Consider the following 56675-nt stretch of genomic DNA (forward strand, 5'->3'; position numbering starts at 1 on the left):
TCCGGCTTCAAGGGGCTGTCGGCGACCGCCTTCACGCCGGCGCCTGGTGATGCTGACATCGCGGAGTGGCTGACATCGGCCTTCGCGCCGGGCTATTCGTCGATACCATCGTTCGTCGAAGCTGATTTTCGCCGCACCGACGGCAACGCGCGCGGCTATCTCGGCGCCAGCGCGCAGGCCGGCCGCTTCGCCGATGAGGTCGAGATCGTGCGCGATCTCAAGATCCCGCTCGCGATCGTGCAAGGAAGCGAAGAGCAGATCGTCGATCTCGGCTATCTGCAGCGGCTGTCCGCACCGACGCTGTGGCGCGGACAGGTTCAGGTGATCGACGGCGCCGGCCACGCCACCCAATGGGAGAAGGCCGAAGCCTTCGACCGGATCGTCGACGATTTCGCGTCGAGCGTTTGAAGATCGAGTCATGACCTTCTTCACTTCTCCCCGCTTGCGGGGAGAGGTCGGATCGCATCGCCAGATGTGATCCGGGTGAGGGGGTACAGGTCAACGACTGGCACCACCTCGCGGAGAGAGCCCCTCACCCCCAACCCTCTCCCCGCAAAAGCGGGGCGAGGGAGCGCACTCCCAATGCCGCGCGTTCGCGCGCCTACCCCGCGATCTCAAGTCCCGCGTTCGCGTAAACCACGCCGCCATCGACCGCGATCGTGTTGCCGACCACGTAGTCGCCGGCGCGTGAGGCGAGATAGATCGCAACCCCCGCCATGTCCTCATCGGATCCGATCCGCCGCGCCGGAATGCGTTGTGCGACCTCGTCCGAATGGTCGCGGGCGGCACGGTTCATGTCCGACTTGAACGCTCCCGGCGCAATCGCGGTGACGTTGATATTTTCCTTGATCAGCCGGGTTGCCATGCGCCGCGTCAGATGGATCACCGCGGCCTTGCTCGCGGCGTAGGAATAGGTCTCGCCCGGATTGACGAAGATGCCGTCCACCGATGCGATGTTGATGACCTTGGCGGGGCGCTCAGGTGACGCCGCGGCGCGCAGCGGCTTCGCCAGCGCCTTGGTCAGGAAGAACACCGACTTGACGTTGAGGTCCATGACCTTGTCCCAGCCGCTTTCCGGGAATTCGTCGAAATCCGCGCCCCAGGCGGCGCCTGCATTGTTGACGAGAATGTCGAGCTTCGGCTCCAGCTTGATGATCTCAGCCGCGAGCTTGTCGCAACCGGCAACCGTCGAAATGTCGATCGGCAGCGCGATGCATTCGCCGTCATAGGCGCCCGTGAGTTCCTGCGCGGTCGCCTCGCAGGGCCCGGCCTTGCGCGCGGTGATGTAGACCTTCGCGGCTCCCTGCGCGAGGAAGCCGGCCGCGATCATCTTGCCGATGCCGCGCGATCCGCCGGTCACCAGTGCGACGCGGCCTTTGAGTGAGAACAGATCCTTGAACATGTAGCCTCCCTGATTCAGGCCAAGCGTTCTGGGCGCGTTGGCCGGGCTAGTCAAGGAACCGCCCGGGCACGCGGGGACGTTCAATCATCCTGCACCATGCGGTGCTGCTGCACGGGTACGATCAAGTATTCTTGAGATGTGATGCAGTGCACAAATTCGCGGGGCGGTTTGCGGCATCATGCCCGTGGGTGGAATTCCAAGGCAAGTTTCGAGGCAAGTTTCGAGGCTAATTTCGAGGCAGGAGTTCCTGATATGAAGCACGTTTCATTGCCGGCGACGGGCGTGACGCCCGTTACCCTCATTGCTTTTGGCAGACGACGCAAAGGTTTGTTCGCGTCGATTCTTGGCGCGCTTCACCACGCGCGCAAGGTCCAGGCCAGCCGCGTCATCAAGCGGTATCAGCATCTGATCGATCGGGCCGAGCAGCGCCGCGCCGAACTGGAGGGGCACGGCAATGTCGGTCACTGAACGATCGTCCGCGCGCAAATCGGCGGTCCGGATTCCTGAGCCCAGCGAGACCACGTGGCTTGCCGCGATCGCGGTCGGATTTCTCGTCCTTCACCTTCTCACGGCGATCTTGCTGATGCCGGCTGCCAAGAGCGATCCGGCAAGTCAGCGGGAAGAGACGAGAGCCGTTCTCACCGACTAGCATTCCTCGCAGTCATTCCATCATTGCCGCTACCAGCCGGAGGTCAGTTCATGGCCGACGTCACGTCATTCCTTGTGCTCAGCGCCGCCGTGTTCTGCGGCGCCTTCGTGTCAGGTCTCGCCGGCTTCGCCTTCTCCGCGGTCGCCGGCGCCATTCTGTTGCATGCGATGCCGCCGACCGAGGCGGTGCCGCTGATGATGGCCTGCAGCGTCGGCGTGCAGGGGGCCAATCTCTGGGCGCTTCGACAGAACATTCAGTGGAAGCAAAGCCTGCCGCTGATTCTCGGCGGCCTGCTCGGTGTGCCGATCGCGCTCTGGCTGCTGCACAACACAGACAGCCGCATTTTCCGCGAAGGTTTTGGCGTGTTGGTCGCCGTCTACGCCGGGTACATGCTGTTCAGGCCGGCGATCGCCTACGTTCAAGCAATGCACCAGGGGCGCAACGCGCTCGTCGGATTCGGCGGCGGCCTGATCGGAGGGCTGACGGCGATGCCCGGTGCCTTGCCGACCATCTGGTGCGACATGCACGGCGTGCCGAAGCAGCAGCAGCGCGGCCTGGTGCAACCCTTCATTGCCGCGATGCAGCTCTCCGCACTGGCGATGCTGCTGTTGCATCACGACCTGCCGTTATCAGTCGTTCGCGACGTCGTTCTCGGTGCGCCGGCGCTGCTCGCCGGATCGTGGCTTGGAATTTTCGCGTTTCGCAATATCAACGAGGCCAATTTCAGGCGCGTGATTCTCGGCCTGCTGCTGGTTTCAGGCTTGCTGCTGGTGGTTTGACGATTACGCCGCGTCGATGCGGCGGAAGCCGTTCCACATCGCGGTGGCGGCGCCGGAGGTCAGGACCGGCAGGATGCGCGCATCCTGGTAGTTGCCGTTTAGTGAGACGCGCTGCAGGGCGGTGAGATGGTTGGCGCTTTCCGGGAACAGCATGCCGGGCCGGGTCGTCACCGCGGTCTTGAAGCCGATTGTCCTGGCGAGCGCAAATTCGCGTTGGCCTGCGGCGATCCTGTCGCCATAGGGATAGGCGAGATGCAATGCCGGCCGTTGCAGCGCGTCCTCGATCCGCGCGCGGCTGGTTGCCAGCTCCAGCGATACGGTCGCCTCGGTCTGCTTGGCGAGATTGCAATGGGTAATGGTATGCGCGCCGATCGTGACCAGCGGATCGCCGGCAAAGCTCCGCAACTCGGCCCAGGACAGGCAGAGTTCGCGTGCGATCGCGGTTTCGTCGACGCCGTGGCGGGTGCACAGCGCCGAGATCTCGCGTTGCATATCCGCTTCGCCCGGCAACGAGCGCAGCCAATCGTGCATGCGGTCGAACGCCGTGTGCTTGGCCTGCGCCGTGGAGGCGTCGAGCCGCGTCTTGGTCTCGCCGATCGGCACCTCGATTGCGGACACCGAGGCGATCACTCGCTCCAGCGCGATCCACCACAACCGGCCACGTCCCTCGGCGAAATCGCTGGCGACATAGACGGTCAGCGGTGCGTCGAACTCGCGCATGACAGGCAGCGCAAAATCCCTGTTGTCGCGATAGCCATCGTCGAAGGTGAAGCAGGCGAAGCGCCGCGCGAAATTCCGTTCGACAAGGCGATGATGCGCCTCGTCCATGCTGACGATGTCGATGTCGAGCGTGCGCAGATGTGCCAGCGTCGCGCGCAGGAACTCCGGTTCGACCGCGAGATGGCGGTTCGGCTGGAATGCGTCGTCGCGCCGCGGCCCGACGTGATGCAGCATGAAGATGATGCCGACGCCGGCCAGGACCGGTCGCAGCAGCATATGCGCACCTGAATAGTACAGCGCCTCCAGCCCGGCGCGGATGACGGTGTTGCGAAGCTGTTTCATGAGGGCGCGGGCCGGCCGATTTGCATTCCGGGCTGAACTTAGCGAAAGACCATTGAAGAAACCATTAGCCGAACCTCACACGGCGGCTCTGCCATCCAGCGTGAATTGGGGTTTGACAGTCGGCCAAGGGTTTGTTTTCTCTCTGGTTCCGGAGCCGCAGGACCCTGAATGCACGGACTTTTCAAGTGGAGCAGCAAATGGTGGCCCGGCGTGATTCCGCTGGTCATCTTTTGGGGTATCGCAGCCTGGACGAGCACCGCAACGGTCGAGGGCGATCTTGCCGCGCGCGCTAATGCCGCACTCAAGGATACCGTTCTCGACAAGCGTCGCATCAGCGTCGACGGCCGCGATGTGACCTTCGCGGCCAACGCGTTCTCCGAAGACGGCCGCGTCAGCGCGGTGGCTTCGGTGGAAGCGGCGCCGGGTGTGCGATTGGTTAACGATGAAACCCGGCTCGTTCCCGAGGCCAAACCGTATGTCTGGTCCGCCGAACGCGACGTCCTCCGGGTGACGCTCGGGGGCAATTCTCCGCTGCCGTCGAGCAAAAGCAAGCTGATGGAGGCCGCGAAGGCCAATCTCAGCGGCGTCGAGGTGGTCGATCAGATGGGGCTCGCCCGTGGCGCGCCACAGCGGTTCGACGCTGCGGCGCTGCTGCTGCTCGACCAGATCGGCAAGCTGAAGGACGGCAAGATCACGCTGACCGACAGCAAGGTTGCTCTCGCCGGCATGGCACGCGACCTCGGCGGCCGCGAGGCGATCGCGGCGGCGCTGAAGAACCTGCCGGAGGGCTACTCGGTCGCCGCCAACGACATCCAGGCGCCGCCTTACATATTCCAGGCCTACAAGGATCCGGTCGCGGTGACGCTGACGCTGACGGGTTACGTCCCCGACAACAACGTGCACGCCGCGCTGGTCGCCGCCGCCGGCCGCAAATTCTTCAGCGAAAAGGTCGTCGACAATCTCAAGGCCAGCGTCGGCGCGCCATCGGGCTTTGCCGCTGCCGTGGTGCCGGCGCTCGGCGCGCTGTCGCGGCTGTCGACCGGGACGCTCGTGGTGTCGGACCGCGTGGTGAAACTGTCGGGCGATGCGCTCTATGACGCCGCCGCGGGCCAGATCCGCAACGGGCTCGGCAAGGACTTTCCGCAGGGCTGGCAGTACAAGGCCGAGGTCTCGGTCAAGCCCGCCGCCGCGCCGGTCGATCCCACGGTGTGCCAGCAGCTGTTTTCCGAAATCCTGTCGAAGGGCAAGATCCGCTTCGAATCCGGCAAGGCCGATATCGTCGCGGATTCAGGAGGCCTGCTCGATCGCCTGATCGAGACCGCGATGCGCTGCCCGAACGCGACGATCGAGATCGCCGGACACACCGACAGCGACGGCGAGGAAGCCGCCAACCAGACGCTGTCGGAAAAGCGCGCGCAGGCCGTGACGGATTATCTGGTTCGCGCCGGCTTGCCGGCCGAGCGCTTCATGCCGATCGGCTATGGCAGCGCGCAGCCGATTGCCGGCAACGACAGTGAAGACGGCAAGGCGCAGAACCGCCGTATCGAATTCGTGGTGAAATAGCGATGACCGCGCTCGCGACATTCTTCTGGGGTTGGCTGCTGGCGGCCGCACTGCTCGGCTTCTGCATGGGCTGGATCGCCGTGGTGCATCGGGCGCCGGGCGTCTCGAAGCTCTGGATACGCTTGCTGGCGCTGCTCGCCGCAGCCCTGGTCGCCGCGTCGTTCACACGGATCGTCCCCGGCCGCTTCGGCTACTGGCTCGATCTCTTCCTGGTGATGTTCGCGCTCTATCTCTGCGGCTGCGCCGTCGGCTCCTGGCTGCGCGACTGGGTGGTCTCGCGCAGCAGGCCGGCGAGCTGACGCTTAGCCGCCGCGACGCGGTGCTGCGTTGCTATCCGTAGTTTCCCGGTGTCACTTGTGGCAGCTTGAAGGGCGATCTGCCGCGTCAGCACCACAAAGCTCGTCGATGCGGCGGGAAATGCTCAAATTTGTGCATCTGCTGTCATGAATCGTCCCTAATATCTTGATGAAGCGCGATTTATTCTCGCCTGACGAATTCCACTCCAGCCCAAAACGCGCTAATGGGGGCAGGGAGCGAAGCGTTGGCGGGGTTCGCCCGAGAGCCGTCGTCGCGGAATCGCAATTCGAGGTCTAGATGCTGGAAGCAATACGCAGGGCGATCGCGTTTCTGCGGCAGAAGCAGGTCCTGCACAGGCTTGGTGTTGTCATCAGCGTCGCTGTTATCGCGATCGCTTGCTACGTTCTCTATCACATGCTGCGCGGCATCGACACCAACGAGGTGATCGAGGCGATCAAGAGCACCGAGCCGCGCCAGATTGCGCTGGCCGCTTTGTTCGTCGCGGCGGGCTACTTCACCCTGACCTTCTATGACCTGTTTGCGGTGCGCGCGATCGGCCACGCCCATGTGCCCTATCGCATCAACGCGCTTGCGGCGTTTACCTCCTACTCGATCGGCCACAATGTCGGCGCCAGCGTCTTCACCGGCGGCGCGGTGCGCTATCGGATCTATTCGGCCTGGGGGCTGAACGCGATCGACGTCGCCAAGATCTGCTTCCTCGCCGGGCTGACCTTCTGGCTCGGCAATGCCGCGGTGCTCGGTCTCGGCATCGCCTACCACCCGGAGGCCGCCGCCAACATCGACCAGCTGCCGCCCTGGCTCAACCGCGCTTTGGCCTTCGCGATCATCACCGCGCTGGTTGCCTATGTGGTCTGGGTCTGGGCCCAGCCGCGGGTGGTCGGCCGCGGCCCATGGACGGTCACCCTGCCGGGCGGCCCGCTGACGCTGCTGCAGATCGTGATCGGCATCGTCGACCTCGGCTTCTGCGCGCTCGCGATGTACGTGCTGGTGCCGGATGAGCCGAATCTCGGCTTCGTCGTGGTCGCCGTGATCTTCGTGTCGGCGACCCTGCTCGGGTTCGCCAGCCATTCCCCCGGCGGCCTCGGCGTGTTCGACGCCGCCATGCTGGTCGGCCTCTGGCAGATGGACCGCGAGGACCTGCTTGGGGGCATGCTGCTGTTTCGGCTCCTCTACTATATTGCGCCGTTCGTCATATCTGTAATCTTGCTGACGTTTCGAGAAGTTATTCTCAGCGCCCGACTGAAGCGGCTGCCGCAGGCTGATTCGGGTCCCCATGCCGGGCCGCAGCACGAGGCGGTCTATGTCCGCAAGCGTGGTGATTCCGGTATCTGACGAAGCGGCCAGTTGCCTCCTTGCGCGAAGCCGGTTTGGGCTCGCCTGAGGACGACATGAACCGACGGGAAGAAAGCCGCCGCGATGGCCATTGACGATTCGCCTTCATCGATTTTCTCGCCGTGGCCGGACCGGCTGCGCCACGCGGCCATCATCCTTTTGGCCGCGGCACTTGCACTCAGCGTGGTGGTTGCGCTCGGCGAATTGTCGCCAGTGCGCGCCTGCGCGGTGTTCGCCTGCATCGCGGCTGCGGCCCTGGTGCCATGGCGGCTGCACGATAACGCGACGTCGCGCGAGGATGTCCGCGGCGTCAATCCGGTCGAGACCGCTGCCGTCAATGCCGTTGTCGCCGGCATGCCGGATCCGGCCGTCTTGCTGGATCGCGCCGGCCGCGTCATCCACCTCAACAGCGCGGCGGCCGAGCTCGCGCCGGCGCTGCGCAAGAACGAGCTGGCGCAATTTGCCCTGCGTTCGCCCGAGATCATCACGGCGCTGCGCGAGGCGATCGCGACCACCGAACCGCGCCGCGCCACCTACACCGACCACGTGCCAGTTGATCGTTGGATGGAATTGGTCATCACGCCGGTTCCGGTGCCGACGCAGTTCGGCGGCACCGACAAGTGCATGCTGATGACCTTTCACGACCTGACGCCGCTGCGGCGGGTCGAGGAGATGCGCGCCGACTTCGTTGCCAATGCGAGCCACGAGCTGCGCACGCCGCTCGCCGCGCTGTCCGGCTTCATCGACACGCTGCAGGGGCCGGCCCGGGACGACGTGCGGGCGCGCGAGCGCTTCCTCGGCATCATGCATGGCCAGGCCACCCGGATGGCGCGGCTGATCGACGATCTGCTGTCGCTGTCCCGGGTCGAGCTCTCGGCCCACGTCCGGCCCGAAACCTCGATCGATATCGTACCGATCATCCGCCAGGTCGCCGACGGGCTCGAGGCGCTGGCCAGCGAGCGCCAGGTCGAGATCGAGATCGACCTGCCCGAGAGGCCGGTCACGATCGCCGGCGACCGCGAGGAACTGCTGCGGTTGTTCGAGAACCTGATCGAGAACGCGCTCAAATACGGCGCCTCCGGCGGCCGCGTCATAGTGTCGCTGAGCCAGGCGGCGCAGGACGCAGCAAGCCCGGAAGTCCGTGTCATGGTTCGGGATTTCGGCCCCGGCATCGCGCCGGAACACCTGCCGCGGCTGACCGAGCGGTTCTATCGGGTCGATGTCGGCGACAGCCGGAACCAGGGTGGCACGGGCCTCGGATTATCCTTGGTGAAACATATTCTTAACCGTCATCGCGGCCGGCTTTTGATCGAAAGCGTGCCGAAAAACGGCGCCACTTTTACCGCCTGTTTTCCCCGCCTGAAGACCACGGTACCGGCACAAAGCTGAGTATTTTCAGCTGCTTGGGCGTGTCATCCAACTGTCATCTAACCTTCGTAAAAGCAGCACCGACCGCTCCTAGATGGACCGGCGTGGGCGCGATCGGGCGCACTGGCGCTTCGCCCACAAGATGGAGACCACCCCATGAATTTCATCAAGACAATCGTCGCTGCCGGCCTGGTCGCCGCTTCGACGTCGGCCTTCGCTGCCGATATTACCGGCGCGGGCGCGACGTTCCCGTTCCCGATCTACTCGAAATGGGCCGACGCCTACAAGAAAGACACCGGCAATGGCCTGAACTACCAGTCGATCGGCTCGGGCGCCGGCATCAAGCAGATCCAGGCCAAGACCGTGACCTTCGGCGCCAGCGACGCGCCGCTCAAGGCCGAGCAGCTCGAGAAGGATGGCCTGGTTCAGTGGCCGATGGTAATGGGCGCGATCGTGCCGGTCGTGAACCTCGAAGGCATCAAGCCGGGCGACCTGATCCTGTCGGGCGAAGTGCTCGGCGACATCTATCTCGGCAAGATCACCAAGTGGAATGACGCGGCGATCGCCAAGCTCAATCCGAAGCTGACCCTGCCGACCGACGCCATCACCGTCGTGCGCCGTTCGGATGGTTCGGGCACCACCTTCAACTTCACCGACTACCTCTCCAAGTCGAACGCTGACTGGAAGTCCAAGGTCGGTTCGGGCACCGCGGTCGAATGGCCGGTCGGCGTCGGCGCCAAGGGCAACGAAGGCGTTGCCGGCAACATCAGCCAGACCAAGAACGCGATCGGCTATGTCGAATATGCCTACGCCAAGCAGAACAAGCTGACCTACACCGGCTTGATCAACAAGGCCGGCAAGACCGTGCAGCCGACCGTTGCGTCCTTCCAGGCCGCTGCGTCGAACGCCGACTGGGCCAAGGCTCCCGGCTACTACGTGATCCTGACCGACCAGCCGGGCGAAGCCTCCTGGCCGATCACCGCCGCGACCTTCATCCTGATGCACAAGGATGCGACCGACAAGGCGGCCTCGCAGGAAGCCATCAAGTTCTTTAAATACGCCTTCGAGAAGGGCGGCAAGATGGCTGAAGAGCTCGACTACATCCCGATGCCGGAGCCGGTCGTCAAGTTGATCGAAAAGACCTGGACTGCCGAGATCAAGAGCTAAGTTCAACGCTTCGAACCAGACCTGTGCCGCCCCAAGGGCGGCACAGGTCGAGCGACCAGACCCACGGCTCCATCATCACCACAAGAGCCAAGGGTCCCGCGCCTGACCAGGCGCAGCCGGAACGGCGCCGGCCAAAACGCCAGTGAAGATCGCTTCGGGGGCGTAGCGGTTTGCGTAGCTTTCACATAGTAGAGAGGGAATTGGCGTGGCAGACATGGCTGTTCAGAGCGATGTGATGGAAGCTGCCGGACCTTACGATCGCGCCAAGGCCCTCAGTGCCTTCAGGCTCGGCGACGCCACGTTCTACTGGATCACCCGCATCTCCGCGATTTCAGTCCTGCTGATCCTCGGCGGCATCATCCTGTCGCTGATCGTTGGCGCCTGGCCGGCGATGAAGGAATACGGCTTCGCGTTCCTGTGGACGCAACGCTGGGCGCCCTCGGCCGATCCGCCGGTGCTCGGCGCGCTCGGCCCGATGTACGGCACCCTGGTCACATCGATCATCGCGATGATGATCGCGATTCCGGTCGGCATCGGCATCGCCATCTTCCTGACCGAGCTCTGCCCGCAAATGCTGCGCCGCCCGATCGGCATCGCGATCGAGCTGCTGGCCGGCATCCCCTCGATCATCTACGGCATGTGGGGCTTCTTCGTGCTGGGCCCGTTCCTCGCCAACTACTTCCAGCCGTTCATGATCAGGATCTTCGAAGGCGTGCCGGTGCTAGGCAGCGTGTTCGGGGGGCCGCCGTCCTATCTCAGCCTGTTCAACGCCGCGCTGATCCTCGCGATCATGGTGCTGCCGTTCATCACCGCGATCTCGGTCGACGTGTTCAAGACCGTGCCGCCGGTGCTGAAGGAGGCCGCCTACGGCATGGGCTGCACCACCTGGGAAGTGGTCCGCAGCGTCGTGATCCCCTACACACGGGTTGGCGTGATCGGCGGCGTCATGCTGGCGCTCGGCCGCGCACTCGGCGAGACCATGGCGGTGACCTTCATCATCGGCAACTCGTTCCGCATCTCGTCGTCGATCTTTGCACCTGGCACCACGATCTCGGCGGCGATCGCCTCCGAATTCGCCGAGAGCGACGGGCTCCATCAGTCCGGCCTGATCCTGCTCGGCCTGCTGTTGTTCGTGCTGACCTTCTTCGTGCTCGCCGGCGCGCGGCTGATGCTGATGCGGCTCGAAACCAAGGCGGGGAAATGACGCCATGAACCCGATCTACAAATCCCGCCGCCGCACCGACGTCATCGTCCGCCTGCTATGCGTCGGCGCCGCGCTGTTCGGCGTCACCTGGCTGGCGCTGATCCTGGCGACGCTGCTCTACAACGGCCTTGCCGGCCTGAGCGTGCAACTCTTCACCCAGAACACGCCGCCACCCGGCTCGACCGACGGCGGCCTACTCAACGCCATCGTCGGCTCGATCATCATGACCGTGATCGGTGTCGGCATCGGCGCGCCGCTCGGCCTGTTCGCCGGTACCTATCTCGCCGAATACGGCAAGAATGACCGGCTCACCTCGGTGATCCGCTTCATCAACGACATCCTGCTCAGCGCGCCCTCGATCATCATCGGCCTGTTCGTCTATGGCGCCGTCGTGGTGCCGATGCGCGGCTTCTCGGCGCTCGCGGGCTGCCTTGCGCTCGCGGTCATCGTGATCCCGGTCGTGCTGCGCACCACCGAGGACATGCTGCTGCTGGTGCCCAATCCGTTGCGCGAGGCGGCCTCCGCGCTCGGCCTGCCGCGCTCGCTGGTGATCAAGCGGATCGCCTATCGTGCCGCCCGATCGGGTCTGATCACCGGTGTGCTGCTGGCGACCGCCCGCGTCGCCGGCGAAACCGCGCCGCTGCTGTTCACCGCGCTGTCGAACCAGTTCTTCAGCCTCGACCTGACCAAGACGATGGCCAACCTGCCGGTGACCATCAACAACTTCGTGCAGAGCCCCTATGCCTACTGGAAAGAGTTGGCCTGGAGCGGCGCTTTGCTCATCACGTTCACCGTGCTCGCCCTCAATATCGGCGCGCGCATTCTCGGTGCCGAAAGGGCCACAAAATGACCGAGCTCTCCGTTTCGACGAGTCCCCCGAGCCATGTTGCTCCGCATTCGCCGCTGCCGGATGCGCCGCCGAAGGTCACGGTGCGCAACCTCAACTTCTATTACGGCGAGCACCATGCGCTGAAGAACATCAATCTGACGCTCGGCACCAACCGCGTCACGGCGTTCATCGGCCCGTCCGGCTGCGGCAAGTCGACTTTGCTGCGCATCTTCAACCGGATGTATGATCTCTATCCGGGGCAACGCGCCGTCGGCCAGCTGATGCTGGACCAGACCAACATCCTGGACTCAAAGCTCGACCTCAATCTTCTGCGCGCGCGGGTCGGCATGGTGTTCCAGAAGCCGACGCCGTTCCCGATGACGATCTACGAGAACATCGCCTTCGGCATTCGCCTTTACGAGAAGATCTCGAAGTCCGAGATGGACGACCGCGTCGAGAAGGCGCTGCGCGGCGGCGCGCTGTGGAACGAGGTCAAGGACAAGCTGAACGCCTCGGGTCTCTCGCTCTCCGGCGGCCAGCAGCAGCGCCTGTGCATCGCGCGCACGGTCGCGGTGCGGCCCGAAGTGATCCTGTTCGACGAGCCGTGCTCGGCGCTCGATCCGATCTCGACCGCCAAGGTCGAGGAACTGATCCAGGAGCTGTCCGAGGACTACACGATCGCGATCGTCACCCACAACATGCAGCAGGCGGCGCGCGTCTCCGACAAGACCGCCTTCATGTATCTCGGCGAACTGATTGAGTTCGACGACACCAACAAGATCTTCACCTCGCCGAGCGATCGACGCACCCAGGACTACATCACCGGCCGGTTCGGTTGAGGAGATAACACATGGCTTCTGAACATACCGCCAAGGCGTTCGACAGCGACCTGCAGGAACTCACCCGCCTGGTCGCCGAGATGGGCGGCCTCGTCGAACGGATGATTACCGAGTCCGTCGATGCGCTGATCCGTCGCGACGTCGCGCTCGGCAAACGTGTCGTCGCCGCCGACATCGAAATCGACAGCTTGCAGCGCGTCATCGAGGAGCGCGCGGTTCTGACCATCGCGCGCCGCCAGCCGATGGCGATCGACCTGCGCGAGATCGTCGGCGCGATGCGGGTGGCCACCGATCTCGAGCGGATCGGCGACCTCGCTAAGAACATGGGCAAGCGCGTCGCGGCGCTGGAGAGCGATTTCCAGCCGCTCAAGCTGATCCGCGGCCTGGAGCACATGACCGATCTCGTGCTGTCGCAGGTCAAGTCGGTGCTCGACGCCTATGCGGCGCACGATCTGCCCGCAGCGATGGCGGTCTGGAAGGGCGACGAAGAGGTCGACGCGATCTGCACCTCGTTGTTCCGCGAACTGCTCACCTACATGATGGAAGATCCGCGCAACATCTCGTTCTGCATCCACCTGATGTTTTGCGCCAAGAACATCGAGCGGATCGGTGACCACGCCACCAACATCGCGGAAACCGTCTTCTACATGATCGAGGGCCAGCAGATCATGGACAAGCGTCCGAAGGGCGACATGACCAATTTCGCCACCACGGTTCCGGGCAGCTAATTTCGGTTCGCGTCAGGACAACGGATCAAGACAGAGAGAGAACACAAACCGATGAGCGCACGCATTCTGGTGGTCGAAGACGAAGAAGCGCTGACGACGTTGTTGCGCTACAACCTCGACGCGGAAGGCTATGACGTCGAGACGGTCGGGCGCGGCGACGACGCCGACACGCGGCTGAAGGAGCGCATTCCCGATCTCGTGGTGCTGGACTGGATGCTGCCAGGCCTCTCCGGCATCGAGCTGTGCCGCCGCCTGCGGGCGCGGCCCGAGACCAAGCAACTGCCGATCATCATGCTGACCGCGCGCGGCGAGGAGAGCGAGCGGGTACGGGGCCTTGCCACCGGCGCCGACGATTACATCGTCAAGCCGTTCTCGGTGCCGGAGCTGTTGGCGCGGGTGAAGGGCCTGTTGCGTCGGGCGAGCCCGGAGCGGCTTGCCACCGTGCTGACCTATGGCGACATCGAGCTCGACCGCGAGAAGCGCCGCGTGGCGCGCTCGGGCCGGCCGATCGATCTCGGCCCGACCGAGTATCGCCTGCTCGAGTTCTTCCTGGAGCATCCCGGCCGCGTGTTCAGCCGCGAGCAATTGCTCGACAGCGTCTGGGGCCGCGACATCTATATCGACGAGCGCACCGTCGACGTGCATATCGGCCGGCTGCGCAAGCTGCTCAATCCGGGCCGCGAGCAGGATCCGATCCGCACCGTGCGCGGCGCCGGCTACGCGCTCGACGATCGTTTTGCGAAGGCCGAGCCGCAGCAATGATTGTCGTCCCGGCGAAAAGCCGGGACCCATAACCACAAATCTTGATTGTTGAACGTAGCCCGGATGAAGCGAAGCGAAATCCGGGACCGCTCTCAAACCTTGGCAAGACCTTCCCGGGTTCCGCTGCGCTTCACCCGGGCTACAGGTCCCAATGCTTAGCTTACCGCGTCGGCTTGGGCGCCGGCCGCCGGCGATCATTCGCCGGCTGGTAGGCGATGCGCGAGTGATGTGCGCAATAGGGCAGGCCGCCGAGCGCCTTGCCGCCGCAGAAGAAGAAATCCGGGCTCGACGGATCGCCGACCGGCCAATGGCAGGTTGCCTCGTTCAGCTCGAGCAGCGACAGCCGCTGGCTCATCGGCACGACGTTGTCGTAGGTGACCGGATCGGTCTCCATCTCGACCTCGAAGGCGTGGGCCAGTGCGGTGTTGCCGCGCGACACCGGGCGCGCCACCCGCATCATATGCTGCGCCGGACGTGCCTTGCGTTGCCGCGGCGCGGCCGTGGAGGGGGCCTTGGCGCGGCCGGACAGGCCGAGCCGGTGCACTTTGCCGATCACGGCATTTCGCGTCACATTGCCAAGTTCCGCCGCGATCTGGCTGGCGGACAGGCCGGATTCCCAGAGCTTCTTCAGCTGCTCGACGCGATCGTCGGACCAGGTCAATACAGTCATCGCATTCATCCCTTCGCTGAGCACCGGCCAATCCTTGGAGCGGTGCTGCGAGCCAAATCTCGAAAAACTCCTGCGGTCAGAATCCCTTAGCCCTCGCCGAGCGCGCCTATGCGCCCGAACGTCTACGCAGAACGAAAGGCTACTTAAGGGGTCCAGTACTACCGCACGAGATGTCGTACCCGACAGCCCAAACGCTACAATATGGCGTGACTCTGGCGCAAGAGTCCGCGGTCGCGCGTCCACATGTTCCCACACTTATGCATTGCAATTCCACTTTTCCACCGCACCGGAATGCTCCGGATTGCGCTCGATTCGGACCGCAGGAAGCCCGCTTCCGGCGATTGACAGTTACTGCCCGCAGCATAGAATGCCCTTACGTGCCGCCCGAAAAGGCGGCACGTTTTGTTTTCCAAAGCTGGCTGTTGTCGCGTCGGCGTCAAGGCGCGCGGCAATCGTCGGCCTCACACCCGTCAGTGCAACCTTGTAGTGATAGCCATGACCAACAGCGCCGCGTCGCATCTGCTCCCCGTCTTTGCCAGGGTCGATCTCGGCTTCGAGCGCGGTGAGGGCGCCTGGTTGATCGCAACCAATGGCGACCGCTATCTCGACTTCACCTCAGGCGTCGCGGTGAACGCCCTCGGCCACGCCCATCCGCATCTGGTCAAGGCGCTGCAGGAGCAAGCGACCAAGCTCTGGCACATGTCGAACCTGTTCAAGAGCCCGGACGGCGAGAAGCTCGCGGCGCGGCTCTGCGAGCAGAGCTTTGCCGACTTCGTATTCTTCTGCAATTCCGGCGCGGAGGCGATGGAGGGCGTGATCAAGCTGGTCCGCCATTATCACTTCTCCAAAGGGCATCCCGAGCGCTACCGCATCATCACCTTCGAAGGCGCTTTCCATGGCCGCACGCTGGGGACGCTCGCCGCCACCGGCTCGGCCAAATACCTTGAGGGCTTTGGTCCGCCGATGGACGGCTTCGACCAGGTGCCGCATGGCGACATCGAGGCCGTGAAGAAGGCGATCGGACCGCACACCGCCGGCATCCTGATCGAACCGGTGCAGGGCGAGGGCGGCGTGCGCTCCGCGCCGCATGCCTTCTTCAAGGCGCTGCGCCAGCTCTGCGACGAGCACGGCTTGCTGCTTGCATTCGACGAGGTGCAGACCGGCATGGGCCGCACCGGCGATCTGTTCGCCTACAAGCGCACCGGCGTCACGCCCGACGTGATGTCGCTGGCCAAGGCGCTCGGCGGCGGCTTTCCGATCGGCGCGGTGCTGGCGAGTGCGGAAGCCGCAGCCGGCATGGCGCCGGGCTCGCACGGCTCGACCTTCGGCGGTAATCCGCTTGCGGTGGCGGCGGCCAATGCCGTGCTCGACGTCATGCTCAAGCCCGGCTTCTTCGATCACGTGCAGCGGATGTCGCTGCTGCTCAAGCAGAAGCTCGCCTCCGTCGTCGACCGCTATCCCAGCGTGCTCTCCGACGTACGCGGCGAGGGCCTTCTGATCGGCGTCAAGGCCGTGGTGCCCTCGGGCGATCTCGTCGCCGCACTGCGCAACGAGAAGCTGCTGACCGTCGGGGCCGGCGACAATGTCGTGCGGTTCCTGGCGCCGCTGATCGTCACCGAGGCCGAACTCGACCAGGCGGTCGCAAGCCTCGAGCGCGCCAGCGCCGCGCTGTCGTCGGCGCTGCCGAAGAAGGCGGCCGGGTGATGAGCAAGCCGGTACGACACTTCCTCGACATCGACGAACTGCCGCTTGCCGAGCTGCGTAACATGCTCTCGGCCGGCGCCGCCATGAAGGCGGCGCGGAAGGCGCATGAGAAGCCCAGGAAGCCGCTCGAAGGCAAGACACTGGCGATGATCTTCGAACGCCCGTCGACCCGCACCCGGGTGTCGTTCGACGTCGGCATGCGCCAGCTCGGCGGTGAATCGATCATGCTGACCGGCACCGAGATGCAGCTCGGCCGCGGCGAGACCATCGCCGACACCGCGCGCGTGCTGTCGCGCTATGTCGACGCGATCATGATCCGCATCCTCAATCACGATGCGCTGCTCGAGCTCGCCGCCCACGCCACCGTTCCCGTCATCAACGGGCTGACGCGCCGTTCGCATCCCTGCCAGGTGATGGCCGACCTGATGACCTTCGAGGAAAATCGCGGCTCGATCGAAGGCAAGACGGTGGCCTGGACCGGAGACGACAACAACGTGCTGGCCTCCTGGGCCCACGCCGCCGAGCGCTTCAAGTTCAACCTCAACATCGCCACGCCGCCGGAGCTCGCGCCGAAGAAGCCGATGCGCGACTGGATCAAGGCGACCGGCGCGCCGATCGTGCTCGGCACCGATCCGGAGGCCGCGGTGCACGGAGCCGACTGCGTCGTCACCGACACCTGGGTGTCGATGGGCGACAAGGAGGGCGAGCACCGCCACAACGTGCTGAAGCCCTATCAGGTCAATGCCAAGCTGATGTCGCTTGCCAAGCCCGACGCGCTGTTCATGCACTGCCTGCCGGCACATCGCGGCGAGGAGGTCACCGACGAGGTGATCGACGGCCCGCAATCCGTCGTGTTCGATGAGGCCGAAAACCGCCTGCATGCGCAGAAGGGCATTCTGGCCTGGTGTTTCGACGCAGTGGCCTGAACGTCGCGAATAACGCCGTCGTCCCTGCGAAAGCAGGGACCCATACGCCGCGGCCCGTGAAGAAGGCACAAGGGGAGACGCCTTGTGTCACAACAAAATCCTGTGGTTATGGGTCCCTGCTCCCGTGCGCAATTGCGCACTAGGCAGGGACGACAGATGCTCTCGTTGAGTAAACCCCTTTATTTCATCGTTCGAGACCCCAGATAAAGCGCCATGGTTTCACAGTCCTCTGACATCAAAATCCCGGCTGAGGCGCCGATCCGCGCGCCGTCGGCCATTCCCGTTGATGACGCGGTGCTGGCCTTTGAGGTCGGCGCGCTCGACCTGCGCGGACGGCTGACCCGGCTCGGCCCCGCGCTCGACGAGATCCTGCACAAGCACGATTACCCGCCGCCGGTCGGCAAGCTGCTCGGCGAAGCCATCGTGCTGACGACGCTGCTCGGCTCGACCGTGAAGTTCGAAGGGCGCTTCATCCTGCAGACCCGGACCGACGGTCCGGTCTCGCTGCTGATCGTCGATTTCCAGGCCCCCGACCGGCTGCGCGCCTATGCGCGCTACGATGCGGGCCAGCTCAAGGCCGGCCAGAGTTCGGGCGAACTGCTCGGCAAGGGCCATCTGGCCATGACCATCGACCAGGGCGCGGAGATGAGCCGCTACCAGGGACTGGTCGCGCTCGACGGCGGCAGCCTGGAAGAGGCCGCCCATGAGTATTTCCTGCGCTCGGAACAGATTCCGACGCGGGTGCGCCTGGCGGTCGGCGAGGAGATGCGCGGCGGCGAGGGCGGCAAGCACCACTGGCGTGCCGGCGGCATTCTGCTGCAATTCCTGCCCAAGGCACCCGAGCGCGCCAAGCAGGCGGATATGCATCCAGGCGACGCGCCGGAGGGCACGGTCACGCATTCTGTGCCCGACGACGACGCCTGGGTCGAAGGACAGTCGCTGATCTCGACCGTCGAGGATGTCGAGCTGATCGACCCTGGTCTCTCCGGCGAGCGGCTGCTGTACCGGCTGTTTCACGAACGCGGCGTCCGCGTCTTCACCCCGCAACCGCTGCGCGCACAGTGCTCCTGCTCGCGCGACGCTGTCTCCGCGATGCTGAACAGTTTTGCGCCGAACGACCGCGCCGACATGGTCAAGGACGGTAAGGTCGTCGTGACCTGCGAGTTCTGCTCGTCGGTCTACGATTTTACGCCGCAGGAAGCGGGTGTGGAGGAGGCGGGGAATTGATCCTCAACGCAGCATCCCTGCGTTCGTCGAACAGTTCTCTCAGCAAGCGCCGCAGCTCGCGACGTCCGGCGTTTGCCCATTTTGGGTGAAGTGCTCGGCAATTCCCATCGTCGCGGTCTGATGGTCGACAGTGCCGTCGGTGCATGCCTGTCAACTCAGCAAGGTACGGGCCTTGTTGGCGGCGTCATAGATTTCGATCTGAAGCATCGGATATGCCGTCTTCAGTTTTCGGCCGGCTGTTTCAGCAGCCTCGACAGTGTCGAACTCCGACTTGAAATGGCCGTCGACAACGGTCACGAAACCTTCGGTGGGCGGCCGGTCGGCGCGCATCACTTTCCTCGGCTCCGGTTCGTCAATAGTGAGCAGGGTCTTCTTCATCATGGGATCCTTCCAAATCAATCTCGAATCAACCTGTGAAACGCTGTCGGCAAGGGTTCTTGCACGAACAGGCTATGCCGTCGACGACGTCAGAGAAGTCATTGGCACATCGAATGCGTACACGAAACCGGTGGGCTCATAGCTCAGCTGCACGTCGCCGCGGAGCTGCTTACCGAGCGTTTCGATCAGCCGTGTCCCGAAGCTGCGCCTTTCGGGAGGGCGGACCGCCGCACCGTTCTTCTCGGTCCAGGTCAGGCGCAGGCGCTGCGCCGCCTGGTCCAGCGTCCAGCTGATGTCGACGCGCCCGTCCGGGACCGACAGCGCGCCAAACTTCGTGGCATTCGTGCAAAGCTCGTTGAGCGTCATTGAGATGGCGATGACGGCGCCCGACGTCATCCGGACATCGGGTCCCGAAATCGAGAATTTCGGCTCATCCGGATCGATGAAGGCTTCAGCAGCGCCGCGGACGACGGTGCCAAGATCCGCGCTGCTCCATCTTGCCTGCAGCAGCAGGTCGTGCGCCCGCCCGAGCGCCAATAGCCGGCCCTCGATGGCGTGCTGGGCTGGCTTGGCCTCCGGCAGTTCACGCAGGCTTTGGGAGACGATGGCGCCAACGGTCGCGAGCGTGTTCTTGATGCGGTGGTGCAGCTCTTCGAGAATCAGCTTCTGCAGCTCATCGGACGCCTCGCGCTCCCTGGCGTCGATGCCGGCCTTGGCGAGCAAGCTCGTTGCGTTGATCTCGGCCTGCGCCAGCAGAAGCCGCAGGCTGACATTCTCTGCCGCCAGAACGTCCTCATTCGAGGCTGTGACGCTCGAGGGACGCGGGATTATGCGGAATTCGGCTTCGATCATCATTCACTGTATCATCATGAGTCGGATACCGCACCTAGTGTTCGGCACACGCGCTCTACCGCAATAAGGCGGTTCAGGCTGCAATCGGCTTGAAACCGCGCGTATCAGGCCCGGCCGATCATGCCATGCATGCCGGCTATCAATTCCCCGGCATTGAGCGGCTTGCCGAAAAACCTGCAGTGCGGAGGCAGATCAAGCTTCGGCAGGTTCGCTTGCCCGGATACAACGATGATCTTGATCGACGGCCACCGCGCATGCACGGCATGCGCAAGCCCAATGCCGTCCATTTTGCCGGGCATCTGGATGTCGGTGCAGATCAGCGCGATATCGGATCTGGATTCCAGGATGGCGACGGCTTCGGCAGCATCCAGGGCCTCAAGCGGCGTGTAGCCGGCGTATTCCACCATGTCGACCGCGCTCATCCGCAGCATCATCTCGTCCTCGACAATCAGAACGACGGCTGGGATGGATGAATGATCAAGTACCATCAGACCGGCGCTCACGGTGCTCGAGTGTCGAAACTGCCATCGACCGGAATTTAGGCGGCCGAACTGGGGATAAGCATTTCAGCGCCCATTTGATCCAAGGCAGCTTAACATTGACACAATAAGCCCGCCGCGAGGGCAGCGTATTGCATGCTTCTGCGTGTCACTCGCGTGTAGATATTCCGGCCGGAACGCCGTCTGGTTCGAGCGGGCTTGTGATTCGATGCCGGAGTAGCCACTTGCTTCACAGCGCAACTGTATTGTTACAGCATCCCCTTTGCGGAAGCGCGAAGCTTTAAGCCGCCAAATGTTGTGACCGATATCGACCAACGTCACGTCGCTTCGACGCGCGAGACGCGGGTCACGACAAGCCACGGCAACAACCTGACGGTCTCAACCATGATCGAATTTCCAAATCACAGTCGTTCATACGACCAAACGCGGCGGGCCGTGCGGTTTTGGGGACACGACAGCGCGATCGAGGCTTCATTCTTCATAGACGAGGGTGCGTTGAAGAGAATTCAACCGGATGCACGCCCCGATGAGTCTGGATTTCTGAACGCCTTCGATTCCAACCGTGATGCGATTTGTGCCGCCGCTGCCAGGATTTATGTCCGCGGCAGCAGGGGTTCGTACAATCTGGTCGCGGCCAATTTCTGAAACCCGCGCCTTCGATCTGATCACGCGAGACGATCGGGCAAATCGAGTGCCCGCGTTGCGCCAGCCGCAAACCGAGCTTGCGTGGCGACGTCACGCCCGGTCAGTTCAACACCCTTTTGCCGTCCGGGCTCGGGCTATCCAGCGAAAACGTCGGCACGTCGATCTCGAAGCGTTCGCCGCTCTCGCTGACCATCTGGTAGGTGCCGGTCATGAAGCCGGAGGCGGTCGGCAGCGGCACGCCCGAGGTGTATTCGAAGCGCTCGCCGGGGGCGAGCACCGGCTGCTTGCCGATCACGCCTTCCCCGCGCACCTCCTGCCTGCGGCCGGTGGCGTCGGTGATGATCCAGTGCCGGGTCCGCAACTGGACGGTTTCCGAGCCGGAATTGGTGATCACGATGGTGTAGGACCAGAAATACTCGCGCTTCTCGATCGACGACTCCTCCGGCATGAAGTTCGGCTCGACGGTGACTTCGATCTGGCGGGTAACAGCGCGGTACATGCGGCTCATTCCGATGGTCTTCATAGCTGCATCATATCGAATTGATCTGCCGGAACCAATCGGTTGGCGAGGCAGTGAAAACCCGGTCCGGGCCGATTTCATCGCGGTTTCAACATAGTTCCGTTCTAAGGCGCGACCGCGTGCCGCCGTTTTCAGTGCTTTGTCCGCAACTCGCGGACCGATATTATCCATTCCGGGCGGCGCGCACCTTCCGCGGCCACACGGTGCTTGATGAGCTCGATTGCCGATCCCATAGCCGGTTCGCCGGTGGCTGACGCCAAGGCGAAGGCCGAGGCAGCGAAGATCCGGGCGGCCGCGCCGGCGATCACGCTGCCGGCGGCCGGCGAGCGCGAATTGCGGCTCGACCTGTTCCGCGGGCTCGCGCTGTGGCTGATCTTCATCGATCATTTGCCGGCAAACCTGCTGACCTGGCTGACGCTCCGCAACTACGGCTTCTCCGACGCCACCGAGATCTTCATCTTCATCTCCGGCTATACCGCGGCCTTCGTCTACGGCCGGGCGATGCTGGAGGCCGGCTTCGTGATCGCGACCGCGCGCATCCTGCGCCGGGTCTGGCAGATCTATGTCGCGCACGTCTTCCTGTTCACGATCTTCCTCGCCGAGATCTCCTATGTCGCGACCTCGTTCGAGAACCCGCTCTACACCGAAGAGATGGGGATCATGGATTTCCTCAAGCAGCCCGACGTGACCATCGTCCAGGCGTTGCTGCTGCGCTTCCGCCCGGTCAACATGGACGTGCTGCCGCTCTACATCGTGCTGATGCTGTTCCTGCCGCTGATCCTTTGGCTGATGAAATGGAAACCCGACGTCACGCTCGGGCTGTCGGTCTTGCTCTATGCGCTGACCTGGCAGTTCGACCTCTATCTCTCGGCCTATCCGAACGGCTTCTGGGCGTTCAACCCGTTCGCCTGGCAATTGCTGTTCGTGTTCGGCGCCTGGTGTGCACTCGGCGGCGCGCGGCGGATGTCGCGCATCCTGTCATCGCCGGTCACGATGTGGATCTGCATCGTCTATCTGGTCGCGGCGTTCTTCGTGACGCTGACCTGGTACGTGCCGCAGCTCGGCCACATCATGCCCAAGGTGATCGAGCAGTGGATGTATCCGATCAATAAGACTGACCTTGACGTGTTGCGTTTCGCGCACTTCCTGGCGCTCGCAGCCCTCACCGTGCGCTTCCTACCCCGGGATTGGCCGGGGTTGAAATCGCCCTGGTTGCGACCTTTGATCCTGTGCGGCCAGCATTCGCTTGAGATATTCTGCCTCGGTGTCTTCCTCGCCTTTGCCGGACATTTCGTGCTCGCTGAAGTCTCCGGTGGTGCCGCACTGCACGCATTGATCAGCGTCTCCGGCATCCTGATCATGTGGGGCATGGCGTGGATCATTTCGTGGTACAAGCACTCCGCCGACAAAGGTGCCTCGCGAACAAAAAGCACCGTCGGCAACGCCGATCTGGCGGGAGGGGGAGCATGAAGTCCGCACGGACGATGCTTGGCCTGAAGAAGGTTGGCCTAAAGAAGGTTGGCCTGCAGATGTTTGGCCTGACGCTGCTTGCCGCCTTGCTGGCGGCGGCGCCTGCGCGTGCCGAGGACACGGCCGAGCCGCCCCCCTGCGACGTGCCCGCCTATCTGTTGTCCAGCGAGAGTTCGCTCCCGAAGGTCACCGAGGCCGTCAAGGCCGCACAGCCTTTGAACGTGCTGGTGGTGGGCAGCCGCTCCTCCAGCATCCCTTCGAATGAGACGAGCGCCTACCCGGCCAGACTGCAGGCCGCCCTGCAGGCGGCGCTGCCGTCCGCGACGATCAATTTATCCGTAGAATTACAGGCAAAGAGCACCGCCGACGAGACCGGCGGAACCCTGGTTAAGCTTGTCGAAGCAAAAAAGCCTACTTTGGTTATCTGGCAGACCGGCACAGTCGATGCTATGCGATCGATTGATCCTGACGATTTCCGCGGTGCCATCAACGACGGAGTTGTTGCGTTGCGGAACGCTGGGGTCGACGTGGTTTTGGTTAATCTGCAGTACAGCCCACGTACCGAGACGATGATCTCTGCGCCGCCCTATCTCGACAATATGCGGGTGGTGGCGCAGCAGCACGATGTCCCGCTGTTCGATCGGTTCGCGATCATGAAGCAATGGAGCGATGCGGGATATTTCGACCTGTTCAGCACCTCGCATGGTGTCGATCTGGCGAAGCAAGTGCATGCCTGTCTCGGCCGCGCGCTGTCGAAATTTGTGATCGATGCGGCCCATCTGGGCCCCGCGCAGCAGAATTAAAGGAAGCAGAGTTGATGAGTTTTGCCGTCCCTTTTCGCCGAACCTGCTGGCGAGGCGTGTCCGCCGTTGCGGCGCTCGTGCTGCTGACCTCCGCGTCGATCGCGCCGCTCTGTGCGCAGACCGCGCAGCCGGACCAGCATGCGGCGCTCTCGCCCGGCGCACGGGCCGAGGCCGCGAAGCCCGATCCGGCCACGCCTGCGGCCGCAACGTCAGCCACATCTACGGCCGCGACCGATCCGGCCATGCCCGTCGACCAGCGCAGCGCGACGGCGCGGGCCGTCGATAAGGTGAAGCAGGTCGCGAAAGCCGCCGGCGACATCTTCCACCGCGTGCCTTGCCTGCAGCCCAAGGGCGTGCCGGACACGATGGGTTCGCTGCCGCATGTCGCGGCCAAACTCGCCGCGGGCAAGCCGGTCGTGATCGTGGCGTTCGGATCGTCCTCGACGCAAGGTTACGGTTCGACGTCGCCGGAATTCACCTATCCCAACCGGCTCGACACGCAATTGCGCCGCCAGTATCCGTCCGCCGACATCACCGTGCTCAATCGCGGCAAGGGCGGCGACGACGCGCCCGAGATGATGAAGCGGCTGCAGTCGGAGGTGATCGACGTGCATCCTGATCTGGTGATCTGGCAGGTTGGCACCAATGCGGTGCTGCGCAACCTCGATCCCGGCGAAACCGGCAAGCAGGTCGAGGACGGCGTGGCGCGCATCCAGGCCGCGGGCTCCGACATCGTGCTGGTCGATCCGCAATATTCGCCGCGCGTCACCGAACGTCCCGAGAGCGCGCGGGGCATGGTCAAGCTGCTCGGCCGCATCGCAGCACTTCGTCACGTCGGCATCTTCCCGCGCTTCGAGGTGATGCGCGACTGGCACGAGCGGCAGGCGATCCCAATCAACGATTTCGTCATCGCCGACGGCCTCCACATGAACGACTGGGGCTACGCCTGCTTCGCTCAGTTGCTCGGCGACGACATCATCCGCTCGGTCGGCCAGGTCCGAGCCGGCGTCAACGTGCCGGCCGATGTGCGGACCTATCGGCCGATGTGATTGGCTCTGGCCACCCGGTCCAGCCGTCATTGCGAGCGAAGCGAAGCAATCCATCGGCCCGCAAGCGCGGATACATGGATTGCTTCGTCGCTGTCGCTCCTCGCAATGACGGGGCTGCATAGGTTCACGACCTCTCAGGATGACGGGTCTAACGCTGTACCCTCGCCCCAGCTTGACGTTGCCGCGGTAATCCGCTCCTTTGGCCCCGAAACAACCACCTTCGGGACGAAGCTTCAGGGAACGCTCATGTCTTTCGTGCTGGCCATCGATCAGGGCACCACATCGTCGCGCGCCATGGTATTCCGCAGCGACATCTCCATCGCCGCGGTCGCGCAGCAGGAATTTCCACAGCATTTCCCGGCCTCCGGCTGGGTCGAGCACGAGCCGGAGGACATCTGGACCTCGACCATCATGGTGTGCCGCGAGGCGCTGGAGAAGGCCGGCCTGAAGGCCAGGGACATCGCCGCGATCGGCATCACCAACCAGCGCGAGACCACCGTGGTGTGGGACCGCGCCACCGGCCAGGCCGTGCACCGCGCCATCGTCTGGCAGGACCGCCGCACCGCCGACATCTGCGCCAGGCTCAAGGCCGAAGGCCATGAGCCCGCGATCTCGGCCAAAACAGGATTGATCGTCGATCCCTATTTCTCCGGCACGAAAGTGGCATGGATCCTCGATCACGTGCCGGGTGCCCGCGAGCGCGCCGAGCGCGGCGAATTGCTGTTCGGCACCGTCGATTGCTATCTGCTGTGGCGGCTCACCGGCGGCAAGGTGCACGCGACAGATGCCACCAACGCCTCGCGCACGCTGCTGTTCAACATCCACAGCGGCGAATGGGACGACGATCTGGCAAACCTGCTGCGCGTGCCGCGCTCGATGCTGCCCGAGGTGAAGGATTCCTCGGCCCGCTTCGGCGAGAGCACGGCCGATCTGTTCGGCGGCCCGATCGCGATCTCGGGCATCGCCGGCGACCAGCAGGCCGCAATCATCGGCCAGGCCTGCTTCGAGCCCGGCATGATGAAGTCGACCTACGGCACCGGCTGCTTCGCGCTGCTCAACACCGGCACCACGCCGGTCGCCTCGAAGCACAAGCTGCTCACCACGATTGCCTATCAGCTCAACGGACAGCGCACCTACGCGCTCGAAGGCTCGATCTTCGTCGCCGGAAGCGCCGTGCAGTGGCTGCGCGACGGGCTCGGCATCATCAAGAAAGCCGCCGAGACCGGACCTCTTGCTGACAAGTCCGACAGCATGCAGAGCGTCTATCTGGTGCCGGCCTTCGTCGGCCTCGGCGCGCCCTACTGGAATCCGCGGGTGCGCGGCGCTTTGTTCGGCCTCACCCGCAACACCGGTCCCGCCGAGCTCGCACATGCCGTGCTGGAGAGCGTCTGCTACCAGACCTTCGATCTCTGGGCCGCGATGCGCACCGACTGGCCGGAGGCCAATGCCGCCAACACCGTGCTGCGCGTCGACGGCGGCATGACCGCGTCGGACTGGACCATGCAGCGTCTGGCCGATTTGCTCAACGCCCCCGTCGATCGCCCGATGATCCAGGAGACCACGGCGCTGGGCGCGGCCTATCTCGCCGGCCTCGAGGCCGGGGTCTATCCGGAGCCGGCGAAATTCGCCGACAATTGGCGGCTCGAACATCGCTTCAAGCCGGCGATGAGTCAGGCGACGCGTGACCGCAAGCTCGCGGGATGGGGGCGTGCCGTGAAGGGCGTGCTGGCAAGCGACGAGGGGGAATAGCGCGCTGGTCTGGCCGCAACCTCGGTGCACCTCCCCCGCAAGCGCCGTCGCAGGGGCGCGTTGCCAAAATATCGAAAACAACCCCATGCAAAGTAGGCAGCTCGCGGACGGCGTTCGACCAGGCAACTTGACACGTCAGGCAACTCAGCAATATTCTTCGACTATTCCGAAATTATACGAGCGCCCCCCGCTCCGCAAACGGGAGAGGGGCGCACTACCGCTGCGGTGACTGACGTCTCATAATCAACAACAACAACGGGAGAACAAGATGAACACGGATCTCAACCGGGTCATGAATCTGCTCAGCGCCGTGCTCTGCGCCGCATTGCTCGTCACGCCCGCGCTCGCGCGCGACAAGGACAACGCGCTCTCCGCCGCGCGCCAGGTCAAGTCCGATGTCGCCGGGCTGAAGGCGCCAGGCCAGATCCTGGTCGATGTCTGGGGCATCCCGCACATCTATGCCGGCAACGAGCACGACCTGTTTGTCCTGCAGGGCTTCAACGCCGCGCGCGACCGGCTCTGGCAGATCGATCTCTGGCGCAAACGGGGCCTCGGCCTGCTCGCGAAGGATTTCGGCCCCGCCTATGCCGAGCAGGACAAGGCGCTGCGGCTGTTTCTCTATCGCGGCGACATGAACGCCGAATGGGCCGCCTACGGCCCGAAGGCGAAAACCTATGCCGACGCCTTCGCCGCCGGCGTCAACGCCTATGTCGCCGACGTCAGGGCCGGCAAGCGCCCGCTGCCGATCGAGTTCAGGATCGCAGGGACCATGCCCGATCTGTGGTCGGCGGAGGATGTCGTGCGCGTCCGCAGCCACGGCCTGACCCGCAACGTTGCGTCCGAGGTGAAGCGCGCGTTGGTCGCCTGCGCCGCAGGCCTCGATGCCGATCGCTTCCGCGTCAAGCTGGAGCCGGCCTGGACCACGAAAATCCCCGATGGGCTCGATCCCTGCAGCGTGCCGAAGGAAGTGCTCGCGGCCTATGATCTCGCCACGCGCCCGGTCGCCTTCGCCGCTCAGAAGGACCAGAAGGCCGCGCTGGCGCATGATCCCGATAAATTCCTGGCCGAGGCCGACCAGCAGCGCGACACCATCGGCTCCAACAACTGGGTGATCGCGGCGTCACGCACCGCGACGGGGCGGCCGATCCTCGCCAACGATCCGCATCGTGAACACAGTGTGCCGTCGCTGCGTTACATCGTCGGCCTCAACGCTCCCGGCATCTCCGTGATCGGCGCCGGCGAGCCCGCGCTGCCCGGCATCTCGATCGGCCATAACGACACCATCGCGTTCGGCCTGACCATCTTCAACGTCGACCAGGAAGACCTCTACGTCTACGAGCTCAATCCCGCCAATCCGAACCAGTACCGCTATGGCTCCGGCTGGGAGGACATGCGGATCGTCCACGAGAAGGAGCAGGTGAAGGGCGAGGCCGATCGCGACCTCGAACTGAAATTCACCCGCCATGGCCCGGTGATCTATGTCGACGAAGCCAACAAGCGCGCCTTTGCGGTGCGTTCGATCTGGTTCGAGCCCGGCACCTCGGCCTATTTCGGCTCGTCCGACTACATGACTGCGAAGAGCTGGAACGGCTTCCTCGCCGCGATGCGCCGCTGGGGTGCGCCGTCGGAGAACCAGGTCTATGCCGACACGTCAGGCAATATCGGCTGGATCGCCGCCGGCAAGACGCCGCGCCGGGTCAATTTCGACGGCCTGATGCCGGTGCCCGGCGACGGCCGCTATGAGTGGCAGGGCTTTCTGTCGCTCGACGAATTGCCGAAGGCCTATCAGCCGAAGCAGGGCTTTATCGCCACCGCCAACCAGATGAACCTGCCATCAGACTATCCGGTCAACGAGCGCCGGGTCGGCTTCGAATGGTCGGACAGCGCGCGCTGGCAGCGCATCACCGAGGTGCTGCGGGCCAACAGCAAGGTGACGCTGGCGGACGCGATGGATTTGCAGAACGACGACACCGGCATGATCGGACGCCGGCTGGTCGCACTGCTCAATCCGCTCGCATCAGATGATGCCAACGTCAAGAAGGGCCTTGATCTGTTGAAGGCGTGGGACGCGCGCGACACCGCCGATAGCGCCGCGGCTGCGGTCTACGAGGTCTGGATATCAAATCACCTTGGCCCGGTGCTGCTGAAGACCGCGGCACCGAAGGCTGCCGACCTGATCGCGCCGGAAGCCTCCAGCATTTCCGCCATCGTTGGCTACCTCGAAAAGCCCGACGCAGCGCTCGGCAGTGATCCGGCGGCGGAGCGCGACCGCGTGCTGCGCGAAAGCCTCGGCGAGGCCGTTGCCGAGGTGACGTCAAAACTCGGGCCCGATGCCTCAACCTGGCGCTGGGGCCGTTTGCATGTGGCACAATTCGATCACGCGCTGATACCACTGGCCGACAAGGCGACCGCGGCGCAGATGTTGGTCGGCCCGCTCGCGTATGGCGGCGCCGCCAACGTGCCGCGCGCGGCCAATTACCGCCGCTCCGACTATCATCTTATCGGCGGCGCCTCGTTCCGCATGGTGCTCGATGTCGGGCAGTGGGATGCAAGCCGCACCATCAACACGCCAGGCCAATCCGGCGATCCCTTCAGCGGCCACTACCGCGACCTCGCGCCGCTGTGGGCGACCGGCCAATACGTCCCGTTGCTCTACAGCCGCAGCGCCGTCGAAGCCGCCACCGCAGAGGCGATCACGCTGACGCCGCGGTGAGGTGGTTGCAGCCGCCTGCCAAAAACTCCGCTGTCGTCCCGGGCTTGACCCGGGACCCATAACCACGAATGGCAATCGTTGCGCGACGCTGGGGCCACAGCTTATCTCAACAACGCAAGCCTGTGGTTATGGATCCCGGCCTTCGCCGGGACGACAGCGAATGTGCGGCGTGCGATGCGCCCGCTACTTCGTCTGCTGTTCCTGCAAATCCAGCATCGCCCGCAGCGTGTCGGCGCTGAGCTTGCCGTTCGGCGAGCCTGTTCGCCGCTCCGTTGCCTCGATCGGGCGCGAATGTCGCGGAAGCACCGGCGCGCTGCGCACCGGTGCGCCGTCCCCGACGTCACCAGCCTCCTCGGTCTCATCAGTCTCGCGCGCACCAGAGGCGGTGCCGACGCCACGCCGCCGCCGCGTTTTCTTCGGCTCGGGGGGCGGCGGCGTATAGACGATCGGCGGCAGTGTATGATGGCGCGACACGGTGCTGGCTCCGGTGGGCCGTCCACATATGAAGCTGCTGATTCGCGGATTTTCGCCACTGACAAATTGGTAACGTTGCTGTACCCGACAGCATTGCATCGTCAGCACGGTCAGCAGATATTTCCCGTCGGCAATATGGAAACAGAGATCGCGCAATGACGCTGCCCGACGGCTACTCCGATGTTCCCGCCGGCAAGATCGCCGCGGTCGTCACCCATCTGGAGATGACCGCGCGGCCACAGCAGCGCGACGATCCGCCCGGCGCCTGGAGCCTGCGCAAGGCCGAGCGGCCGGCGCTCGACTGGTTTCGCGACCTCTTCCGCCGCGTCGGCGAGGAGTGGCTGTGGTTCGCCCGCGCGCGTATGAGCGACGCCGAACTCGCCGCGATCATCCACGCACCGCAAGTGGAGATCTACGCGCTGGTCCACGACGTCTGCGACGAAGGCCTGCTCGAACTCGATTTCCGCGAAGCCGGAAACTGCGAGATCGTTTACTTCGGCGTCACTTCAAAGCTAATCGGTACCGGTGCCGCCCGCTTCCTGATGAACCGCGCGTTGGAGCTCGCCTGGTCGCGCGATATCAGCCGCGTCTGGCTGCACACCTGCACCTTCGATCATCCTGCAGCACTGGCGTTCTACCAGCGGTCCGGGTTTCGCCCGTTCCGAAGGCAGATCGAGGTGGCTGATGATCCGCGGCTCGATGGCACGGCGCCGCGCGATGCGGCGCGGCATGTGCCGATGATTGAGTGACGATGCGCGCGACGCCTCCGCGACCACCACTGTCGTCACCCGCGCATGCGAAAGCGGGTGGTTGCAATGCTGCCCGGCGCATCTAGGATGGTGCAAAGTGCAACCCTTGACCCGGCGTCGCCGTCGCTCTTCGAAAGCCCCGCTTCGAAGCACGGTCCGCCGCGGTACGACCGACGAGATGACAGATGTTCCTGATCGGCCAGTACGACTCGCCCTTCGTCCGCCGCACCGCGATCGCGCTGCGGCTTTATGGTCTGCCGTTCGAGCACCGGCCGTGGTCGACCTTCGGCGATGGCGACAAGGTCGCAGCCTACAATCCGCTGCGACGGGTGCCGGCGCTGGTGCTCGATGACGGCGAGGCGTTGATCGAGAGCGGGGCGATCCTGGATTATCTCGACGAGCTGGTCGGGCCGGAGAGGGCGATGATCGCGCGATCGGGTGCGGAGCGGCGCAAGCATCTGCGCATCGTGTCGCTGGCGACCGGGCTCGGCGACAAGGCGGTCAGCCTGATCTATGAACGCGTGCTGCGCAAGGAGCAGCTCAAGCTCTGGGTCGAGCGCTGCCAGGCGCAGATCACGGGCGTGCTCGACGTGTTGGAGCAGGAGCGCGCCGCGGTCACGACACCGTACTGGTTCGGTCAAAATATCGGCCATGCCGACATCGCGGTCGCCTGCGTGCTGCGCTTCACCGGCGAGGCGCATCCCGCGTTGTTCGACGCGCGCTATGTTGCGCTGAAAGCCCACGCCGCGCGTTGCGAGGCGCTGCCGCCGTTCCAGGAGATCGTCCAACCGCTGGCGCCGCCGAGCGGTTAGGCCGTTAGCGCTGATCTGCCCGACATGGTAAGCCCCTCACGCATGCCGCGAGATCGCCGACGTATGATTCACAAGCCGCGCCGCAAACTCAGTGTCGTCCCGGGCTTGACCCGGGACCATAACCACAATTGTTCGTTGTTGCGCGACGCTGGGGCCACAGCCTTCTTCGACAATCCAACCCTGTGGTTATGGATCCCGGCTTTCGCCGGGACGACGAGAGCTACTTCGCCCGCATCGCGTCCGGCGTATCCGGCTGCACCAGCGGATGCGCCTTGGCAAACGCCGGCAGCGCCATCGCGGTCTCGTGGATGCGATTGACCGTCGGCCAGGGCGACAGGCTGATCTTCTGGTTGATGGCGGCCGTGACGTGGCCGACCAGGCAGATGTCGGCGAGCGTGGGCGCATCGCCGTGGCAGAATGTTCCGGTGTCCTTGTGGCCGGCGAGGTGGCCTTCGAGCGCGGCCAGTGTCTCGACCGTCCAGTGCCGGAACCAGGCGCTTTGCTGGGTGTCGCGCAGATCGAGTTCGCGGGTGAGGTAGCGCCGCACCCGGGGCGTCAGCAGCGGATGGCCCTCGCAGGCGACGATCAGCGCCAGCCCGCGCACCCGGGCGCGGCCGATTGCATCGGCCGGCAGCAGCGGCGGGTTGGGATAGGTCTCGTCGAGATAGTCGATGATCGCGAGCGACTGGAACAGCACCGTGCCGTCGTCTGTCACCAGCGCCGGCAGCGCCATCTGCGGATTGACCTTGCGATAGGCATCCGCGCGATGCGCATCGGCATCGATGTCGACGAACACGACTTCAGCCGGCACGTCTTTCAGGTTGAGCGCGATCCGCACCCGAAAGCTCGCCAGCGACCGCCAGAAGGAGAAGAATTGCATGGGGAGTTCACTCCGCATTTCTTCCCCTCTCCCCTTGTGGGAGAGGGTGGATCAATCGCGCAAAGCGCGATTGAGACGGGTGAGGGGTCTGTCTCCGCGGATGGAGACCCCTCATCCGTCGCGGACTTTGTCCGCGCCACCTTCTCCCACAAGGGGAGAAGGGAAGGAAGAGCTACCCCGCGCCCACGGCCTTCTTGCGCCAGGCGAGGTGCACGGCGCAGGCGCAGCCTGGCGGATGCCCGGCCAATTCCCTGGACGCCTCGTCGTTGGCCGGGGTCGCGGCGGGCGCAATCACAGGTTCCTTGGCCCCGTCCTGCGCCGGGATGTAGTTCAGGACCGGCGCCAGCCAGCGCTCGACCTCGGCGACCGTCATGGCCTTGCGGGCGGCATAGTCCTCGACCTGGTCGCGCTCGATCTTGCCGACGCCGAAATAGAAGCTGGCGGGATGCGAGAGATAGAGCCCCGAGACCGAAGAGCCCGGCCACATCGCATAGCTTTCGGTCAGCGTCACGCCGGAGTTTTTTTCAGCATCGAGCAGGGCGAACAGCGTCCGCTTCTCGGTGTGATCGGGCTGCGCCGGATAGCCCGGCGCCGGGCGGATGCCGTCGTATTTTTCGAGGATCAGTTCGTCCGGCGCCGACGCCTCGTCCGGCGCATAGCCCCAGAACTCCTTGCGCACGCGCTGATGCATGCGCTCGGCAAAGGCTTCGGCAAGGCGATCGGCGAGTGCCTTGCACAGGATCGAGGAGTAGTCGTCATTGGCGTTCTTGAAACGGTCGGCGACCACGTCCTCGCCGATCCCGGCGGTGACCACGAAGCCGCCGATATAATCAGGCACGCCGGAGCTCGCCGGTGCGACGAAATCGGACAGCGCGGCGTTGAAGCGGCCCTCGCGCTTCTCGAGCTGCTGGCGCAGCGTGTGGAAGGTCGCGATCTTCTCCTTGCGGGTCTCGTCGGCATAGACCTCGATGTCGTCGCCGACCGCGTTGGCCGGCCAGAAGCCGATGGTGGCGCGGGCGGTGAACCACTTCTCCTTGACGATCGTGTCCAGCATCTTGCGCGCATCGTCGTACAGCGAACGCGCGACCTCGCCGACCTTGGGATCGTCGAGGATCGCCGGGTAGCGGCCGGTCAGTTCCCAGGTCTGGAAGAATGGCGTCCAGTCGATGTATTCGGCGAGCTCGGCAAGGTCATAGGCGTCAAAACTCTTGCGGCCGAAGAACGTCGGCGCCTTCGGCGGCGCCGCCGCGAAATCGATCGCGACCTTGTTGGCGCGGGCGACGGCAAGCTTCAGCCGCTTCTTGTCGGCCTGGGCGCGGAAATGCGCCGCGGAGATCTTGACGTATTCGGCGCGCACCTCGGCGGCATAGGCCTTCTTCTTCTCGGGCGACAGCAGCGAGGAGGCGACGCCGACGGCGCGGCTGGCGTCGTTGACGTGCACGACCGGGCCGCCCGGATAGTTCGGGTCGATCTTCACGGCAGTATGCACGCGACTGGTGGTGGCGCCACCGATCAACAGCGGCAGGTTCATACCCTGCCGCTGCAGCTCGCCGGCAAGGAAGCTCATCTCGTCGAGCGAGGGCGTGATCAGGCCTGATAGCCCGATGATGTCGGCGCCTTCGGCCTTGGCGGTCTCGATGATCTTGCTGGCGGGCACCATGACGCCGAGGTCGATGACCTCGAAATTGTTGCACTGGAGCACGATGCCGACGATGTTCTTGCCGATGTCGTGGACATCGCCCTTCACGGTGGCGAGCACGATCTTGCCGGCGGCGTTGCGGCCGTCGCTGGCGACGCCATTGGCGCGGTTGCGCGCCTTCTCCTCCTCCATGAACGGCATCAGATAGGCGACCGCCTGCTTCATGACACGGGCCGACTTGACGACCTGCGGCAGGAACATCTTGCCGTCGCCGAAGAGGTCGCCGACCACGTTCATGCCGTCCATCAGCGGGCCTTCGATGACGTTGAGCGGACGCTCAACGTTCTGCCGGGCAGCTTCGGTGTCCTGCTCGATGAACTCGGTGATGCCATGCACCAGCGCGTGGGACAGCCGCTTCTCGACCGGCCATTCGCGCCAGGCGAGATCCTGCTCCCTGGTCTGTTTCTCCTTGCCGCGGAATTTCTCGGCGAGCGCGAGCAACCGCTCGGAGGCGCCGGGATCGCGGTTGAGGATGACGTCTTCGCAAGTTTGGCGCAGCTCGGGATCAATGTCGTCATAGACGATCATCTGCCCGGCATTGACGATGCCCATGTCCATGCCGGCCTTGATGGCATAGTACAGGAACACCGAGTGCATGGCTTCGCGCACCGGCTCGTTGCCGCGGAACGAGAACGACAGATTGGAGACGCCGCCCGAAATATGCGCGTGCGGCAGGTTCTTGCGGATCCAGCGCGTCGCCTCAATGAAGTCGACGCCGTAATTGTTGTGCTCCTCGAGGCCGGTCGCGATCGCAAAGATGTTCGGATCGAAGATGATGTCCTCGGGCGGGAAGTCGAGCCGCTCGATCAGCAGGTCGTAGGCGCGCTTGCAGATCTCGGTCTTGCGCGCGAACGTGTCGGCCTGGCCGGTCTCGTCGAACGCCATCACCACCACGGCAGCGCCGTGGCGTTTTGCGATCGTCGCCTCGTGCAAGAATTTCTCCTCGCCTTCCTTCATCGAGATCGAGTTGACGATCGGCTTGCCCTGGATGCATTTCAGGCCGGCCTCGATGACGTGGAACTTCGACGAGTCGACCATCACGGGCACGCGGGCGATATCCGGCTCGGCGGCGACGAGGTTGAGGAACTCGACCATCGCCTTCTCGGAGTCGAGCAGGCCCTCGTCCATGTTGATGTCGATGACCTGCGCGCCGTTCTCGACCTGGTCGCGCGCGACCTGAAGTGCTGCGGTGTAGTCGCCGGCGGTGATCAGCTTGCGGAAGCGGGCGGAGCCGGTGACGTTGGTGCGCTCGCCGACATTCACGAAGGGAATCGCATCGGTCAGCGTGAACGGCTCGAGGCCCGACAGCCGCAGCCGTGGCTCGATTTCGGGAATGATACGCGGCTTGTGCGGCGCGACGGCCTTGGCAATCGCCGCGATATGGTCGGGCGTGGTGCCGCAGCAGCCACCGACGATGTTGACAAGGCCGGCGCTGGCGAATTCGCCGATCAGCCCCGCCATGAATTCCGGCGACTCGTCGTACTGGCCGAATTCGTTGGGCAGGCCGGCATTCGGATAAGCACAAACCAGCGCGTCGGCGACGCGGCCGATATCGGCGATATGCGCGCGCAGATCTTCCGCGCCGAGCGCGCAGTTGAACCCGATAGTGATGGGCCTGGCGTGCTGCACCGAATGCCAGAACGCCTCCGGCAACTGCCCGGAAAGCAGGCGGCCGGATTTGTCGGTGATGGTGCCGGAGATCATCACGGGCACATCGATGCCGCGCGCTTCGGTGATCTCCGCAATCGCGTACAGCGCTGCCTTGGCGTTCAATGTATCGAAGATGGTCTCGACCAGCAGCAAATCGGCGCCGCCGTCGAGCAGGCCGTTGATCTGCTCGCCATAGGACTTGCGCAGATCGTCAAAGGTCACGGCGCGGTAGCCGGGGTTGGAAACGTCAGGCGAGATCGAGGCGGTGCGGTTGGTCGGGCCCAATGCGCCGGCGACGAAGCGCTCTTTGCCGTCTTCGGCGCTCACCCGCTCCGCGGCGGCGCGGGCCAGCCGGGCACCCTGCAAGTTCAGTTCATAGGCGAGGTCCGACATGTCGTAGTCGGCCTGCGCGATCGAAGTCGAGGAGAAGGTGTTGGTCGCAACGATGTCGGCGCCGGCGCGCAGGTACGCAGCGTGGATGTCCGTAATCGCGTCAGCCTGAGTCAGAATCAGGAGATCGTTGTTGCCCTTGATGTCGCGGTGGAAGTCCTTGAACCGCTCGCCGCGGAACGCGGCCTCGTCGAATTGCAGCCCCTGGATCATGGTGCCCATGGCGCCGTCGAGCACCAGAATACGTTCGCGGGCCGCCGCGAGCAGGGCGGTGCGCTTGGGAGAAACTGTCACTGTCATGATTCAGGCGGCCTTCTGGGCGCCATTCGGACGGATGCCGAGCAAATGGCTGATCGCGAACACCAGGTCCGCGCGGTTCATTGTGTAGAAGTGAAAAGTGTCGACGCCGCGCTTGAACAGTTTCTGCACCTGACCGGCGGCAACCGTCGCTGCAACCAGCTTGCGGGTCTCGGCATCGTTATCGAGGCCGTCGAATTTCTCGGCGAGCCAATCCGGCACGCTGGTGCCGGCGCGGGTGACGAAATTGCGGGCCTGTTTGAAATTGTGCATCGGCATGATGCCCGGCACGATCGGGATCTCGATGCCGCGCGCCCGCACCCGATCGAGGTAGCGGTAGTAGAGGTCGTTGTCGAAGAACACCTGGGTGATCGCGCGCGTCGCGCCGGCGTCGACCTTGGCCTTGAGCAAGTCGATGTCGATGTCGAAGTCGGCGGCTTCCGGATGCTTCTCGGGATAGGCGGAGACCGAGACCTCGATATCGGAATGACGCTTCCTGATTCCGGCGACGAGCTCGGCCGAGTTCTGATAGCCGTCGGGATGCGTCGCATAGGCCGTGCCGATGCCGCCGGGCGGATCGCCGCGCAACGCCACGATGTGGCGGACGCCGACCTCATGGTAGCGGTCGACGATCTCGTCGATCTCGCCGCGCGCGGCGCCGACGCAGGTCAGGTGTGCGGCCGGCAGCAGGTCGGTCTCGCGCAGGATACGGGTGATGGTCGAATGGGTGCGCTCGCGGGTCGAGCCCCCGGCGCCATAGGTCACGGATACGAAATTCGGGGTCAGCGGCGCCAGGCGGTTGATGGTCTCCCAGAGATTGCGCTCCATCTCCTCGGTCTTCGGCGGGAAGAATTCGAAGGAGATCTTTGGGGTCCTCGGCGCGCGGTGCCCGTTCGATACGGGAGAAACGGTCTCGGTCATGATACGCAATGGCTCCGCAACAGGTGGGCAGACGTCAGGCCGGGTATGGAGGGGCTAAGATAGGCGAAACGGGTCGGATCAAACAGCCCATCGAATATGGGAAATTGCCCACTATGGCTATTTATCTGGTGCATTTTGGCTATGTATAATGATTTGTGGGCAAGAGTTTCGGGTTGGGAAGTTAAGCTACAATGTATTGAAAAATATAGAATAAATGTGTTTACTGAGTTATTGTTTCGATGAAAATCGCATGTGGGCAGAGATGGCATGTCAGAGAGTTGTCGTAAATCATCCCATGGCATGTCGATGATCGGTACTCATGGTCGGCGCGGACCTGATCTGCGCGTCCCGGGCCTTTGTCGGCTCAAAGGGCCACACTAGGTTGAGCGCCATGATTCCATTGTCCGTTCTCGACCTATCGGTCGTCACCACAGGCACCAAGCCTGCCGCTGCGCTGCGCAACAGCATCGACCTGGCGCGCCATGTCGACGGCCTCCGCTATGTCAGGTACTGGCTTGCCGAGCATCACAACCTCGCGTCCGTCGCGAGCCCCGCGCCCGACCTGATGATCGGGCAGATCGCGGCGGTGACGCAGAACATCCGGGTCGGCTCGGGTGGTGTAATGCTGCCCAACCATGCCCCCTTGGTGGTCGCCGAGCGCTTCAAGATGCTGGAGGCGCTGTTTCCCGGCCGCATCGATCTCGGCCTCGGCCGCGCGCCCGGCACCGACGGCGCCACGGCTTACGCGCTGCGCAGCCGGCTCGACCGCCGCGAGGGCGACGATTTCCTCGAGCGGTTGCATGAGTTGATCCTGTGGGAGACGCGCGATTTCCCGGCTGGCCACCCCTACAACAAGGTGGTGGCGATGCCGGACGACTCGCCGCTGCCGCCGATCTGGCTGCTCGGCTCGAGCGATTACTCCGCCGAGCTCGCAGCGCAGGTCGGGATGGGCTTTGCGTTCGCGCACCATTTCGCCACCCATGACGCGATCGCGGCGATGACGAATTATCGCACGCATTTCAAGCCGTCGGGCTGGCGCGCCGAGCCGCAGGCGATCCTCGGGGTCGCCGTTGTCGCAGCCGAGACCGACGCCGAGGCCGACAAGCTCGCGCTCTCGATGGACCTCAACCGCCTGCGCCGCGATCGCGGCGAATACCTGCCGCTGCCCAGCGTCGAGGAGGCGCAGGCCTATCCCTACACCGATGCCGAGCGCGCCTCGATCGCACGCAACCGCGCGCGGCTCTTCGTCGGCAGCCCTTCGACCGTGATGGCAAAACTGCAGCCGCTGATCGCGGCGGCCCAGGCGGATGAGTTGATGGTGGTCACCGCGGTCTACGACCATGACGCGCGGAAGAAGTCGTATAGCCTGCTCGCTGAGGCGTTCGGGCTCGGCAAGAAGGTGGCGGCGTAGGTCCCGTCACTCCCGCGTTTCGCTGAAGGTGGCGCGGAAAGGGTGGCCGGGATAGACGCCGACGATGCGGAATTCGCGCGAGAAGAATTTCAATTCCTCCAGCGCAAAGGCGAGCCCGCGGTCATCAGGGTGGCCGTCGACGTCGGCATAGAATTGCGTGGCGGAGAATTCACCATCGACCATGTAGCTTTCCAGCTTGGTCATGTTGACGCCGTTGGTGGCGAAACCACCCAGTGCCTTGTAGAGCGCGGCGGGCAAATTGCGCACCCGGAAGACAAAAGTGGTGACCAGCGGCCCCGAGCCGGGCTTGGCCCAGTTGGCCTCGCGCGCCAGCACCACGAAGCGGGTGGTGTTGTGGGCCTCGTCCTCGATATCTTCGGCCAGGATCTCGAGCCCGTAGATCTCGGCGGCGAGGCGCGAGGCGATCGCGGCGACGCTCTTGTCCTTGCGTTCGGAGATGTCGCGGGCGCTGCCGGCCGTGTCGGCGGCGACGATCGGCCTGACGCCGAGCTTGCGGATCACGCGGCGGCATTGGCCGAGCGCGTGGACGTGGCTCTCGACGCTCTTGATCTCCGCGAGCTTGGTGCCCCTGATCGCCATCAGCTGATGTCGGATCGGCAGGAAATATTCGCCGACGATGAACAGGCCGGATCCCGGCAGCAGATGATGGATGTCGGCGACGCGGCCGGCGACCGAGTTCTCGATCGGGATCATGCCGAGGTCGGCCTCGCCCGAGGAGATCGCGGCCAGCGCGTCCTCGAAGGTCGGGCAAGGCATCGGCTCGGCCTCGGGATAGGCCTCGGCGATGGCGATATGGGAATTGGCGCCAGGCTCGCCTTGGAACGCGATTTTCAGCTTCTTGGTCATGATTTCTTTCCTGCGGCGCCTTTTAGCACCGGATCAGGCTTTGGAAAGGATCCGCCGGGCGGTTTCGAGATCGGCCGGGGTATCGACGCCGCGCGGCACGGTGTCGACGATGGTGATGTCGATCCGCATCCCGGCCTCCAGCGCGCGGAGCTGTTCGAGCTTCTCCTGAAGCTCCAGCGGCGAAGGCGGGAGTGTCACGAACCGCTCCAGCGCGGCGCGGCGGTAGGCGTAAAGGCCGATGTGATGGTAACGCGGTCCGTCGCCATGGGGCGCGGTGGCGCGGGTGAAATAGAGCGCGCGCAGCCGGTTCGGCCCGATTGGCGAGCCGACCGCCTTCACAACGCTCGGCGCGTGGTCCTCCTCCTCGGTATGGATTTGCGAGGCCAGCGTCGAAATATCGACGGCGGGGTCGGCCAGCGGCGGCATCACGCTGCGGATGGTCTCGGGGGTGATCGTCGGGAAATCGCCCTGCAGATTGACCACGATCTCGGCCTTGCCGTCCGGATCCAGGATCGTCATCGCCTCATGGATCCGGTCCGAGCCGGAGGGATGGTCGGCGCGGGTCATCACCGCCTCGCCGCCGTGCGCCGTGACAGCCGAAGCGATCTCCGCCGTGTCGGTGGCCACCGCGACCCGGCCGATCCCGGCTGCCTCGGCCCGCCGCAGCACATGGACGATCATCGGCAGGCCGGCGATATCAAGCAGCGGCTTGCCGGGCAGCCGCGTGGCCGCCATGCGGGCGGGAATCAGCACCAATGTACGGGGGTCGGTCATCGTGTCGGGGGCCCGTCCGGCCGGCGGAAATTGATGGGGAGGGGGTGGAATTCGGCGCGTTTATACGGGTTGCCAGAGCGCGGGCAAACCGATATCTCAAACCTGCTTGGGGGGCGGTGCGATAAGGCTGATTCCTGAGTCTTTCCCACGGCCGTTTCCCGGCCTGAAGTCGACATTCAAGGCCCGGAGCCTGACCGAAAATGGACTCCTTCGAACTCAACAAGATTCTCGGTGCGATCCTTGGCACTTGCATTGTCGTCCTGGTGACGAGCTTTACCGCGGGTGCGGTGTTCTCGGCGAAGATGCCGGAGAAGCCGGGGTTCGAGATCGCGGTGAAGGAAGCGGTTCCCGCCGGCGGCGGCGAGGCCGCGGCGGCACCGTCCGAGCCGATTGAGAAGCTGCTGCAGACCGCCACCGCCGAAAAGGGCGCTGGCGCGGCCAAGAAGTGCCAGGCCTGCCACACGTTCGAGAAGGGCGGCCCCAACCGCGTCGGTCCGAATCTCTACGGCATTGTCGGCGAGAAGAAGGGCGAGGGCCGTGGCGGTTTCAATTTCTCGGCTGCCATGAAGGCCAAGGGCGGTGAATGGACGTTTGACGACCTGAGCAAGTTCCTGACCAACCCGAAGGCGTTCGTCCCGGGCACCGCGATGGGCTTCGCCGGCGTTCCGAAGGACAGCGAGCGCGCCGACATCATCGCCTTCCTGAATTCGAATTCGGAGCATCCCGAACCGATACCGACGGCTTCGAAGTAATAATTTGCTCTTTCGAGCACACGCGGACGAGACGGCCAGGCAATGCCTGGCCGTTTTCACATGGGGACCTGATATCGCGCGGTTGTTATCGGGACGTTTCGCCGCACCGGGATCGGTCCCGGGCTAATATCATGAGGAAAAAGCAACGTAACTTGTCGAACCGTTGCCTTATATTGGGTCCCATGTAACCGGGGGCCGCGAGCAGGAAACCGAATTTGGCGATCACCCGACGACATCTTCTTCAAGGCAGCGCTCTCGCCGCAATGGCGCCAGTGCTTGGATTGAACCCCGGCATGTCGGCGATCACGCCGGCATTCGCAGATGAGGCCCCAAACGGGCTGAAATGGCGACACGGCGTCTCCACCTTCGGCGAGATCAAATACCCTGCCGACTTCAAGCGTTACGACTACGTCAATCCGGACGCCCCGAAGGGCGGCGTCGCGCGGCTGTTCGAACTCGGCACCTACGACAGCTTCAACATGGTGGTCGCGGGGTTCAAGGGAACGGTCGCGTCGGGCGTCGGCCGAATCTACGACTCGCTGATGGATGCGTCGTCCGACGAGCCCGATACATATTACGGCACCCTTGCCGAGGCCGCGGCGTTTCCCGACGATTTCTCCTATGTGATCTACCGCCTGCGCGCGGGCGCGCGCTGGCATGACGGCAAGCCCATCACGCCTGAAGATGTGGTGTTCTCGTTCGGCGCGCTGAAGACCAACAGCCCGATGTTCAGCAGCTACTATCGGCACATCGAGAAGGCCGAGCAGATTAGCGAGCGCGACATCAAGTTCACCTTCGATAGTCCGGGCAATCGCGAATTGCCGATGATCACCGGCCAGCTGGTGGTGCTGCCCAAGCACTGGTGGGAAGGGACCGATGCGCAGGGCAACAAGCGCGACATCACGGCGACCACGCTCGAGCCGCCGCTCGGGTCGGGACCCTACCGGATCAAGGAGTTCGCCGCCGGACGCTCGCTGGTGCTGGAGCGGGTGAAGGATTACTGGGGCAAGGATAACCCCAATGCGGTCGGCCAGAACAATTTCGACGAGCTGCGCTACGAGTTTTTCCGCGACGACACCGTCGGACGCGAAGCGCTGAAGGCCGACCAGTTCGACTGGTATAGCGAGCGCAGCGCCAAGGAATGGTCCGTGGCCTACGACGTTCCGGCGGTGCGTGACGGGCGGCTGATCAAGGAGCTGTTCCCGGTCCGCAATCAGGGACGGATGCAGGGCTGGGTGTTCAACCTGAGGCGTCCGAAGTTCGCGGATGCAAGGCTGCGCCGCGCCTTCAACTACGCGTTCGATTTCGAAGAGATGAACCGTGTGCTTTCTTCCGGCGTGTATCATCGCGACTCCAGCTATTTCGACGGCATCCCCGATCTGATGGCGTCCGGTCTGCCCGAAGGACTGGAGCTGCAGATTCTCGAGACGGTGCGCGACAAGGTGCCGCCCGATGTCTTCACCGCGCCGTACAAGGATCCGGTCGGCGGCGATCCGGAAGCCGTGCGCAGCAATCTGCGCGAGGCAACGCGGCTTCTGAAGGAGGCCGGCTTTGAAATTCGAGACCGCAAGTTGGTCGACTCGTCCGGGCAGCCTTTCACCGTCGAGATCCTCGGCGCCAGCGCCGATCCAGGCATGGAGCGAATTGCCTTGTTCTACAAGCCGAGTCTCGAGCGCCTCGGCATCACCGTCAATTTGCGGCCGGTCGACATTGTGCAACTTCAAAACCGTTTGCGCGATTTTGATTTCGAACTGACGACAACGGTGTGGCCACAGTCGATCTCGCCCGGCAATGAAGAGCGCGATTTTTTCGGCTCGCAGGCCGCCGATCGGCCTGGCTCCCGCAATCTCGGAGGCATCAAGAATCCCGCCGTCGATGCCATCATCGAGCACATCGTCTTCGCCAAGAGCCGCGCCGAGCAGGTGGCTGCCAGCAAGGCGCTGGACCGTGTGCTGCTCTGGAACTTCTACTGTGTTCCCCACTTCAACTACGATCAGCAGCGTTACGTGCGCTGGGATCGCTTCAGCCATCCCGACCCGTTGCCGAAATACGGCGTTTCGGGGTTCCCAAATCTCTGGTGGTACGACGCCGACAAGGCAGCCAAGCTCAAGGGCTCGTAGAAGGAATTGCGCATGGCGCTACTCACCCGTCGGCACGCACTCGGTCTTGGCGTCGGTGCGTTGAGCGCTGCAGGATTTCGTGCCACGCCGGCAGCGGCCGACAACGGGACCGAGATGCATGGCATGTCGGTGTTCGGCGACCTGAAATATCCGGCGGATTTCCGCCAATTCGACTACGTCAATCCGAAAGCGCCGAAGGGCGGGTTCTTCTCGCTGATCCCCTCGGTGCGCGCCTACAACCAGTCCTACTTCACCTTCAATTCGCTCAATGCCTACATCCTGAAGGGCGAAGGCGCGCAGGGCATGGACATGACCTTCGCGACGCTGATGTCGCGCGCCAATGACGAGCCCGACGCGATGTACGGCTTTGCCGCAAAGTCGGTGCAGATCTCGCCGGACAAGCTCACCTACCGCTTCACCACGCGCCCCGAGGCGCGCTTTCACGACGGGGCGAAACTGACCGCGCAGGATGTCGCCTTTTCGCTCAATACGCTGAAGGAAAAGGGCCATCCGCTCATCATGGTGCAGTTGCGCGACTTCGTGAAGGCCGAGGCGCCCGATGACGCGACCGTCGTCGTGACCTTCGCGCCCGGCCGCGCGCGCGACGTGCCGCTCTATGTCGTGAGCTTGCCGATCTTCTCGAAGGCCTATTACGCGAACCGGACTTTTGAGGAGTCGACGCTCGATACGCCGCTCGGCTCGGGGCCGTACAAGGTCGGCAAGTACGAGGTCAATCGCTACATCGAATACGACCGCGTCAAGGACTGGTGGGCAGCCGACCTGCCGGTCAATCGCGGCAGCTACAATCTCGACACCGTGCGCTACGAATTCTATCGTGATCGCGACGTCGCCTTCGAAGGCTTCACCGGCAAGAACTATCTGTTCCGCGAGGAACTGACCGCACGCATCTGGGCGACGCGATACGACTTTGCGGCGGCGAAGGACGGCCGCGTCAAGCGCGAGACGCTGCCCGACGACACGCCATCGGGTGCGCAGGGTTGGTTCATCAACATGCGCCGGGACAAGTTCAGCGATCCGCGCGTGCGCGAGGCACTGATCTATGCTTTCGATTTCGAGTGGACCAACAAGACCATCATGTACGGCGCCTATGCGCGCACCGTTTCGCCGTTCCAGAATTCGAACCTGATGGCGAACGGACCGCCTACTCCGGAAGAACTTGCGCTGCTCGAGCCGTTCCGCGGCCAGGTGCCGGACGAGGTATTCGGTGCGCCCTTCGTACCGCCGGTGTCGGACGGCTCAGGCCAGGATCGCGCGATGCTGCGCAAGGCGATCCAGCTTCTCGGCGATGCCGGCTGCGTCATCAAGGACGGCAAGCGGGTGCTGCCGAACGGCGATGTCTTCACCATCGAGCTCCTCAACGACGAGCCCTCGCTGCAGCCGCACCATGCGCCCTTTATCAAGAATCTCGGCACCCTCGGCATCGACGCGACGTTCCGCCTGGTCGACGCGGTGCAGTACCGCGCCCGCCTGGAGGATTTCGACTTCGACATGACCATGGAGCGCTTCAGTTCGTCGGCGACGCCGGGTGACAGCATGCGGCCGTTCTTCTCCTCCCAGGCAGCCAAAACCAAGGGGTCCTATAACCTCGCGGGCATCTCCAGTCCCGTGATCGATGCCCTGATCGAGAAGATCATCGGTGCGAATAACCGCGAGGATTTGACGACCGCATGCCGTGCATTTGACCGCGTGTTTCGCGCCGGCCGCTATTGGGTGCCGCAATGGTATTCCGACAAGCATCGGGTCGCTTATTGGGACCAGTTCGCGCATCCGGAGAAACCGGCGAAATATGCGCAGGGCGTCGGAGCGCCGGAGAACTGGTGGTATGACACGACCAAGGCCGCCAAGCTCGAGCAGGCGAAGTAGCCGATGAGCGCCTATCTCGCCCGGCGTATCTTGCTGATGGTGCCCACACTGCTCGGCATCCTGTTCGTTTCCTTCGTGGTCGTGCAGTTCGCGCCCGGCGGTCCGATCGAGCGCGTCATTGCCCAGATCAACGGTGCCGACACCGGCGGCACCTCGCGTGTCTCGGGCGGCGGCGGCGATTTCGCCGCGCAACGCGGCCAGAGCGGAGCGGCGGCCGGTGCGGTCAACTCGAAATACCGCGGCGCGCAGGGCCTCGACCCTGATTTCATCAAGAAGCTCGAGGTGCAGTTCGGCTTCGACAAGCCGGCACCGGAGCGTTTCGCGCTGATGGTGTGGAATTTCGCCCGCTTCGATTTCGGCAACAGCTATTTCCGCAGCGTCAGCGTGCTCCAGCTCATCAAGGAAAAGCTGCCGGTCTCGATCTCGCTCGGCATCTGGATGACGCTTCTGACCTATCTGATCTCGATCCCGCTCGGCATCCGCAAGGCGGTTCAGGACGGGTCGCGGTTCGACACCTGGACCTCGGCGGTGGTTATCGTCGGCTTCGCGATTCCCGGCTTCCTGTTCGCGATCCTGCTGATCATCCTGTTCGCCGGCGGCTCGTTCTTCAACATCTTCCCGCTGCGCGGCCTGACGTCGGATGGCTGGGCGCAATTCCCCTGGTACTGGAAGATCATCGATTATTTCTGGCATATCACGCTGCCGCTGATCTCGATGGCGCTCGGCGCCTTTGCCACCATGACGCTCTTGACCAAGAACTCGTTCCTCGACGAGATCCGCAAGCAATACGTGATGACGGCACGTGCGAAGGGCTGCAGCGAGCGGCAGGTGCTGTACAATCACATCTTCCGCAATGCCATGCTGATCGTGATCGCGGGCTTCCCGGGCGCGTTCATCCACGCCTTCTTCTCCGGATCGCTCCTGATCGAGACCATCTTCTCGCTCGACGGCCTCGGCCTGCTCGGTTTCGAGAGCGTGTTGAACCGCGACTATCCGGTGGTGTTTGGAACGCTGTTCATCTTTTCGCTGGTCGGTCTGGTGGTCAATCTGATCTCCGATCTCGCCTATATGTGGATCGATCCGCGGATCGATTTCGAGGCGCGGGAGGTCTGATGACGTTGCTCGCGCCCCAGCCGATCGAGACCTCGACGCAATCGCCGCTCGGCGAGGTGGTGCCCGCCACGCGCCACAGCTTCGCGCCGTCGCCGCTCAACAAGCGGCGCTGGGAGAACTTCAAGGCGAACCGCCGCGGCTACTGGTCGTTCTGGATCTTCCTTGTGCTGTTCGTGGTGTCGCTGTTCGCCAATGTGATCGCCAACGACAAGCCGCTGGTCGTCAAATATGACGGCCATCTCTATTGGCCGGTGCTGTTCAGCTATGCCGAGACCACCTTCGGCGGCGACTTCGAAACCGCGGCCGACTATCGCGATCCCTATCTGCAGAAGCAGATCGCCGCCAAGGGCGGCAGCATGATCTGGCCGCCGATCCGGTATTATTATGACAGCCGCAATCTCGATCCGCCGACGCCGGTGCCGTCGAAGCCGACCTGGCTGCTCACCGAGGCGCAGTGCAAGGATGTGGTGCAGAGAAAAGGCCTGAAGAGCTGCCGCGATCTCGAATACAACTGGCTCGGCACCGACGACCAGGGCCGCGACGTCGTCGCGCGACTGATCTACGGCTTCCGTATCTCGGTGCTGTTCGGCCTGACGCTGACCATCCTGTCTTCGATCATCGGCATTGCCGCCGGCGGCGTGCAGGGCTATTTCGGCGGCTGGATCGATCTCGGCTTCCAGCGTTTCATCGAGATCTGGACCGCGATCCCTTCGCTCTATCTGCTGCTGATCATCTCCGCGGTGCTGCCGCCCGGCTTCTTCATCCTGCTCGGCATCCTGCTGCTGTTCTCATGGGTGTCGCTGGTCGGCCTGGTGCGCGCCGAGTTCCTGCGCGGACGCAATTTCGAATACATCCAGGCGGCGCGTGCGCTCGGCGTCTCCAATGCCGTGATCATGTTCCGCCATCTGCTGCCGAATGCCATGGTCGCGACCATGACGTTCCTGCCGTTCATCGTGTCGTCCTCGGTGATGACGCTGACCGCGCTGGACTTCCTCGGCTTCGGCCTGCCGCCAGGCTCGCCGTCGCTCGGCGAATTGCTGTCGCAAGGCAAGGCCAATGTGCAGGCGCCGTGGCTCGGCTTCACCGGCTTCTTCTCGGTCGCGATCATGCTGTCGCTGCTGATCTTCATCGGTGAAGCCGCGCGCGACGCCTTCGATCCGCGCAAGACGTTCCGGTGAGCGCCGATATGGATGCCATCAACCAGCCCCTGCTCGATGTCCGCGACCTCTCGGTTGCGTTCGGCCGCTCGATCGCGGTCGACGGCATCTCGTTTTCCGTCAGGCGCGGCGAGTGCACGGCGCTGGTCGGCGAATCCGGGTCGGGTAAATCGGTCAGCGCGCTGTCGGTCCTGCGGCTATTGCCGTATCCGACGGCGTCACATCCTTCCGGGGCGATCCGCTTCAAGGGTCGCGATCTCCTGGGATCGTCGGAACGCGAAATGCGCGGGATTCGCGGCAACGACATCTCGATCATCTTCCAGGAGCCGATGACCTCGCTCAATCCGCTCCACACCATCGAGTCGCAGATCAGGGAGATCCTCAATCTCCACAATGGCATCAGCGGGTCGATGGCGCGGGCGCGGACGCTGGAGCTGTTGACCCAGGTCGGCATCCCCGAGCCGGAAACCCGGCTGCAGAGCTATCCGCACCAATTGTCCGGCGGCCAGCGTCAGCGCGTGATGATCGCGATGGCGCTGGCCAACGAGCCCGACCTTTTAATTGCAGACGAGCCGACCACCGCGCTCGATGTTACCGTGCAGGCGCAGATCCTGACGCTGCTCGCCGAGATCCGCACCCGGCTCGGCATGAGCATGCTGTTCATCACCCATGACCTCGGCATCGTCCGCCGTATCGCCGACACCGTCTGCGTGATGAACTCCGGCAAGATCGTCGAGCAGGGACCGGTCGAGCAGGTCTTCACCGCGCCGAAACATGCCTATACGAAGGCGCTGCTCGCGGCCGAGCCGAAGCCGGATCCGGCGCCGCCGCAGCCGGATGCGCCGATCGTGATGTCGGCAAATGATCTCAAGGTCTGGTTCCCGATCAAACGGGGCCTGCTGCGCTCGACCGTCGGCCACATCAAGGCGGTCGACGGCGTCAGCCTTGCGGTACGCAAGGGCGAGACGCTCGGCGTCGTCGGCGAATCCGGTTCCGGCAAGACCACGCTCGGGCTGGCGCTGCTGCGCCTGATCTCGTCCAATGGCCCGATCGTGTTCCTCGGCAAGGACATCCAGGGCCTGCGCTTCAAGGAGATGCGGCCGATCCGCCGCGACATGCAGATCGTGTTCCAGGATCCGTTCGGCTCGCTCAGCCCGCGCATGTCGGTGGACGACATCATCGCCGAGGGGCTCTTGGTGCATCAGCCGCAGCTGTCGCGCGAGGAACGCGAGGCGCGGGTGATCAAGGCGCTGAACGACGTTGGCCTCGATCCCGATTGGCGTTTCCGCTATCCGCATGAATTCTCCGGCGGCCAGCGCCAGCGCATCTCGATCGCGCGCGCGGTCGTGCTCGAGCCGAACTTCGTCGTGCTGGACGAGCCGACCTCGGCGCTCGACATGCTGCTGCAGGCGCAGATGGTCGACCTCTTGCGCAACCTGCAGCGCAAGCGCGATCTGACCTACATGTTCATCTCGCACGATTTGCGGGTGGTGGCCTCGCTCGCCAGCCATCTGATTGTGATGAAATCCGGCAAGGTCGAGGAGGAGGGGCCGGCCTCCGAGCTGTTCAAGAACCCGAAGAGCGACTACACCCGCGCGCTGTTCGCCGCGGCGTTCCGGCTGGAGACGGACGGCGAAGGCGCGGTCGCGACGTAATCACACCTCGTCATTCCGGGGCGACGCGAAAGCGTCGAGCCCGGAATCCATTCATCCGCGGAATGTGAGGCTTGATGGATTCCGGGCTCTCGCTTCGCGAGCCCCGGAATGGCGGGAGTGCTCAAAGCCGCTTGATCGCCGCGACTTCACTTCCGGCCGCCTTGATCCGCGCGATCGCGGCTTGGGTGTTCTCGACCGCGGTCGCCATGTGATGCGCATTGGCGTGCACGATGGTGGTGGCATCGCGCGCGATCGCGACGTGGCCTTTCCAGAAGATCAGGTCGCCGCGTTGCAGGTGCCTTGCTTCCGCGGCGGTCAGTTCCCGGCCGAGCCCGTCCTGCTGCATGTCGCTGTCGCGCGGGCAGCCGGTGCCGGCTGAGGTCAGCGCGATCTGGACCAGGCCGGAGCAATCGATTCCGAACGCGCTCTTGCCGCCCCACAGATAGGGCGTGCCGACGAACCGCTCGGCGAGGGCCACGAAGTCTGGCGCGATCAAATCGAGGGCGCCGAGATGTTGGCGCGGCAGATAGTGGCCGTCGCGTGTGACTGCGAACGATCCCTCTTCGCGCACCAACGTCACTGTCGCGGACATCGGGATGGCCTCGCTCGGCGGTAGCTTGATCGAGGGGCCGGCAAAGGCAAACGTCCAGAGCGCGGTCACCTTGTGCGTCGGGGCTGCCGCGGGCCGCATCAGCGCGCTGTCCGGCAGCCAGCCGACATAGCCGTCACTCACGAGCTGGCCCCAGGCCCAGCCTTCGCCGTTGCGGTCATAGATCGTCACGCGCTCGCCCTTCAGCGCCTGCGTCATCTGCTCGGCATCGGCGGCCGGAGCGGCGCGAAGCGGGGCGATTGCGTCGTTGACCTCGAACACCTGGCCTTCGACAAATCGATCGGCCTTGACCTTGCCCTCCAGGTATTTCGCGGCGACGTCGTCGCGGGCCGGTGTCAGGCGGGGGTCATGCATAGCGCTGGCTCAGCAATTTGTAGATGGCACGCGCAGCCTGGCATTCGCCGCCTTCGGGGCGGCCGGGCTTCGCCGAGGGCGTCCAGCCATAGATATCGACATGCAGCCAGCTTGTCGCGTGCTCGACGAAGCGTTGCAAGAACAGCGCGCAAATGATCGAGCCGGCAAAACCTCCTGACGGTGCGTTGTTGATGTCGGCAGTCTTGGAGTCGAGCCAGGCGTCGTAGGCCGGCCATAGCGGCATGCGCCACAACGGATCGTTCTCCCCCTTGGCGTGGGCGGTCACTTCACCGGCGAGGGTCTCATCATTGGTGTAAAAGGGCGGTAAATCCGGCCCCAGCGCCACGCGTGCCGCGCCGGTCAGGGTGCCCAGATCGACCAGCAGATCGGGCTTCTCCTCGTCGGCCAGCGCCAGCGCATCGGCGAGCACCAGCCGTCCCTCGGCGTCGGTGTTGCCGATCTCGACCGTGATGCCCTTGCGTGACCGGAAGACGTCGAGCGGACGGAATGCGTTGCCTGCAACGGCATTCTCGACCGCCGGAATCAGCACGCGCAGCCGCACCTTCAGCTTTGCGTCCATCACCATCTGCGCCAGCGCCAGCACGTTGGCGGCGCCGCCCATGTCCTTCTTCATGATCAGCATGCCGCTTGACGGCTTGAGGTCGAGCCCGCCGGTGTCGAAGCAGACGCCCTTGCCGACCAGCGTCACCTTCGGATGCGCCGGATCGCCCCAACTGATGTCGATCAGCCGCGGCGCCCGCGGCGAGGCCATCCCGACGGCGTGGATCAGGGGAAATCCCTGTTCGAGCGCGTCACCGGTGATGCAGTTGAAGTCGGCGCCGAACCGCGTTGCGAGCTCGCGCGCAGCTTCTGCCAATTCCGCCGGGCCCATGTCGTTGGACGGCATGTTGATGAGGTCGCGTGCGAGCGCCGCCGCATCAGCCATCCGCGCGATGTCGGCGGCGTCGACGGCGTCTGGCGGCACCAGGCGGACGTCGGGCGCCTCGTTCTTGCGATAGCGGCCGAAGCGGTAGCAGCCGAGCGCGAAGGCGAGCGTGGCGAGCCTGACGTCATGCGGTGCATTGGCAAAGCGGTAGACGCCCGGCGGCAACAGGCCGGGCAGTGCTCCCGGCCGGAACGGATCGGGCGCCTTGTGCGTCTCGTCTTCGAGACCGAACAGCACCTGCGCGATGCTGCCGTCCGACGCCGGCAAGGTCAGGCATTTGCCGGGCTTGGCCGCAAAGCCGTTGGCATCGGCGAACTGGCGTGCCGGCGACGGCAGCGTGTCCCGGATCGCATGCCAAGTCGCCTTGCTGGCGAAGGTGATGGGAATGGCGTTGGCTGAGCTCTCGAAGACGGACGGCATCGGAATCTCGGTGGTTATAGGATCGGCTGTTGGGATCGACTCTTGGGATCGGCTCGTCGCCTACTACACGCCTTTCGGCCTTTGTGGTAGGCTTGATGGATTGCTGCATCCGGGGAGGGGCTGACATGGCCAAGAAAATGGCCAAGAAAATCGCCAAGAAAGATCTCGACGGCAGGCATCGCGACAAGACCGGCCGTATCGACAAGAAGCACGGCAATACGCTGGTCGGATCGTTGCGCAAGACCTATGGCGAGCATTTCGCGGCCGGCCGCCGCAAGGACATGATGCTGAAGACGCTGCTCGCCGAGACGGACACCGACTCGCTGCACGCCTACTTGCGCAAGCATCACAAATAGCGGATCGCAGGATCGCATCCCGCGCCGTTCGAACGGCAAGCGATCGTTTCTCCGAGCGCCGGATGCGATTGCTGATGGGCGCTGTCACGCGTCCTGCATGCGCGCGTCGATGCGCCTTGCGGGCGGGATCGACAAGGGCCGGCGTCGGCTCGCCATGGCCCGTTGAAGCGACGCCTGCCTGTTGCCCACGCTCTGCTGCCAGCGCCTTGGGGCGCGGCGAGAGCGGCGATTAACCAGGCGTTAGGGTTAACGGTCTATTGCTGGCACGTTCGGCTCGGTCCATTCGCCCGATTTCGTGAGTCAAAGTGCCATGCGTCGACAGTCCAACCTGGCCCGGCATGCTGCCCGGCATCTCGCTTCCGCGGCCCTTGTGGCGATCCTGGCGGCAGGCCTCGGCGGTTGCCAGACCATGTCCGACGTCACCGGGTCGGTGGCCTCCCCGGAGTCGGTCGCCTCCCGGACGGATTCCACGCCCGATGATCCGCGCCGCGCTGCCGAACTCTATGGCGATCGTTATCGCAAGAATCCCAAGGATGTCGACTCCGCGATCGCCTATGGCCAGGCCTTGCGCGCCACCGGCCAGCGATCGCAGGCCTGCGCGGTGCTGGAGCAGGCCACCATCGCCAATCCCGGTAACAAGCCGCTGCTCGCCGCCTACGGCCGTGCGCTTGCCGACAACGGCAATTCGCAGGCCGCGTTCGATGTGCTGAGCCGGGCCCACACCCCGGAAAATCCGGACTGGCGCATCCTGTCGGTGCAGGGAACCACCCTCGACAAGATGGGCAAGCACGAAGAAGCGCGCCGCTACTATGCCAGCGCGCTGCGCTTCGTCCCGGACGAACCGTCGGTGCTGTCCAATCTCGGCCTCTCCTACATGCTGACCAAGGAACTGCCGAAGGCCGAGGAGACGCTGCGCCGGGCCTATGCCAGCGCCAGGGCCGACGCGCGGATAAGGCAGAACCTCGCGCTCGTCGTCGGCCTGCAGGGCCGCTTCGCCGAAGCTGAAAGCATCGTCAAGGCCGATCTGCCGGCGGATGAGGCCGCCGCCAATGTCGCCTATCTGCGGGAGATGCTGAACCGCAAGGACGGTCGTCCGATGGCGTCAAGGTCGGCGCCGGTGGTCGCGCAGGACGACTAAATAAGCCCCGTCATCGATGGTCACGCGCCGCCGCTTGCGGCGACGAACCGCCCGGTCAAGCCGGGCGTTTCCACGCGCGGGCGCGCCTGGAGCACTTTCGGTTCTGATTGAATCAGAACCGAAGCTCTAGATTCTTGTTTTGGCGCGTTTTCTTCACGCGAACCGGTATCCACTTCGTTCGAAAACGCTCTAATGCATCGCGCTGAATTTGATGTAGGACGGTCCGAGGATCACGATGAACAGACAGGGCAGGAAGAACAGGATCATCGGCACGGTCAGCTTGGGCGGCAGCGCCGCCGCCTTCTTCTCGGCCTCGTTCATGCGCATGTCGCGGTTTTCCTGCGCCATCACGCGCAAGCTCTGACCGAGCGGCGTGCCGTAGCGTTCGGATTGTTGCAGGGCCAGACACACCGACTTCACGCCCTCGAGGCCGGTGCGGCGCGCCAGGTTCTCATAGGCCGTCTTGCGATCCTGCAGGTAGGACAGCTCCGCCGTCGTCAGCGCGAACTCCTCCGACAGCGCCACCGACTGCCCGGCGATCTCGTTGGCCACCTTGCGGAAGGCGACCTCGACCGACATGCCGGACTCGATACAGATCAGCAGCAGGTCGAGCGAGTCGGGGAAGGCGCGCTTGATCGAGAGCTGGCGCTTGGTGATGGCGTTCTTCAGGAACAGCATCGGCGCCTGCAGGCCGCCATAGGCGGCTGCGACGCAGATGCCGATCTTGAGCATGATCGACCAGTCCTGTCCCGCAATGAAGAAAGTATAGACGATGGCGCCGATCAGCATCACGATCGGTGCAACGCCGCGCGCGAACAGGAAGGTGACATAAGGCGCGTGGCCGCGATAGCCCGCCATCACGAGCTTCTCGAGCGCTGATTCCTGGGCGAGCCATTTGGTGAGGTTGAGGTCGTCCACCACCTTGGAGACGACCTGCTTCGGCGTCTGGCGCAGCGAGACCTTCTCCGTCTTGGCGAGACGGTCGCGTTCGCGCTGCCGGATGCGCTCGCGTTCGCTGGCGACGGCCTTCATACGCTTGTTGAGATCGCCGCCGGCCAGCAGCGGCATCACCAGCGTATAGACCGTCGCGCTTGCCGCAAAGAAGGCAAGCAGCATCGTCATGAACCTGACGTCATGGAGCTTAGTGACGAGGAAATCGAGCATGCTGCACCGTCAGAAATCGAAGTTGATCATTTTCTTCATCACGAGAACGCCCATGCTCATCCAGACTGCGCAGGCGACCAGCATCAGCTGGCCGGTCGGATTGGTCCACAGCACTCCGATGTAGTCCGGGGTCGTGACGAACACGAGGAGCATGACGACGGGCGGCAGCGAGCCGATGATGCCCGCGGAGGCTTTCGCTTCCATCGACATGGCCTGGATCTTCTCAGCCATCTTCTTGCGGTCGCGCAGCACCTTGGACAGGTTGCCGAGCGCTTCCGACAGATTGCCGCCGGATTTCTGCTGGATCGCGATCACGATGCCGAAAAAGTTCGCTTCCGGCAGCGGCATGCGTTCGTAAAGCCGGGCGCAGGCCTCGCCGAGCGGCATGCCGATGGTCTGGGTTTCGATAATCTGGAGGAACTCGCTGCGCAGCGGCTCCGGCGAGTCGCTGGCGACCACCTTGATGGATTCGAACAGCGGCAGGCCGGCCTTGATGCCGCGCACGATGACGTCCACGGCATCGGGCAGCGCCTTCAGGAAAGCCTTTTCCCGTCGCTTCTTCAGGAAACTGAGCATCCAGCGCGGCAAGCCAAGGCCCATGGCAAAGCCGATGCCGGCCGCACCGAGCAGGCCGCCGCCGGCGATGAACGCGCCGCCGGACCCGACCAGGCAGAGCACGCCGGAGATGATCCAGAATTTCTGTTCGGACCATCCCAGTCCGGCCTGCGCGATGCGCATGCCGAGCGGGACCTTCTTGTCCTTCTTGGCCCGCGCCTCGAGTTCCTTCAGCGATCCCTCGACCTGCTCGCGGCGGGACCGTGTGCGGTCGGGGCTTCGCGCGGCCGTGGGCTCGGTGCGTGCCACCGACGCGCGACGCGACTCGGCCTTCTTCTCCCCGGAGAGGTAGGGATACAGGAAGACCCAGGCGAGGCCGCCGACGGTGGTGGCGGCGAGGAAGGCCAGGGCAAGGGTTTGCATTTGCATCGGGCGTGTCCCTTAGTCCGGCGGCGGGGCGTCAGCGGCATCGAGTGCGGCCGCGAGCCGGTTCTCTTCGTTATAGTAGCGCGCACGGTCCCAGAATTTCGGCCGGCCGATGCCGGTCGAGCGGTGCTTGCCGATGATCTTGCCGTTGGCGTCTTCCCCGATCAGGTCGTACAGGAAGATGTCCTGGGTGATGATGGTATCGCCTTCCATTCCCATCACCTCGGTGATGTGGGTGATGCGGCGCGAGCCGTCGCGCAGGCGGGCCGCCTGGACGATCACGTCGATCGAGGCGCAGATCATCTCGCGGATCGTTCGCGAAGGAAGCGAAAAGCCGCCCATGGTGATCATGGATTCGCAGCGCGACAGCGCTTCGCGCGGGTTGTTGGCATGCAACGTGCCCATCGAGCCGTCATGGCCGGTGTTCATCGCCTGCAACAGGTCGAAAGCCTCGGGTCCGCGGACTTCGCCGACGATGATGCGCTCGGGGCGCATACGGAGGCAGTTGCGGACCAGTTCGCGCATCGTGACCTGGCCTTCGCCCTCGATGTTCGGGGGCCGGGTTTCCAGTCGCACCACATGCGGCTGCTGCAGCTGCAGTTCGGCGGCGTCTTCGCAGGTGATGACACGCTCGTCGTGCTCGATATAATTGGTAAGGCAGTTCAGCAGCGTGGTTTTTCCCGAGCCGGTACCGCCAGAGATCAGCACATTGCAGCGGACGCGGCCGATGATCTGCAGGATGGTCGCGCCTTCCGGGCTGATCGCGCCGAACTTGACGAGCTGGTCCAGCGTCAGCTTGTCCTTCTTGAACTTGCGGATGGTGAGTGCGGGGCCGTCGATCGCCAGCGGCGGCACGATGGCGTTGACGCGCGAGCCGTCAGCGAGGCGGGCGTCGCAGATCGGCGAGGATTCGTCGACGCGCCGGCCGACCTGGCTGACGATGCGCTGGCAGATGTTCAGGAGCTGCTGGTTGTCGCGGAAGCGGATGCCGGTCTTCTGGATCTTGCCGGCGACTTCGATGAACACGGTGCCGGCACCGTTGACCATGATGTCGGCGATGTCGTCGCGCGACAGCAGTGGCTCCAGCGGACCATAACCAAGGACGTCGTTGCAGATGTCGTCGAGCAGTTCCTCCTGCTCGGCGATCGACATCACGATGTTCTTGATCGCGATGATCTCGTTGACGATGTCGCGGATTTCCTCGCGCGCCGACTCGCTGTCCAGCTTGGCGAGCTGGGCGAGGTCGATCGCCTCGATCAGGGCTCCGAAGATCGTCGCCTTGACCTGATAGTAGTTGTCGGAGCGCCGGGCTTCGACGGTGGGAGCAGGCGGCGGCTTCGCCGGTGCAAGCGGCGGCGACGATATCGTCGGCGCGTTGGGCTCGCGCGAAATAGCCGGCTGACCGGCGGGTTCCGGCGCCTGAAATGCGGGCTTGGAGGCCCGCACGTCCACATCGTTTCCGCTACGCTTACCAAACACGACGTCTTGACTCCAGGCGGGCCGTTACTTGGACCGCAGCTTTTCGAGCAGGGGCGACAGGAATGACCCCCTCGGCTTCTTGGTCTCGCCGCGGCCTGTCAGCCGCTGCGCCATTTGCAGGAACATCTCAACCGCACGATGATTGGCGGCGATCTCCGCGATCATCTGGCCGTTATTGGCGGCCGAACCGAAGATCTGCGGATCGAACGGGATGGTAGCGATCGGCGGGCTTTCGATCGCCTTGGCGAATTCGCTGGCCGCGATCTCCGGACGTTTCGGCACCCCGACCTGGTTCAGGCAGTACAGGGGTGCGCGGTCGTTCGGCCGGGCCGCCTTCAGCAGGTCGAACATGTTCTTGGCATTGCGCAGATTGGCGAGGTCGGGCGCCGCCACGATCAGGATATCGTCGGCAGC

At 64.2% G+C, this 56675-nt stretch carries 53 protein-coding genes (2 of these 53 cut by a window edge); 34 read left to right on the forward strand and 19 right to left on the reverse strand.

Translation table 11 applies throughout. The annotated features are described in order from the left end of the window. Positions 1-408, forward strand: the end of a protein-coding gene (locus tag UP09_RS25745; protein ID WP_082070280.1) for an alpha/beta fold hydrolase. 432 nt of this gene lie to the left of the window's left edge; 408 of the gene's 840 nt are visible here — the last part of the coding sequence; its start codon lies beyond the left edge, outside the window; it ends in the stop codon at positions 406-408. A gap of 193 nt (positions 409-601) precedes the next feature. Here UP09_RS25745 and UP09_RS25750 read toward each other — a convergent pair whose 3' ends face one another. Further along, a complete protein-coding gene (locus UP09_RS25750) occupies positions 602-1402 on the reverse strand; it encodes an SDR family oxidoreductase (protein WP_044541074.1) in 801 nt (266 codons plus the stop codon). 252 nt (positions 1403-1654) lie between these two features. Between UP09_RS25750 and UP09_RS37765 the strand changes: the two genes are divergently transcribed. Genes UP09_RS37765 through UP09_RS25760 form a run of 3 tightly spaced genes read left to right on the forward strand, consistent with a single transcriptional unit; the run spans position 1655 to position 2830 of the window. Continuing rightward, entirely contained in the window at positions 1655-1870 is a 216-nt protein-coding gene (locus UP09_RS37765; RefSeq protein WP_156164764.1) for a hypothetical protein, read from the forward strand. Continuing rightward, positions 1857-2051, forward strand: coding sequence for a hypothetical protein (locus UP09_RS25755; RefSeq protein WP_044541075.1), 195 nt, complete (start codon positions 1857-1859; stop codon positions 2049-2051). The genes UP09_RS37765 and UP09_RS25755 overlap by 14 nt, the downstream gene beginning before the upstream one ends. Before the next feature lie 50 nt (positions 2052-2101). After that, entirely contained in the window at positions 2102-2830 is a 729-nt protein-coding gene (locus tag UP09_RS25760) for a sulfite exporter TauE/SafE family protein (protein WP_044541076.1), read from the forward strand. A 3-nt stretch (positions 2831-2833) separates the two neighbouring features. Here UP09_RS25760 and UP09_RS25765 read toward each other — a convergent pair whose 3' ends face one another. Further along, on the reverse strand, positions 2834-3892 hold the full coding sequence (locus UP09_RS25765) for a polysaccharide deacetylase family protein (protein ID WP_044541077.1): 1059 nt from the start codon (positions 3890-3892) through the stop codon (positions 2834-2836). Between the two features lie 168 nt (positions 3893-4060). Between UP09_RS25765 and UP09_RS25770 the strand changes: the two genes are divergently transcribed. From UP09_RS25770 to phoB, 10 genes are all read left to right on the forward strand, one after another. Next, entirely contained in the window at positions 4061-5455 is a 1395-nt protein-coding gene (locus UP09_RS25770; RefSeq protein ID WP_044541078.1) for an OmpA family protein, read from the forward strand. 2 nt (positions 5456-5457) lie between these two features. Then, positions 5458-5754, forward strand: coding sequence for a hypothetical protein (locus UP09_RS25775; RefSeq protein WP_044541079.1), 297 nt, complete (start codon positions 5458-5460; stop codon positions 5752-5754). Between the two features lie 295 nt (positions 5755-6049). Further along, positions 6050-7105: a lysylphosphatidylglycerol synthase domain-containing protein gene (locus UP09_RS25780; RefSeq protein ID WP_044541080.1), complete on the forward strand. Its 1056-nt coding sequence runs from the start codon at positions 6050-6052 to the stop codon at positions 7103-7105. An 84-nt stretch (positions 7106-7189) separates the two neighbouring features. Then, the gene (locus UP09_RS25785) at positions 7190-8494 is read left to right on the forward strand and encodes an ATP-binding protein (protein WP_044541081.1); all 1305 of its coding nucleotides are present in this window, start codon (positions 7190-7192) and stop codon (positions 8492-8494) included. A gap of 135 nt (positions 8495-8629) precedes the next feature. After that, positions 8630-9640, forward strand: coding sequence for a phosphate ABC transporter substrate-binding protein PstS (pstS, locus tag UP09_RS25790; RefSeq protein ID WP_044541082.1), 1011 nt, complete (start codon positions 8630-8632; stop codon positions 9638-9640). Positions 9641-9854: 214 nt separating this feature from the next. Further along, the gene (pstC, locus tag UP09_RS25795; protein ID WP_044541083.1) at positions 9855-10844 is read left to right on the forward strand and encodes a phosphate ABC transporter permease subunit PstC; all 990 of its coding nucleotides are present in this window, start codon (positions 9855-9857) and stop codon (positions 10842-10844) included. A 4-nt stretch (positions 10845-10848) separates the two neighbouring features. Then, positions 10849-11694 (forward strand): phosphate ABC transporter permease PstA, encoded by an 846-nt coding sequence (gene pstA, locus UP09_RS25800; protein WP_044541084.1) that lies wholly within the window; start codon positions 10849-10851, stop codon positions 11692-11694. Next, complete coding sequence (pstB, locus tag UP09_RS25805) at positions 11691-12512, forward strand: phosphate ABC transporter ATP-binding protein PstB (RefSeq protein WP_044541085.1); 822 nt, start codon at positions 11691-11693, stop codon at positions 12510-12512. The genes pstA and pstB overlap by 4 nt, the downstream gene beginning before the upstream one ends. A gap of 11 nt (positions 12513-12523) precedes the next feature. Further along, complete coding sequence (gene phoU, locus UP09_RS25810; protein ID WP_044541086.1) at positions 12524-13240, forward strand: phosphate signaling complex protein PhoU; 717 nt, start codon at positions 12524-12526, stop codon at positions 13238-13240. A gap of 51 nt (positions 13241-13291) precedes the next feature. Next, positions 13292-14002, forward strand: a complete 711-nt coding sequence (gene phoB, locus UP09_RS25815) for a phosphate regulon transcriptional regulator PhoB (RefSeq protein WP_044541087.1) — start codon at positions 13292-13294, stop codon at positions 14000-14002. A gap of 160 nt (positions 14003-14162) precedes the next feature. Here the strand turns inward: phoB and UP09_RS25820 are convergent, their stop codons facing one another. After that, positions 14163-14672, reverse strand: coding sequence for a GcrA family cell cycle regulator (locus tag UP09_RS25820; RefSeq protein WP_044541234.1), 510 nt, complete (start codon positions 14670-14672; stop codon positions 14163-14165). 495 nt (positions 14673-15167) lie between these two features. Between UP09_RS25820 and UP09_RS25825 the strand changes: the two genes are divergently transcribed. The 3 genes from UP09_RS25825 to UP09_RS25835 all read left to right on the forward strand — a co-directional run bounded on the left by UP09_RS25825 (position 15168) and on the right by UP09_RS25835 (position 18529). Beyond that, positions 15168-16376: an aspartate aminotransferase family protein gene (locus tag UP09_RS25825; protein ID WP_044541088.1), complete on the forward strand. Its 1209-nt coding sequence runs from the start codon at positions 15168-15170 to the stop codon at positions 16374-16376. Beyond that, a complete protein-coding gene (gene argF / locus UP09_RS25830) occupies positions 16376-17302 on the forward strand; it encodes an ornithine carbamoyltransferase (RefSeq protein WP_044541089.1) in 927 nt (308 codons plus the stop codon). The genes UP09_RS25825 and argF overlap by 1 nt, the downstream gene beginning before the upstream one ends. Positions 17303-17515: 213 nt before the next feature. Continuing rightward, a complete protein-coding gene (locus UP09_RS25835; protein ID WP_044541090.1) occupies positions 17516-18529 on the forward strand; it encodes an Hsp33 family molecular chaperone in 1014 nt (337 codons plus the stop codon). Between the two features lie 150 nt (positions 18530-18679). On the opposite strand, the gene UP09_RS25840 is transcribed toward UP09_RS25835, so the two are convergent. The 3 genes from UP09_RS25840 to UP09_RS25850 all read right to left on the reverse strand — a co-directional run bounded on the left by UP09_RS25840 (position 18680) and on the right by UP09_RS25850 (position 20247). After that, on the reverse strand, positions 18680-18910 hold the full coding sequence (locus tag UP09_RS25840; protein WP_349643931.1) for a hypothetical protein: 231 nt from the start codon (positions 18908-18910) through the stop codon (positions 18680-18682). A 69-nt stretch (positions 18911-18979) separates the two neighbouring features. Continuing rightward, on the reverse strand, positions 18980-19759 hold the full coding sequence (locus UP09_RS25845) for a sensor histidine kinase (RefSeq protein WP_044541091.1): 780 nt from the start codon (positions 19757-19759) through the stop codon (positions 18980-18982). Positions 19760-19863: 104 nt separating this feature from the next. Further along, positions 19864-20247: a response regulator gene (locus UP09_RS25850; protein WP_044541236.1), complete on the reverse strand. Its 384-nt coding sequence runs from the start codon at positions 20245-20247 to the stop codon at positions 19864-19866. Positions 20248-20556: 309 nt separating this feature from the next. On the opposite strand from UP09_RS25850, the gene UP09_RS25855 reads away from it, so the two are divergent. Next, complete coding sequence (locus UP09_RS25855) at positions 20557-20904, forward strand: DUF1488 family protein (protein ID WP_245302194.1); 348 nt, start codon at positions 20557-20559, stop codon at positions 20902-20904. A gap of 100 nt (positions 20905-21004) precedes the next feature. Here UP09_RS25855 and apaG read toward each other — a convergent pair whose 3' ends face one another. Beyond that, a complete protein-coding gene (apaG, locus tag UP09_RS25860; protein ID WP_044541238.1) occupies positions 21005-21403 on the reverse strand; it encodes a Co2+/Mg2+ efflux facilitator ApaG/CorD in 399 nt (132 codons plus the stop codon). Positions 21404-21634: 231 nt separating this feature from the next. Here apaG and UP09_RS25865 point away from each other — a divergent pair, with 231 nt between their 5' ends. The 5 genes from UP09_RS25865 (at position 21635) to UP09_RS25885 (ending at position 29208) form a co-directional block, all read left to right on the forward strand. Further along, entirely contained in the window at positions 21635-22894 is a 1260-nt protein-coding gene (locus UP09_RS25865; RefSeq protein ID WP_044541092.1) for an OpgC domain-containing protein, read from the forward strand. Between the two features lie 14 nt (positions 22895-22908). Then, complete coding sequence (locus UP09_RS25870) at positions 22909-23697, forward strand: SGNH/GDSL hydrolase family protein (protein WP_044541239.1); 789 nt, start codon at positions 22909-22911, stop codon at positions 23695-23697. Between the two features lie 14 nt (positions 23698-23711). Continuing rightward, the gene (locus tag UP09_RS25875; RefSeq protein WP_044541093.1) at positions 23712-24746 is read left to right on the forward strand and encodes an SGNH/GDSL hydrolase family protein; all 1035 of its coding nucleotides are present in this window, start codon (positions 23712-23714) and stop codon (positions 24744-24746) included. A 246-nt stretch (positions 24747-24992) separates the two neighbouring features. Then, a complete protein-coding gene (glpK, locus tag UP09_RS25880; RefSeq protein WP_044541094.1) occupies positions 24993-26495 on the forward strand; it encodes a glycerol kinase GlpK in 1503 nt (500 codons plus the stop codon). Between the two features lie 268 nt (positions 26496-26763). Next, a complete protein-coding gene (locus UP09_RS25885) occupies positions 26764-29208 on the forward strand; it encodes a penicillin acylase family protein (RefSeq protein ID WP_044541095.1) in 2445 nt (814 codons plus the stop codon). A gap of 183 nt (positions 29209-29391) precedes the next feature. Here UP09_RS25885 and UP09_RS25890 read toward each other — a convergent pair whose 3' ends face one another. After that, positions 29392-29838, reverse strand: a complete 447-nt coding sequence (locus UP09_RS25890; RefSeq protein ID WP_044541096.1) for a hypothetical protein — start codon at positions 29836-29838, stop codon at positions 29392-29394. Here UP09_RS25890 and UP09_RS25895 point away from each other — a divergent pair. Together UP09_RS25895 and UP09_RS25900 are read left to right on the forward strand one after the other, a co-directional pair. Beyond that, complete coding sequence (locus tag UP09_RS25895; RefSeq protein WP_044541097.1) at positions 29838-30431, forward strand: GNAT family N-acetyltransferase; 594 nt, start codon at positions 29838-29840, stop codon at positions 30429-30431. The genes UP09_RS25890 and UP09_RS25895 overlap by 1 nt on opposite strands. Before the next feature lie 185 nt (positions 30432-30616). After that, complete coding sequence (locus tag UP09_RS25900) at positions 30617-31243, forward strand: glutathione S-transferase family protein (RefSeq protein WP_044541098.1); 627 nt, start codon at positions 30617-30619, stop codon at positions 31241-31243. A gap of 220 nt (positions 31244-31463) precedes the next feature. Here the strand turns inward: UP09_RS25900 and maiA are convergent, their stop codons facing one another. The 3 genes from maiA to metF form a co-directional block, all read right to left on the reverse strand. Next, positions 31464-32123: a maleylacetoacetate isomerase gene (maiA, locus tag UP09_RS25905; protein WP_044541099.1), complete on the reverse strand. Its 660-nt coding sequence runs from the start codon at positions 32121-32123 to the stop codon at positions 31464-31466. A gap of 172 nt (positions 32124-32295) precedes the next feature. Next, a complete protein-coding gene (metH, locus tag UP09_RS25910) occupies positions 32296-36162 on the reverse strand; it encodes a methionine synthase (protein ID WP_044541100.1) in 3867 nt (1288 codons plus the stop codon). A gap of 3 nt (positions 36163-36165) precedes the next feature. Next, the gene (metF, locus tag UP09_RS25915; protein ID WP_044541101.1) at positions 36166-37080 is read right to left on the reverse strand and encodes a methylenetetrahydrofolate reductase [NAD(P)H]; all 915 of its coding nucleotides are present in this window, start codon (positions 37078-37080) and stop codon (positions 36166-36168) included. 391 nt (positions 37081-37471) lie between these two features. On the opposite strand from metF, the gene UP09_RS25920 reads away from it, so the two are divergent. Continuing rightward, entirely contained in the window at positions 37472-38491 is a 1020-nt protein-coding gene (locus UP09_RS25920) for an LLM class flavin-dependent oxidoreductase (RefSeq protein ID WP_044541240.1), read from the forward strand. Positions 38492-38497: 6 nt separating this feature from the next. Here UP09_RS25920 and UP09_RS25925 read toward each other — a convergent pair whose 3' ends face one another. Together UP09_RS25925 and UP09_RS25930 are read right to left on the reverse strand one after the other, a co-directional pair. Continuing rightward, complete coding sequence (locus UP09_RS25925) at positions 38498-39358, reverse strand: prephenate dehydratase (protein WP_044541102.1); 861 nt, start codon at positions 39356-39358, stop codon at positions 38498-38500. A gap of 33 nt (positions 39359-39391) precedes the next feature. Next, the gene (locus UP09_RS25930) at positions 39392-40132 is read right to left on the reverse strand and encodes a 3-deoxy-manno-octulosonate cytidylyltransferase (protein WP_044541103.1); all 741 of its coding nucleotides are present in this window, start codon (positions 40130-40132) and stop codon (positions 39392-39394) included. A 200-nt stretch (positions 40133-40332) separates the two neighbouring features. Between UP09_RS25930 and UP09_RS25935 the strand changes: the two genes are divergently transcribed. The 6 genes from UP09_RS25935 (at position 40333) to UP09_RS25960 (ending at position 48813) form a co-directional block, all read left to right on the forward strand. After that, complete coding sequence (locus tag UP09_RS25935) at positions 40333-40884, forward strand: c-type cytochrome (protein WP_044541104.1); 552 nt, start codon at positions 40333-40335, stop codon at positions 40882-40884. A 263-nt stretch (positions 40885-41147) separates the two neighbouring features. After that, complete coding sequence (locus UP09_RS25940) at positions 41148-43004, forward strand: extracellular solute-binding protein (RefSeq protein WP_044541105.1); 1857 nt, start codon at positions 41148-41150, stop codon at positions 43002-43004. Between the two features lie 12 nt (positions 43005-43016). Next, positions 43017-44888 (forward strand): extracellular solute-binding protein, encoded by a 1872-nt coding sequence (locus UP09_RS25945; protein ID WP_044541106.1) that lies wholly within the window; start codon positions 43017-43019, stop codon positions 44886-44888. Between the two features lie 3 nt (positions 44889-44891). After that, positions 44892-46001, forward strand: coding sequence for a microcin C ABC transporter permease YejB (locus UP09_RS25950; protein WP_044541107.1), 1110 nt, complete (start codon positions 44892-44894; stop codon positions 45999-46001). After that, positions 46001-47179 carry an ABC transporter permease gene (locus tag UP09_RS25955; protein WP_044541108.1) on the forward strand — a complete coding sequence of 393 codons (1179 nt, stop codon included), beginning with the start codon at positions 46001-46003 and terminating at the stop codon, positions 47177-47179. Before UP09_RS25950 ends, UP09_RS25955 begins: the two co-directional genes overlap by 1 nt. Before the next feature lie 8 nt (positions 47180-47187). After that, entirely contained in the window at positions 47188-48813 is a 1626-nt protein-coding gene (locus tag UP09_RS25960; RefSeq protein ID WP_044541109.1) for an ABC transporter ATP-binding protein, read from the forward strand. Positions 48814-48934: 121 nt separating this feature from the next. Here UP09_RS25960 and UP09_RS25965 read toward each other — a convergent pair whose 3' ends face one another. Together UP09_RS25965 and UP09_RS25970 are read right to left on the reverse strand one after the other, a co-directional pair. After that, positions 48935-49777 (reverse strand): C40 family peptidase, encoded by an 843-nt coding sequence (locus tag UP09_RS25965; RefSeq protein ID WP_044541110.1) that lies wholly within the window; start codon positions 49775-49777, stop codon positions 48935-48937. Next, positions 49770-51143 (reverse strand): leucyl aminopeptidase family protein, encoded by a 1374-nt coding sequence (locus tag UP09_RS25970; protein WP_044541111.1) that lies wholly within the window; start codon positions 51141-51143, stop codon positions 49770-49772. Before UP09_RS25970 ends, UP09_RS25965 begins: the two co-directional genes overlap by 8 nt. Positions 51144-51268: 125 nt before the next feature. Here UP09_RS25970 and UP09_RS25975 point away from each other — a divergent pair, with 125 nt between their 5' ends. Further along, positions 51269-51499: a hypothetical protein gene (locus UP09_RS25975; RefSeq protein WP_502689077.1), complete on the forward strand. Its 231-nt coding sequence runs from the start codon at positions 51269-51271 to the stop codon at positions 51497-51499. A 310-nt stretch (positions 51500-51809) separates the two neighbouring features. Beyond that, positions 51810-52637, forward strand: coding sequence for a tetratricopeptide repeat protein (locus tag UP09_RS25980; protein ID WP_044541112.1), 828 nt, complete (start codon positions 51810-51812; stop codon positions 52635-52637). A 189-nt stretch (positions 52638-52826) separates the two neighbouring features. On the opposite strand, the gene UP09_RS25985 is transcribed toward UP09_RS25980, so the two are convergent. The 4 genes in view from UP09_RS25985 to UP09_RS26000 are tightly spaced (at most 24 nt apart) and all read right to left on the reverse strand, a layout consistent with a single transcriptional unit that may run on beyond the window. Further along, positions 52827-53801 (reverse strand): type II secretion system F family protein, encoded by a 975-nt coding sequence (locus UP09_RS25985; protein ID WP_044541113.1) that lies wholly within the window; start codon positions 53799-53801, stop codon positions 52827-52829. Positions 53802-53810: 9 nt separating this feature from the next. Continuing rightward, positions 53811-54785: a type II secretion system F family protein gene (locus tag UP09_RS25990; protein ID WP_044541114.1), complete on the reverse strand. Its 975-nt coding sequence runs from the start codon at positions 54783-54785 to the stop codon at positions 53811-53813. 12 nt (positions 54786-54797) lie between these two features. Further along, the gene (locus UP09_RS25995) at positions 54798-56261 is read right to left on the reverse strand and encodes a TadA family conjugal transfer-associated ATPase (RefSeq protein ID WP_044541115.1); all 1464 of its coding nucleotides are present in this window, start codon (positions 56259-56261) and stop codon (positions 54798-54800) included. Between the two features lie 24 nt (positions 56262-56285). Next, positions 56286-56675, reverse strand: the 3' end of a protein-coding gene (locus tag UP09_RS26000) for a CpaE/TadZ family protein (RefSeq protein ID WP_044541116.1). 879 nt of this gene lie beyond the right edge of the window; only the last 390 of its 1269 coding nucleotides appear in the window; its start codon lies beyond the right edge, outside the window; it ends in the stop codon at positions 56286-56288.

Source organism: Bradyrhizobium sp. LTSP885 (genome assembly GCF_000938305.1).
GTDB lineage: Bacteria > Pseudomonadota > Alphaproteobacteria > Rhizobiales > Xanthobacteraceae > Bradyrhizobium.

Coding starts and splice junctions, on each gene's coding strand:
- UP09_RS25750 (WP_044541074.1), bottom strand. CDS start 1,402: ATGTTCAAGGATCTGTTCTCACTCAAAGGCCGCGTCGCACTGGTGACC.
- UP09_RS37765 (WP_156164764.1), top strand. CDS start 1,655: ATGAAGCACGTTTCATTGCCGGCGACGGGCGTGACGCCCGTTACCCTC.
- UP09_RS25755 (WP_044541075.1), top strand. CDS start 1,857: ATGTCGGTCACTGAACGATCGTCCGCGCGCAAATCGGCGGTCCGGATT.
- UP09_RS25760 (WP_044541076.1), top strand. CDS start 2,102: ATGGCCGACGTCACGTCATTCCTTGTGCTCAGCGCCGCCGTGTTCTGC.
- UP09_RS25765 (WP_044541077.1), bottom strand. CDS start 3,892: ATGAAACAGCTTCGCAACACCGTCATCCGCGCCGGGCTGGAGGCGCTG.
- UP09_RS25770 (WP_044541078.1), top strand. CDS start 4,061: ATGCACGGACTTTTCAAGTGGAGCAGCAAATGGTGGCCCGGCGTGATT.
- UP09_RS25775 (WP_044541079.1), top strand. CDS start 5,458: ATGACCGCGCTCGCGACATTCTTCTGGGGTTGGCTGCTGGCGGCCGCA.
- UP09_RS25780 (WP_044541080.1), top strand. CDS start 6,050: ATGCTGGAAGCAATACGCAGGGCGATCGCGTTTCTGCGGCAGAAGCAG.
- UP09_RS25785 (WP_044541081.1), top strand. CDS start 7,190: ATGGCCATTGACGATTCGCCTTCATCGATTTTCTCGCCGTGGCCGGAC.
- pstS (WP_044541082.1), top strand. CDS start 8,630: ATGAATTTCATCAAGACAATCGTCGCTGCCGGCCTGGTCGCCGCTTCG.
- pstC (WP_044541083.1), top strand. CDS start 9,855: ATGGCTGTTCAGAGCGATGTGATGGAAGCTGCCGGACCTTACGATCGC.
- pstA (WP_044541084.1), top strand. CDS start 10,849: ATGAACCCGATCTACAAATCCCGCCGCCGCACCGACGTCATCGTCCGC.
- pstB (WP_044541085.1), top strand. CDS start 11,691: ATGACCGAGCTCTCCGTTTCGACGAGTCCCCCGAGCCATGTTGCTCCG.
- phoU (WP_044541086.1), top strand. CDS start 12,524: ATGGCTTCTGAACATACCGCCAAGGCGTTCGACAGCGACCTGCAGGAA.
- phoB (WP_044541087.1), top strand. CDS start 13,292: ATGAGCGCACGCATTCTGGTGGTCGAAGACGAAGAAGCGCTGACGACG.
- UP09_RS25820 (WP_044541234.1), bottom strand. CDS start 14,672: ATGACTGTATTGACCTGGTCCGACGATCGCGTCGAGCAGCTGAAGAAG.
- UP09_RS25825 (WP_044541088.1), top strand. CDS start 15,168: ATGACCAACAGCGCCGCGTCGCATCTGCTCCCCGTCTTTGCCAGGGTC.
- argF (WP_044541089.1), top strand. CDS start 16,376: ATGAGCAAGCCGGTACGACACTTCCTCGACATCGACGAACTGCCGCTT.
- UP09_RS25835 (WP_044541090.1), top strand. CDS start 17,516: ATGGTTTCACAGTCCTCTGACATCAAAATCCCGGCTGAGGCGCCGATC.
- UP09_RS25840 (WP_349643931.1), bottom strand. CDS start 18,910: ATGATGAAGAAGACCCTGCTCACTATTGACGAACCGGAGCCGAGGAAA.
- UP09_RS25845 (WP_044541091.1), bottom strand. CDS start 19,759: ATGATCGAAGCCGAATTCCGCATAATCCCGCGTCCCTCGAGCGTCACA.
- UP09_RS25850 (WP_044541236.1), bottom strand. CDS start 20,247: ATGGTACTTGATCATTCATCCATCCCAGCCGTCGTTCTGATTGTCGAG.
- apaG (WP_044541238.1), bottom strand. CDS start 21,403: ATGTACCGCGCTGTTACCCGCCAGATCGAAGTCACCGTCGAGCCGAAC.
- UP09_RS25865 (WP_044541092.1), top strand. CDS start 21,635: ATGAGCTCGATTGCCGATCCCATAGCCGGTTCGCCGGTGGCTGACGCC.
- UP09_RS25870 (WP_044541239.1), top strand. CDS start 22,909: ATGCTTGGCCTGAAGAAGGTTGGCCTAAAGAAGGTTGGCCTGCAGATG.
- UP09_RS25875 (WP_044541093.1), top strand. CDS start 23,712: ATGAGTTTTGCCGTCCCTTTTCGCCGAACCTGCTGGCGAGGCGTGTCC.
- glpK (WP_044541094.1), top strand. CDS start 24,993: ATGTCTTTCGTGCTGGCCATCGATCAGGGCACCACATCGTCGCGCGCC.
- UP09_RS25885 (WP_044541095.1), top strand. CDS start 26,764: ATGAACACGGATCTCAACCGGGTCATGAATCTGCTCAGCGCCGTGCTC.
- UP09_RS25895 (WP_044541097.1), top strand. CDS start 29,838: ATGACGCTGCCCGACGGCTACTCCGATGTTCCCGCCGGCAAGATCGCC.
- UP09_RS25900 (WP_044541098.1), top strand. CDS start 30,617: ATGTTCCTGATCGGCCAGTACGACTCGCCCTTCGTCCGCCGCACCGCG.
- maiA (WP_044541099.1), bottom strand. CDS start 32,123: ATGCAATTCTTCTCCTTCTGGCGGTCGCTGGCGAGCTTTCGGGTGCGG.
- metH (WP_044541100.1), bottom strand. CDS start 36,162: ATGACAGTGACAGTTTCTCCCAAGCGCACCGCCCTGCTCGCGGCGGCC.
- metF (WP_044541101.1), bottom strand. CDS start 37,080: ATGACCGAGACCGTTTCTCCCGTATCGAACGGGCACCGCGCGCCGAGG.
- UP09_RS25920 (WP_044541240.1), top strand. CDS start 37,472: ATGATTCCATTGTCCGTTCTCGACCTATCGGTCGTCACCACAGGCACC.
- UP09_RS25925 (WP_044541102.1), bottom strand. CDS start 39,358: ATGACCAAGAAGCTGAAAATCGCGTTCCAAGGCGAGCCTGGCGCCAAT.
- UP09_RS25930 (WP_044541103.1), bottom strand. CDS start 40,132: ATGACCGACCCCCGTACATTGGTGCTGATTCCCGCCCGCATGGCGGCC.
- UP09_RS25935 (WP_044541104.1), top strand. CDS start 40,333: ATGGACTCCTTCGAACTCAACAAGATTCTCGGTGCGATCCTTGGCACT.
- UP09_RS25940 (WP_044541105.1), top strand. CDS start 41,148: ATGGCGCCAGTGCTTGGATTGAACCCCGGCATGTCGGCGATCACGCCG.
- UP09_RS25945 (WP_044541106.1), top strand. CDS start 43,017: ATGGCGCTACTCACCCGTCGGCACGCACTCGGTCTTGGCGTCGGTGCG.
- UP09_RS25950 (WP_044541107.1), top strand. CDS start 44,892: ATGAGCGCCTATCTCGCCCGGCGTATCTTGCTGATGGTGCCCACACTG.
- UP09_RS25955 (WP_044541108.1), top strand. CDS start 46,001: ATGACGTTGCTCGCGCCCCAGCCGATCGAGACCTCGACGCAATCGCCG.
- UP09_RS25960 (WP_044541109.1), top strand. CDS start 47,188: ATGGATGCCATCAACCAGCCCCTGCTCGATGTCCGCGACCTCTCGGTT.
- UP09_RS25965 (WP_044541110.1), bottom strand. CDS start 49,777: ATGCATGACCCCCGCCTGACACCGGCCCGCGACGACGTCGCCGCGAAA.
- UP09_RS25970 (WP_044541111.1), bottom strand. CDS start 51,143: ATGCCGTCCGTCTTCGAGAGCTCAGCCAACGCCATTCCCATCACCTTC.
- UP09_RS25975 (WP_502689077.1), top strand. CDS start 51,269: ATGGCCAAGAAAATGGCCAAGAAAATCGCCAAGAAAGATCTCGACGGC.
- UP09_RS25980 (WP_044541112.1), top strand. CDS start 51,810: ATGCGTCGACAGTCCAACCTGGCCCGGCATGCTGCCCGGCATCTCGCT.
- UP09_RS25985 (WP_044541113.1), bottom strand. CDS start 53,801: ATGCTCGATTTCCTCGTCACTAAGCTCCATGACGTCAGGTTCATGACG.
- UP09_RS25990 (WP_044541114.1), bottom strand. CDS start 54,785: ATGCAAATGCAAACCCTTGCCCTGGCCTTCCTCGCCGCCACCACCGTC.